Origin of the sequence: Pseudoalteromonas sp. SA25, from assembly GCF_011378705.1 — a bacterium.
GTDB lineage: Bacteria > Pseudomonadota > Gammaproteobacteria > Enterobacterales > Alteromonadaceae > Pseudoalteromonas > Pseudoalteromonas arctica.
Map to the genome: position 1 here is coordinate 1 of NZ_WTKV01000006.1, position 57,671 is coordinate 57,671.

Here is a 57,671-nt window from a genome sequence, read left to right on the forward strand (position 1 = left end):
GTTGCTCGTATTAGCAAAAATATTTTGTATTGATGTATGTGCTTATGCCGTCATGAGTAATCATACCCATTTAGTATTGTATGTTGATGATAAGAAAGTGAATAGGCTAAATGATAAAGCGATTATTATTCGCTGGCATAAACTGTGTAAAGGCACATTGCTAACGCAAAAATATGTACAAGGTGAAAAGCTAAGTAAAGTTGAACTCATCTTTTTCAATCAAACGGTTAAGCAATACCGAGAGCGCTTATCAAGTATCAGTTGGTTTATGCGGTTGTTAAATGAAAACATTGCTCGCAGAGCAAATAAAGAAGATAACTGCACTGGCCGTTTTTGGGAGGGACGATTCACGTCTCAAGCATTATTAGATGAAGCAGCCCTTGCGGCCTGCATGGCGTATGTCGATTTAAACCCCATTAGAGCCAAAATGGCTAACACCCCAGAAGAGTCAGACCATACCAGCATCAAACAGCGTTTAACGTATGTAAAGGATGGCAAGCAACCAAAACAACTACTGCGCTTAGCAGGCATGCCACGTCAAATTATGCCAAAAGGGCTGCCTTTTGAGCTTAAATCGTACCTTGAACTTGTTGAGCTAACAGGGCGCTGTATACGAGAAGACAAACGTGGTTATATTGAAAGTACACACTTACCCTTACTCGAAAGAGTTAACATCTCCCCAGAAAACTGGTTAAAGCTCACCACACAATTTACACGTGTATTTCATGGTGCAGTCGGCAGGCCAGCCTCACAAGAAGGTTATTGTGAAAACTTAAACCGAAAGCGCCGAGCGAATATCAGTAACTGCGAAAAGCTACTAGCATAAAACTTAAACTACTCAGTAAAACTATTCAGTAATAAATCACAACTGCATCATGCAGCCATTTTCACGCGTGCAATTTAGATTTAATAGGCTAATGACTTATTTAATGGATGAAATGGAAATAACCTGGTGTAGTGGCATAGTGATTTTGACCACTATTTACATACAAACTTGTATAAAACCAAGTGGAGCTTTTTTATGCCTTAGTTTTATTAAAAACGTCCACTAATGTTAAACTACAAAAAACTTAATTACTTAATATAGCTATGGCATTTTATATTCCTTTATTACAACCTCATTTTAAGCACATTGAAATTGGCGATACGCTTACATCACTTTGGAGTGGATGTGGCAGTATTGTGCAGTGCCAGCTTGATGATGATCCATGTGTTATTAAAGCTATTAAAATACCCAGTTATATACACCATCCTAAAATTAAACAAAGCGAATTTGCGCTTAAAAGAAAGCAGCACTCATATAGTGTTGAATACACATTTTATAAGCTTTATAGCCAGCATTTACCAGTACATGCGCAAAGTATTGAATGTATAGGTGCAATTAATAAAGATGATGAATATGCGCTGGTGTTTAAAAACTTTACCAAACATGGGTTTGCTCAAGCAGGGGCACAACATGTTAAAGATATATTAAGGTGGCTTGCACACTTTCATGCGTTTAACTTAAGTAAACCCGCTGAAGGGTTATGGCAGCAAGGCAACTACTGGCACTTAAGCACGCGCCCAGATGAGTTTAATAAACTAAAAGATAACCTTGATAAAAAGTCCGATATTAAAAATGCTGCACATAAAATAGATGAGCAACTACAAAGTTGTGCGTATAAAACGCTGATTCATGGCGATGCAAAACTTGCTAACTTTGCAGCAAATGAGCGCGATGAAATACTCGGTTATGATTTTCAGTATATAGGTGCAGGTTCTGGGATAATTGATGTAATGTATTTTATGACTAGTTGCTTAAGTGATGCACAATTACACGAGTGCGCTGATGAGTATCTTGCGTATTATTTTGATAATTTAAAGGCTGCTATTACTACTTATCATCCTACAGCACCAGCAAGTAAAATAGCTGACGATTGGCTCGCTTTATGGCCTGCTGCATGGGCTGACTTTTATCGATTTTTAGCTGGCTGGAGCCCCGAGCACCAAAAAATAAATAGTTATATGCAACAGCAAGTAAACAGCTGGTTAGCGAGTAACATTTAATAAACACAACGGGTTGATGGCTTGCATAAATATCAAGCAAAACAATACATTTTGGCACGATGTATGAAAATCTCTTTAAAACTACAGGTCAAATGACCTTTTTTAATATAAAATACTGCAAATTCTTGTATCAGTAGGTTTATATCATGGCAATTCACGTTATTTCTCACCCTCTTGTTCAACATAAACTAGGCCTAATGCGAGCGCATGGTATTAGTACTAAAAGCTTTCGTGAATTATGTTCTGAAGTTGGAACCTTATTAACTTACGAAGCAACTAAAAACCTACAGTTAGAAGATAACGAAATTACAGGCTGGGATGGTAATAAATTAAAAGTAGAGCATATTAAAGGTAAAAAAATTACCGTAGTGCCTATTTTGCGTGCTGGTCTTGGCATGATGGATGGTGTTATGCAGTTATTACCAGCCGCTAAAGTGAGTGTTGTTGGTCTTGAACGTAACGAAGAAACACTAGAGCCAGTACCATATTTTGAAAAGCTAGTAGGTAATATTGATGAGCGCCTAAGCTTAGTTATTGACCCTATGCTTGCAACTGGTGGCTCAATGATTGCCACAATCGATATGCTTAAAAAAGCAGGCTGCAAAGAAATCAAAGTAATTGTACTAGTTGCAGCACCAGAAGGTGTTGAAAGAACACTTTCAGCACATCCAGATGTAGAAATATTTACAGCCTCAGTAGATAGCCACTTAAACGAAAAGGGCTATATTATCCCTGGTTTAGGCGATGCGGGCGACAAAATATTCGGTACTGTTTAGGAGTCTTAAGTGCAAAATAATGACACCTTTTCAATAAAAACTATTTTAACGGGCGCGCAAATGCTGTTTGTAGCATTTGGTGCGCTGGTATTAGTGCCGCTTTTAACGGGCTTGGATCCTAATGTTGCGCTTTTTACCGCAGGCATTGGTACCTTGCTGTTTCAGGTAGTGACTAAAGGCCAAGTGCCTATATTTTTAGCTTCATCGTTTGCCTTTATTGCACCTATTATTGCCGCTGTGCAAATGTGGGGCGTGCCGGCCACTATGGGCGGCTTAATGGTGGCGGGTTTTGCTTATATGCTTTTAAGTTTATTAGTGAAATTTAAAGGCGTTGCAACGCTTCATAAAATTTTACCACCTGTGGTTGTAGGCCCAGTAATTATGGTTATTGGCCTTGCGCTAGCACCTGTTGCTGTAAATATGGCGATGGGTAAAAGTGGCGACGGCAGTATTCAAATTATTGATTACACCAGCGCTATTTATATTTCGTTGTTCTCGTTAGTGGTTACGCTTATTTTTGCAGTATGGGGAAAAGGCGTATTTAAGCTTATCCCTATTCTGGCAGGGGTTGTAGCGGGTTATTGTTTATCGCTTGGTATGGGCGTTGTGCAATTTGACGCAGTGACTAACGCACAGTGGTTTGCTGTACCAAACTTTACTTGGCCTGAGTTTAAATGGCAGGCTATTTTGTTTATGGTACCTGTAGCAATAGCACCTGCAATTGAGCATATTGGCGATATGATGGCTATTAGCCAAGTAACCAATAAAGACTTTTTGAAAAAGCCTGGGCTTCATCGTACTTTGTTTGGTGATGGCCTTGCGACTTCTGCGGCATCATTATTTGGTGGCCCGCCTAACACTACTTACTCAGAAGTAACGGGGGCAGTTATGCTTACCAAAAACTTCAATCCTAAAGTAATGATGTGGACAGCTGTTATTGCCATTATTTTAGCGTTTGTAGCTAAAATGGGATCTGGTTTGCAAACTATTCCTGTGCCAGTAATGGGCGGCATTATGATTCTACTTTTTGGCTCTATTGCTGTAGTGGGTTTAAATACACTGGTTAAATCGGGCGATGATTTAACCGCGCCGCGTAACTTAAGTATTGTTGCACTTATTTTGGTGTGCGGTATTGGTGGTATGCATATTGGTGGTAGCCAATTTAGTTTAGAGGGCGTAAGCCTCTGCGCTATTTTAGGAATAGTTCTTAACTTAGTATTACCAAAAGCAGAACCTGAAAAAGTTTAATTTTGCACATTAGCTAAATAGATTGCACCATAATAGCGCATTTTTAATGCGCTATTTTTTTAACTTATTAATAAATATACAAAAATAATAATGGTCTAGTATCTGCATTTAACTTCCAGAACGCATTGTATGCAAAGGAGTTACTATGTCAGAGGCCAATATTGTGGATATAACCCCGTTTTTAGCAAAACACCAACTGCCTTTAAAGTATCAATATTTGAGTGAGCAATATTTTGTTCCACTCGCGCATGACATACTCGAATCTAAAAAAACAAATACTCCTATTTTTGTCGCCATAAATGGATGCCAAGGCTCAGGAAAAACAACACTCGCTGATTTTTTAGTTACCTGGTTTTCTAAAAACACACCACTTAACAGTGTTGCATTGTCGATTGATGACTTTTATTTAGCGAAACAAGCACGTAGTGAACTTGCCAAAGGCGTACATCCTCTTTTTACTACTCGCGGAGTACCGGGTACTCACGATGTAGCGTTAATGAATAGCACAATAACTAATTTACTGGCAGGAGAGGTAAACGTACCGCTTCCACGTTTTAATAAACACGAAGACGACTGCGTGCCAGCAAGTGATTGGCTAACAAACGAAAAGCCAGTTGATATTGTTATTTTAGAAGGGTGGTGTGTAGGCAGTGAGCCACAACCGTTGTTTTCATTGAGTGAGCCGCTTAACGAGTTAGAGCAACAATTTGATAAAGAAGGCGTTTGGCGCCGCTGTGTAAACAGCTGTTTGGCAAACGAATATAAAGCCGTTTTTAACCTAATTGATTATACCGTTATGCTAAAAGCACCGAGTTTTAGTGATGTTTTTACATGGCGACAAGAGCAAGAACAAAAGCTAATAGCCAAAAAAGGTGAAGGCTCGGGCACCATGACTAACGAGCAATTGGTGTATTTTATTTCTCATTTTGAGCGCATTACGCGTGAGAACTTAAACACACTGAGCGCTAAAGCAAACGCTTTAATTGAACTTGATAGCAACCGCGATATTAGCGGTATGCACCTAACGAGTGATGACACACTTCAACCCATTATTTTTACAGATTTGGACGGTACATTACTCGATCACGCTGATTACAATACCAATAATATCAGTGAGTTATTGCAGCAGCTGCAAAATGCACATATCCCTGTGGTGTTTAATACCAGTAAAACTTTTTGCGAAGTTATAGAGCTTAAAAACGATTTAAACATTCAGCAGCCTTTTATTGTTGAAAACGGTGCAGCGGTATTTATTCCAGAAGATTATTTTGAACTTAAGCCTATTGGTTGCAAAAAAATAGGCGCTTACTGGTGCTACGCAATGGCAAAGCCGCTATCGAGTTTATTAGATGATCTAAATACTTTAAAGGCAGATTATAAAGCACATTACAAATTGTTTAGTGACTTATCGAGTGAGCAAATATCAGAACTTACAGGCCTCGATGATGCCCAAGCAAGACGCGCACAAACCCGCGATTATTCAGACCCTCTTTATTGGTATGGCAACGACGAATTACTCACAGCCTTTGTAAACGATGTTGAAGCACTCGGCTACGATATAAAAATTGGTGGGCGCTTCATTCATATTGCCAAAAATACCGATAAAAGCGCTGCACAGCAGTGGTTAGTTAAACAGTTTACCCATCATTTCAGAAAGCCTCTCACGGTCATTGCACTTGGTGATAGCGATAACGATAAGCAAATGTTAGAGCATGCAAATATCGCCATTATTATCGCCAATCCGGCGAGTAAAAAGCCGGTTAAATTGTCGCACAACAAAGCACGATATTCTCAATCACCAGCACCGCTGGGCTGGATTGAAGAAATAACATCGTTGCCGTGCATTAGCAGTATTTTAAGTATTTCTGAGGAGCAAACATCTCATGGCTGATTTTTATCAAAATGGCATTATTACAACATTACATAATATTGCCGACAGACCAATAGAAGATCTAGAAAAAGAGCTACTTACTTTTAGCAAGCAGCGCCCAATGGGATTAATACTTCCTTCGTTATTTAGTGAACTTGAAGGCCCTGCGCTGCAAAATATAGTTAGCGAATTACGCGAAGTACCGTATTTATCGCAAATTACCATAGGTTTAGATAGAGCCGACGAAGCACAGTACCGCCATGCACTTGGTTTTTTTAAAGAGCTAAACCAAAACCATAAAGTATTATGGAACGACGGCCCACGCTTACAAGCACTTGATAAAGAATTACAAGAGCTAGGCGTTGCACCGCGTGAGCTGGGTAAAGGCCGTAACGTGTGGTACTGCATGGGCTATAAATTAGCAACAGCGGAAGTGGAATCTATCGCGCTGCATGATTGCGATATTTTAACCTACGACAGAAGCTTACTTGCTCGCTTAATTTACCCCGTTGCGCATCCGCGTTTTAACTATGAATTTTGTAAAGGATTTTACCCGCGTACTGCTAATGGCAAAATTAATGGCCGTGTATCGCGCTTATTAGTAACGCCACTGCTTCGCTCGTTTAAAACAATTTTAGGCAATACCGACTACCTTGAATACATGGATTCGTTTAGATACCCACTTGCAGGTGAGTTTTCGTTTAGACGCGATGTTTTAAACGATATTCGCATTCCAAGTGACTGGGGCCTTGAAATAGGCGTACTGAGTGAAATGTATCGTAATTACTCCCATAACCGCTTATGCCAAGTAGATATTGCAGATAATTACGATCATAAGCACCAAGAACTTTCACTTGATGACCAAAGCGCAGGTTTGTCTAAAATGTCGATTGATATTACTAAGGCATTGTTTAGAAAGCTGGCAACACAAGGTGTTACTTTTACCAGCGAAACAATTCGTTCATTAAAAGCGACTTACTACCGTATCGGGCTAGATTTTATTGAAACCTATCACAACGATGCGCTTATGAACGGGTTAACGCTTGATGTACACCAAGAAGAAAAAGCAGTAGAAATGTTTGCACAAAATATTATGGAAGCAGGGCAACACTTTTTAGAAAACCCAATGGAAGCGCCATTTGTGCCAAGTTGGAACCGTGTTGTATCAGCAATGCCAGACGTACTTGAGCGCTTAAAAGAAGCCGTAGAGCTAGATAACGAAGAATATAGTTAACCTGCGTGCAGGTTAACTAGCCTATAAGTCTAAACAATAAATATTAGGGGCGCATGTGAGCACAGTTAGCGAATTATTTTTACAACGAGTAGAGCAACATCTTCATATTATTTATGAGGAGGTTGAGCTGCCTTTATCGGTTACTGAGCTAGCTCAGCAACTCATTAAAATTATATTAGGTAGCAATACACTGCGCGACCCGACCCCCCATACAAACAGATGGGATGAACAAGATATAGTATTGATTGCTTATGGCGATTCTATTATTAAACACGATGATAGTGAATTTGCCGTATCGAGCCCAATGGAGGCACCGCTTAAAACACTACACAGGTTTATAAAAGAGCAATGTGATATGCAGTTAAATGCGCTGCATATATTGCCATTTTACCCGTACAGCTCAGATGAAGGCTTTGCCGTAATGAACTACGTGCAAGTGAATGAGTCGTTAGGTGATTGGGGAGATATTCAAAATATCGCTAAAGACGTAAAGCTAATGGCAGATTTAGTTATTAACCATTGCTCAAGCAGAAGTGTATGGTTTGAGAACTTTTTAAATGATTTACACCCGGGTAAAGACTACTTCAAAACGGCGAGCTTAACGGATGATTTAAGCCAAGTTGTACGCCCGCGAACCTCATCGTTATTAAATACTGTAACTACGCCAAGCGGCGAAAAACATGTGTGGTGTACGTTTAGTCACGATCAGGTTGATTTTGACTTTGGCAATCCTGATGTACTTAAAGAGTTTGTGGGAATAATTAGGCATTATTTAGACAATGGCGTGCGTTTGTTTAGGCTTGATGCGGTTGCATTTTTGTGGAAACAGCTTAATACAAGTTGCATTAACTTGCCGCAAACACATGAAGCCGTAAGGCTAATGCGAACACTTATTGAGCACGCAGAGCCCAGCGTAGTTATAATTACCGAAACCAATATTCCAAACCAAGAAAACCTATCGTACTTTGGTAACGCTAACGAAGCGCACAGTATTTATAACTTTGCATTGCCGCCATTGTTGCTACACACATTACTTAGCGGCGATAGCACCGCAATTAAACACTGGATGATGAGTATGCCGCCTGCGCAAAATGGTACGGCATACTTTAACTTTATAGCCTCGCACGATGGAGTAGGGCTCAGACCAATTGAAGGTTTACTACAACCCAGCGAAGTGGCGTCACTAGTAAGTACAACTATGCAGTTTGGTGGTCGTGTATCTATGCGTACAAGTAACGATGGCACACATACACCGTACGAGCTAAATATTGCTTTATTTGATGCACTGCAAGGGACGCACAATGGCCCTGATAAGTTTGGCCTTGAGCGATTTATGTGTGCTCACGCAATTATGTTTGCGCTTGAAGGTATCCCAGGGCTTTATATTCATAGTTTGTTGGGTACAACTAACGACTACGACCGATTTGAAAATTCACAGCATAACCGCGCTATTAACCGCCATCGTTGGCAAGAATCAAAGCTACTCGCGGCAATTGGTGAAAAGTACAGTCATCATCATAAAGTGTTTAACGGCATAAAAAGCTTATTGGCAGTACGCAAAAAGCAGAGTGCCTTTCACCCCAATGCTACACAGTTTACGCTGCATTTAGCAGGTGGGTTGTTTGGTTTTTGGAGACAAAGCATTGACAGGCGCCAAAGTATATTTTGTGTTTATAACATTAGCGATAAACCACAAACGCTCACATTGGCCGACTTAAACTTAATTAACACCCAAAAGTGGTTTGATTTGGTGGCAAATAAAACGATTGAAGAAAGCCAATTAACGATAGAGCTAGAACCATACCAAAGCGTGTGGCTGAGTAATATTAAATAAGACCTATTAAAAAGGCTCGCACTGCGAGCCTTTGTTTTAACTAATAAGTTATTTTATTAATTATAAGCTGTAGCTTAAGTTAATGTAGCCAAAGCGGCCAATGTTATCGTAACTTGCGCTACCCGCGCTTGTACCACGTGAACCGTACGGAAGTTTACGGTTAAATACGTTATCAACACCTACTTTAACGCCTAAACCGCTATCGAAGTTATAACCAACAGTCATATCGGTAATAAAGTATTTACCGTAAGACATTTGATTACTTGGGTTCGGGTTGTTTTCAAGTTCAACATTTGTGTATAAATCGACTTCACTTAAAAAGCGTGTTTCAACTGTTGAGAAAAAGTTATCCATAACATAACTTACAGATAAGTTAGTTTGCCACTTAGCTTCACCTGTAGTACCTGCGTATTCAATGTAGTTACTAGGGTCATCTTGGAACGGGTAATCCTTACGTTCAATTAAGTAAGTACCAATTAAGCGTGTTTTAAAGCTACCTTCAAACGCGTCAAAATCGTAACCTAGTTCAAAATCTATCCCTGATGCTTTTTGGCCAGCAACATTTAATACAGAGTTTTGAATCAAAGTAATTTCACCATTAGCATTACGTGTAATTAAGTCACAGTACTGATTGTTTATACCTGTTGCGCTATCTACACAGCGATCAAGAATGTCTTGAGCGTTAATTGTGTCAATTGCATCTTCAAGTTCAATTTCCCAGTAATCAATAGTAAGTAGCGCGTTTTCTAAAAACTCTGGTTGGTAAACAATGCCTACAGTTGTACTTGTTGACTCTTCGCCTTTTACATCGCGGTTACCACTGCTTAAACCATCTAAAGAGGCTGAATCGTAATCTGAGTTAAAGTCACTCGCTACGCCTAATGCGGCACAGTTTGCAGTACGTGTTGCACCGTTTGATAAGTCACCTAAGTTTTCAGCGCGACACGGGTCGTCTACATTGTAGAAAGTTTGGCTTGCTGCACCAAATACTTCACTAATGTTTGGGGCACGAAGTGCTGCAGATTGAGTTACACGTACACGTAGCTCATCATTTACAGTCCAATCAAGGCCAAGTTTCCAGCTAGTTGCTTCGCCAATCGTACTGTAGTCAGCATGACGTACTGCAGTATCAAACACTAAGTCTTGAATCAGGGGTAAGTCAGTTAAAATTGGCATCGTCGCTTCAAAGAATACTTCGCGAACATTAAACGAGCCCTTATCTTCGCCCAGTGCGTTAAAGAAAGTACCTTCAGCGTTATCTGGCTCTTTTGTTTCGCTTTCTTCTTTACGGTACTCAGCACCAAATGCAACACCTACATAGCCCGCTGGTAATTCAAAAATAGCGCCATTAGCAAGTGAGCCAGAAATAACTGTTTGCTTAATAGTTGATGTGCCAACAGATACCGTATTAATGTAATCAATGGCTTGTTGAGATGGCGAACCAAACCCCATAATATTTACAGGAACACAGCCATCAGCTTGGGCTGCAGCACTACGACATACTACGTTACCATTTGTATCTTCAACTGCATCAAGTGCATTAAAGTAGTTGGCTACAATCATGTTAGCGCCGTTTTCACGCTCTAGATCAGTTTGGCCATAAACAACTGATGTATCTAATTCCCAATCTTCAAATACAGTACCTTTTAAGCCGGTAACAAAGCGCGTTGTTTCACGCGTATTGTTTTCAATGCGGCGGCCAAGGTCGGTCATCATGCGGTTAACCATGATCGAATCAACACCTTCCTCTTCCATACGTGCTTTAATGGCTGGGTCTAGGTAAGGGTTGTCGATTTTAATGCTGTTTTCATCGTCAAAGAAGAAAAATGCAGGTTGCCCTATGCTTTCGCCTTGGCTGTTTACGTATTTTGCATCAAAGTAAACGTTTAAGTCGTCGGTAACATCGTAGTTAACTTTAAAGTTTACGTTGTAGCGCTCAAACTCAGGTTGAATCTCTTCAAATTGACCAAGATTAAACGAATCACAGTTTGCACACGACAAGCCATCTACATTATCACCTATGTATAAGTCGCGAGCGCTGCTGTCGGCGTTAAAGCTATTAGTATATCCATCTTCAAGTGCATAAACACCGGCGTTATTAATAGCGTAATAACCAGCATTAGGTGTTAAGATTTTATCAGGGAAAGCTGCGCTATCTTTGTTTGCTTCTGTTTGGGCTTGATTACGTAAACTACTAAACGAAGTGCTAGTCCAAGGGTGCTCAAGCGCGTTTAATGAATCCTGGCCTGAGTACTCAATAGCAAAAGCTGCATTACCACGATCGTTATCAAAGTTAGAGCCGTATGAGAACGTCGCTTTTTCGTTGTTGTAGCTGCTTAAATCGGCAAAACCACGTGTAACGCTAAAGTCCATGCCTTCAATGTTGTCTTTTAATATAAAGTTAACAACACCTGTCACCGCATCAGCACCGTATACAGCAGATGCACCACCAGTAATTATCTCTACACGTTCAACCCATACACTTGGAATAGTGTTGGTATCTACAGATTGAGAACCTGCAGAGCTTGATACATGACGCTTACCATTTACAAGTACCAAAGTACGATCTGTACCCATGTTACGTAAATCAAGAATATTTAAACCCGCAGTACCAATAAAACGGCCTGAGTTAGCCATAGAATATGTATTGCCAAGTGCAGGTAAGTTATTTAGCGCTTCACCAATGTTTACAGCGCCAGTGTTCATTAGCTGCTCGCCACTGATAACTGTAACCGGTGCAGGCGCAATAGCACCTTCACGTAAAATACGTGAACCCGTTACTTCAACACGTTCAATTTTTGTTGCTTGCTCATCTTGTGCAAGCACAGAATTACTTGCTGTTGCAGCAGCAGTAATTAATGCACATTTAATGCTAGTAGAAAGTAAATTATGACGTTTCATTTGATTCCCAGAGAACATTTTATAGTAATTAAATACAATGTAGTTTTATCCAAATGCAGTTTGTATTTGGATAAAGCCCTATAACTTTTTTTATGAGGGCGGCGATTATTGCATGCTGATTATTTTATTAAAAGCAGCTAACTCACTGTAAAATAAGCAACTTGAAATAACCTGAAGAACTTTTATTGTGTTTTTTGGTATTAATTACAAAGGCCCTTTAAATGATTTACTGAGGTGTTTTTACATTTAGTTTCTCTTATGTATTTTAGTTATTAACATTGGTTTTTGTTTGTTAAATTTTCAGTTGTTTTTTAAGTCAATTTTTTGCGGTTTATAATTGTTTATATATAAATTTTTATTTATATGAAGTTGTCAGCGAGTGTTATATGTACTTATTTGTAAAGGTTATGTGTGTTATTACTCTTTTAAAGTGATTTTTATTAGGTGTTTTTTATTCAAAAAAATCGTTATTTGAATATTTTTCACTATTGCGGCTTTAAAATGATTAATTTGTAAACCCCCTTTACAGCTCAAAGTGCTCATAACAGCTCGTAAAGTTACTTTGCTACGTAAACTTGATACAATTTAGGTGTTTTTAATTAATAGGTTTGACCATGAAGTATTTAGTTATTATTTTTACCTTTGCGTTTAGTTCAATGTCTTTTGCGCAGCAAGAAGTCGATCTTGAAGTAAATATGAAAAACACGGGCCTTGCATATAAACAAGCGGTGCAGGCAACTCAACTTAGTGAATTTAATACTGCGATAGATGAATTTATAAAGCTGGTTAAAGTGAGTAAAACAGGTAAGTTTTACAAAAAACCTGAGCAGTCATTGCAGGGCCTTGATAAAGTGATTGCTCAAGCTGAACTTGCAAAAAAAGCAGCAAACGAGCAGGGGCTAAGTGCGGCAAAAGAACCACTGAAAAATATAGATAATTTACGTAAAAAATATCATGAGTTACACGAGCCTCCAGGGTTCTTTGAATTACTGTTCGGTTCATAAACCTAGACTATATGTATCTTTAGTAGCTACTTTTAAGCTAATTGCGTTATAAGGTATCTGCAGCAATAAATATAAGGAAACACAATGGAAATTTCAGTTTCAATGTTAGAAGGCCAAAAGCAAAGCGCTAAATTTGGCGACCTAGAAGTAATAAGCGATCAAAGCGTAAACGCTGGTGGCAATGCAGAGTATCCAGAACCGTTTGATTATTTTTTAGTAAGTATGGTTTTATGTGCAGGTTTTTATGCGCGTAAGTTTTGCGAGCAGCGTGATATTTCAACGCAAGGTATGACGCTTACTCAAAATAACGAAAATGTAGATGACAACGGTAAAAAGCTATTTTCAATTGAGATTAACTTACCAGAAGGCTTCCCTGATAAATATAAAAAGGCGCTTATTGCAGCCGTTAATACCTGTACGGTAAAAAAAGTAATTCAGGCAGTGCCAGAGTTTTCAGTAGTGGTAAAATAGTCTTCCTAAATTAGGTAGCTTAAGTAAGCTACCTAATTATATGTTGAGCATCCCCGTTTAATTTATTTCTTTTTCATTCCTTGTACTGCTTTAAAGCGTGGGTTGTTATTACAAATTACAAATACGCGGCCTTTGCGTTTTACAATTTGACACCCCGGACGTTGCTTAGCACTTTTAAGAGAGCTTAATACTTTCATACCTTTTCCTTTTTAACAGTCGTTAAATTTTTAAAACGACGATTAAACTGCGCAACGCGGCCATCTGTAGCGGTTGTTTTTTGCTTGCCTGTATAAAATGGGTGCGAGTCACTTGATACATCAATAGGTACGTATGGATATGTATTACCGTCTATTTCTACTGTGCGGCTCGTTTTTATGGTTGAGCCAATAATAAAGTAAGAATCGGCAGCGGTATCGTGAAAAGCAACCACGTGGTAATCAGGATGAATATTTGGTTTCATAATACGCCTCAATAAATGATATGTGATAGTATATCATTTTAATTTAACGTATTTATTCCCCCATTGCAAATTATTTAAATGTTCATCAAAAAGGCCGTAATTGCTGGCTATTTGCGCAAACAAATCAAAAAATAAGCACTTGAATCAAAAATGCTGGCTATTGGCGTTTAGGCTGTTATAACTATATTTAAGAGTTAAAACGTTAACAAATACGGTTATAAAGTTATTACAGAGGTTATGTATGAGTGACGCAACACAACAACAAGAACAAATTGATCAAGGGGTGATGGAAACCCTAAGAGAGCGCGACCACAGTACCTTGGCGCAACAAGTAAATCCTTTAACCTGCAACCACAATGATATTGTAGAGTTACTAGCAAGATATATGGCACTAAGCGAGCAAGAAGATGATGAGCTGTTTGATGATTGGTTTGATAACCTAACTAAAGAGCAACATACTGTTTTAAAAGTATTTGAAGTTTACCGTGGACAATATGAGCACCAAAATTAAAGTGTTTATTTTTGTAAGTATGCCAAATCCAGTGGTTATTTAAATAAAACTAAATAGCCACTACTACTTTTTCATTAAAGAGTAGCTATGTTGTATCAACCACTACTCCCACCTGTTTAAATCATAATTTTTTGCGGATTGAATCTTATATTTATTTAGGCACGACTTACTGATATTTATAAATATTTATTTATTGCTATTTTTAGGTAATGTTCTAGTTTGAATAGGCAGACTGTTTATAGTTTAAATAAGTTTATCGGATTATATACTCGAAAATATTCGCTCCAGTTTCGTAATTTATAAAACATTTAAAATTAATAGAGCTTTAATGATTAAACCTGAGATTCCAAATAACGAAGCTGAGCGATTACACGCGCTTAGAGCATTAAAAATTCTAGATACGTCTCATGAAGAGCGCTTTGATCGTGTTACTCGTATTGCCAAGCGTATGTTTAATGTTTCTATTTCATTGGTTACTTTGATTGACGAAGACCGCCAGTGGTTTAAATCAAGGCAGGGGCTTGATGCGGCTGAGCTTCCTCGCGAAACCTCATTTTGTGGCCACACCATAAATCAAGACGAGTTATTAATAATCCCAGATACAGCTCAAGACGAAAGGTTTTTTGATAACCCCTTTGTTACAGGCGATCCTAAAGTACGCTTTTATGCAGGCTTTCCTTTAAAATTAAGGGAAGGAGTCATTATAGGCACTTTGTGCCTTGCCGATAATAAACCTAGACAACTCAATGATGAAGAAAAACAATTACTAAGAGATTTAGGCACGTTAGTCGAGCGAGAAATTCAATCAATTCAACTAGCCACAATTGATGAGTTAACAAGAATCTCTAATCGACGTGGCTTTTTAAACCTTGCCGAACATACGCTAAATGTATGTAGGCGAAACAAAGTATCAATGTCGTTTATTTTGTTTGATCTCAATAAGTTTAAACAAATTAATGATATTTATGGACACCACGAAGGCGATTTTGTATTAAATAAATTTGCACAAATTATGCTTAGTTCATTTCGTGATTGTGAAGTAATAGGTCGACTTGGCGGAGATGAATTTGTTGCGATGTTAAGCGACTCAGACGAGACAAAAGCAGAGTTTGTTTTACAAAGGTTTGCGGATGCAATAGAGCATGCTAATAATACCTTAAACAAGCCATACAAAATTGATTACAGTGTAGGAGTAACACACTTTAAACACGATACAGGTAAATCGGTTGAGGATATGATTCAAGATGCTGATGTTGCAATGTATCAGCAAAAAAAGCAGCAATCACTTTAGTGAACTATTTAGTTTAATTGCTGCTTGAACTTCACTTAACTTCCTCATGCTAGTACGAATCTTATAATATGCCGTTATTCGCTATTGCAGTCATTTTTTGCCGCGGGTGATGCTAAAGACACATTTGGTTGCCAGACCCTGTTCCATATTTTATGAAGATTGTTTAAGTTTGGTCTTTGACTTATTTTTTCAAAGTTACCAATGCTCACTTCTGAATCATTTTTTTGACCCACTACAAAATTAAACACATAGTAGCACTCCATGCCCATACGTAAATCAGAAAGTACAATATTGCTTTGCTGTTGGCGCACCGAATAAAACCCTTTAGTAAACCACTGCAAGCGTTTTATAGCCCATTCATCGCTAATATTATTTAACAGTGAAGGCGTTGTTTGATAAGCCGTTAATGTAACATCGCTGGGTGCGTCAAATACTGATGCATAACCTTCGTAGTATTGTCCGTCAGACATCACAACAATACGCCACAGCAAAGTGGTTAGCGGAGCAGGCGTACTAACATACGCATTTACTGGTATTTGCCTGTTGTTGAGAGCCGTTTTTACTTTGTCATCAATATTTACTTTTAAAATTAAAGCGCAAAATAAATATAGACTACTTAAAACTAAGGCTGCTGCATTTATACGATAAGCCGTTGCTGCTTTTATTTTGGGTATTAGCGTACATATTACGCCAATTAATAAAGGAAGCGTGTAAGCGGGGTCAATAATAAACACACTAGAAACCGCAAAGGGGTACTCAGTAAAAGGCCAGAGTAGTTGTGTACCGTATACCGTTAGGCTGTCTAATAGGGCATGTGTAGATAAACTTAAAAATACTAGCCAAAACCAGCGCACTTTATAAATTTGCATTCCCGCGTGTACTTTTAATATTAGCCATACAATGAGCGGGCTAATTAATAAATGTATTAATAACGAATGGCTAAAGCCACGGTGATAAGTAAATGCTTCTACAGATCCGCCATATGGCAAAAATACATCTAAATCAGGGAGCGTGCCTAAAATTGCTCCCCATAAAACGGCTTTTCGACCTATTTTATTGCCTAACACCGCATAACCTACAGCACTGCCTAATGCTACCTGCGTTAAAGAATCCATTTTAATTAATACCTTTAATTACTACTTTTGTTATTTATACTTTTTGATTATTAAAAAGCGTCAAAAAATCGGTTAAAACATTTAATAAGCATATTAATATTAATATACAGAGCTTATAAACTAAGCCTAAGCTTTATGAAATCTAAAAAAGCCACAATTCGCGATGATACCGCACTGTTTCGCCGCTGCTTGCGCTAAGCGAAAACGTAAATAAAATGAGTTTTACTAACGGCCAAGTTTACGAGCATGTAAGTTCGAATCTTATAAATCACCAATACGTATGGCTAAGTCTGTTTTATGCTCGAGTAAATTAATAGTACTGCCGTGTGAGGTTATATCAAGCGTTATGTGAGGGTATTACTTAGCGAATTCACCAATTAAAGGCGTAAGTTGATGCAATACAAAAGGGTTTGCCGCATCTATTAGCTGCTTGCCATTTGGCGCTTGTTTTAAAGCTTTATGGCGTTTTCATCTGTGCATAAAATATTTAGCCTTTCGCAGGCGTATTTTAAAAGTATAGTTTTCCTCGCATTTTAAATTAAGCAAAATAATACCCCGTGGCGACTTATAAGTCCTGTTCCCGTTTAAAATACGGATGGTCAATTTGTTACCATATTTGGAATGATAATTGCCTCTAATTATAAAAATGAAGTCGTCAATTTTTAGACACATGAGGCAAAAATGAATTTTGGAACTCTTTCTTCGCAGTTATACAATGACAATGGCTATTCAAGCCTAAGTAATTTAAATAAAAACACTGTAAAAACGGATGATCCTAGTAAAAGTCCAGAGGCTAAAGCAGACTCTTCTTTAAATAAAGACGCCGAAAAAACTACGAGCTCTACTGCAGCTACTGAAGACGCAAAGTCTATCATTAGCAGCGAAACAGAAGATTCGAGTGACAATTCAGCAGTTCAAATGAATAAAGCGATCGAGTCAATTAAAGATTTACAGAGTAAAATAAGAGAAATGACCAATAGTTCTGATACGCCCACAGGGGAAGCGATAGAAGAGCTAAGCGAACTTAAAAAGCAACTCGATAGTGAGCTATCGTCGATACAATTAACAGTGCGAAAAAATGTATCTACTTTAATGGATTCAATGTTTTCATCATCTTCAGATAATAAAAGTTCAGGTTTGCTTTTTAATAACCAAGCATAATTTAACTTGCTTTTTAATATAGTTATAAGCTTAGTCGTGGCTTTATAAAATCTAAAAAAGCCACAATTCGAGACGATACCGCACTGTTTTTATAATACACGGCTTGTACAACCTCTCGGTTATTAGGAGAGCTAACTGCACAGGGTAACACTTCAACTAATTTACCTGTTTTTAGGTCATTGCCAATCATAAAGTGAGAAAGTAGCGCAACGCCTTGGTTTGCAATACATAGTTGGCGCACTGTTTCGCCGCTGCTTGCGCTAAGCGAAAACGTAAATAAAGCGGGCTTTACTAACGGCCAAGTGTTTAATTTAGGGGAGTCACTAAAACCAATTAACTTATGGTTTTGTAAGTCATCTATTTGTGTAATTGCTGCGTTGTTTTTTATATATTCTGAGCTGGCTACAATACGTAACTGACTGCTGCCGAGTTTACGAGCATGTAAGTTTGAGTCTTTTAAATCACCAATGCGTATGGCTAAATCGGTTTTATGTTCAAGTAAATCAATAATGCTGTCGTGTGAGGTTATATCAAGCGTTATGTGGGGGTATTGCTTGGCAAATTCGCCAATTAAAGGCGTAAGTTGGTGCAATACAAAAGGGCTTGCCGCATCTATTCGCAGCTTGCCACTTGGCGCTTGTTTTAAAAGCTTTATGGCTTCTTCACCGGTATAAAGCGTATTTAATCCTTCGCGCGCATATTTTATAAAAGTATGGCCTTCTTCGGTAAGCTCTAATCGGCGTGTTGTTCTGTTTAGCAAAGTACATTGCAATGTATTTTCAAGGCGTGATACAGCTCGCGACACTTTAGCCACCTGTTGATCGAGCAAATTAGCCGCCCCCGAAAAGCTTCCGCAATCTACTACCGTTATAAACGTTTCTAAATCTTCAGTTTTTGAATGAACAGCCATAAGTATACCAACACCATCTTTGCATTATTAACAAAAGTATTTTGTCACTAATGCTGTTTTTTGCAAACGATATTTTAGCCAAACTACATTCTTCAAATATTAATGAGGACATAACTATGCCATTGGCTTTGTGGGCGCTTACCTTAAGCGCATTTGCAATAGGAACAACTGAGTTTGTAATAGTGGGATTAGTACCCACCATTGCAAACGACTTAGGCGTAAGCCTACCTTCAGCAGGTTTGCTTGTAAGTTTATATGCGGTTGGCGTTGCCATTGGTGCGCCGGTGCTAACAGCTTTAACGGGTCGTTGGAATCGTAAAGTGGTCTTAATAAGCTTAATGGGCTTGTTTGTATTGGGTAACTTACTCGCTTGGCAAGCGCCAAGTTACGAAACATTAATACTTGCGCGCATTTTAACGGGGCTTGCCCATGGTGTGTTTTTTTCAATCGGATCGATGATTGCCACAAGTCTAGTAAGCAAAGACAAAGAAGCCAGTGCAATTGCCATTATGTTTACCGGGCTTACTGTAGCACTAGTAACCGGTGTGCCATTAGGTACATGGATTGGACAACACTTTGGTTGGCGTGCAACGTTTTTAGTTGTGTCGGTATTAGGTTTAATTGCATTAATCGGCAGCTCTATTTTAGTGCCAAAAAACTTAAAACAATCAATACCAGCCACGTTTAAAGAACAACTACAAGTAATTGTAAAACCGCGTTTATTACTCGTATATTTAATGACGATATTGGGCTACGGCGGCACGTTTACAGCGTTTACTTATTTAGCACCTATTTTAGAGCAACAAACAGGTTTTGCGCCTTCGGCTATTGCTTTAATAATGCTTGTTTACGGCGTATCGGTAGCGATAGGCAATATTTGGGGTGGAAAGTTGGCCGACAAACGCGGCCCAATTAGTGCTCTGAGTATTATATTCAGCGCTTTGAGTATCATTTTACTGATATTTACCTTTACGATGGAATCAAAAATTGCCGCTGTACTTACTATTTTAGTATGGGGCGCATTTGCTTTTGGCAATGTGCCAGGCTTGCAACTTTATGTTGTAAAGCAAGCGCAAAAGCACACGCCAAATGCGGTAGATGTTGCATCAGGTTTGAACATAGCCGCATTTAATATTGGTATTGCGCTTGGCTCAATTATTGGTGGTAGCGTAGTAGAGAATATGACCCTGCAAGATACAGCATGGATAGGCGCCGTTATCTCTGTTTTAGCACTTGGTGTTACACGCTACAGCGGTATGCTTGATAAACGTGAAATTCAGCAAGCATAAAGCCTTAGCTGTTAACCTTGAAACTAAAATTAATGACCTCATACCTGTTATGAGGTCATAGATTTTTAAGTGACAGTCGTAATAAGAAGTAAAAGGTGTATTTCGTAAAGCTTTAAAAGAGCTTGTTTTTAACCGATTATTTTATAAGGATAAACCATGACAAAACGTGTAATAGAAATGCCAGAACTCGGTATGGGAACATTCCGCTTAGAGGGCGACACGGCCTATAACTCAGTAAAAATGGCGCTCGAAGTTGGGTTTCGCCATATTGACACCGCACAAATTTATGGCAACGAAGAACAAGTAGGTCAAGCCATAAAAGATAGTAATATTCCGCGCAGTGAAATATTCTTAACTACCAAAGTGTGGAATAACAAATTAAATAAAAGCGACTTTATCCCAAGCGTTAAAAAGTCACTTGAAAAGCTACAAGTTGATTCGGTCGACTTACTGCTAATTCATTGGCCATCGCCTGCTAACGACGAGCCAATGAGTGAATACCTCACTGAATTACTAAAAGCGAAGCAGCTTGGTTTAACTAAGCACATTGGTGTATCAAACTTCACCATTGCAAACTTAAATGAAGCAATGCAAACACTTGACTCGCGTGAAATATTTACCAATCAGGTTGAGGTTCACCCATATTTAACTAATACTAAATTGCGTGCGTTTTGTGCTCAGCACGATATACACGTAACGGCGTACATGCCATTTGTAGTAGGCAAAGTACTTAAAGATCAAACCATTATCGACATTGCTAACAAGCACGATGCAAGTCCAGCACAAGTTGTTTTAGCATGGGTTAACGCCAGCGGTATGACGACAATTCCATCATCAACTAAGCGTAAAAACTTAGAAGATAACTTTAACGACCACGTTAAATTAGATGATGAAGACATAGCCCGCATTGATGGCCTAGATTGTGGCGACCGCCAAGCTACACCAGAATTTGCGCCGCAGTGGGATCAGTAAACTTACCTCAAACGCAAAGTTTAACTAAATATTTTAAGGTGTAGATTATCTACACCTTAACTTTTAAAAGGAATACACATGTTAACGGTTATAGCGGCACTGTCGTGCAAAAATATTGATGCAGATGTAATGCTTACAGCACTTGAAAACTTACAAAAGTCATCGCGCCAAGAAGTAGGGTGCTTACGTTATGAACTATCGGTAAAAAGTGATGATGAACATACCGACTACGTTGTTAGCGAACAGTGGGCGTCTGACGAACACTTTGAAGCGCATAAAAACGAGCCACACTTTAAAGCGTTTGGTACGCAAGTTACTGGGCTTTTAACCAATAGTAGTATTGACGTATATAAATCAATTGGTTAAGCGGTTTTATACCACTTAGCTAAACTACATAACTAAGTAAATACTCAAATAGGTGCTGTTAACTTACATCACCTTTTATTCTTACACTCCAACCTGCCTAAATACTCTACTTCCCCAATATACCAATGAAACCTATTAGGACTCTTTTTTGTTAATGCACAGTGCGTCGAAATCAAAAGAGGTTCATAACTTTATTAAAGTCGTTTTGGTATCACAACCCACTCTAATAAATAGCCTATTTAATTTGTTGTTTACATTAAAGTTCTCTGGTGTAAATTATAGAAATATAATATGGCATTTTAGTCAGCCGTAAATAGCCCGAGTGGTACTCAATATGAGGCTTAAAATAGCAAACTATTTATATATTTTTTGTGTATTATATTTTTACAGCTGAGTTAATTAAACCAATAATGGAGACATGGGTATGGAAATTAATAAATCAAATCAATCTATTCTTATTTTTGTAATCCCTTTATTAACTGCGTATTTCGGATCAAAAGTTATATTTCACTTATTTGCTTTTGAGTATCTTGTGTTTACAGATACTTTTGACATTCTAAAGCTACTCATTGATATTAGTGTATTTGGAGTGTTGTTCTATATTAGTTCACTGGGTGTTGGTTACTTCATCAGAGCTAAAACATAAGTTTTTTAATCATTAGTTGGTAAATTGCTAGCTGAAGAATCACAGCCAATAAAGCTTTAATAGCTTTAAGCTGTATCAATTTATATGGAAATAATAATGAAAAAATTAATCGCAATAATAGCATTGTTAGGCTTTGTCTCATTTGCACAAGCTAATGATAGTTTTGTAGTGAAGGCCAAATTTTATGATAATAAAAACCTAATTGGCTCGCCTACTTTAGTTGTAAATTCAAACGAAGAGGCGTCAGTTTCAGTTGAAAATTCGTATAGTTTTGCTCTTACAGTAACGCCAATTGACGATTCTACTGTTAGTTTAGCAACTGACTTAAAACTAGGTGGAAAAAACATGGCTCCCTCTTTAATTGTTGAACTAGGCAAAGAAGCAAGTATCAATATTGATGGTAAAGAGCTTTCAGTTTTAGTGAGCAAATCAAGCAGCTAATAAGTTAAAAATTAGGAATATAATTAATGAGAAACTCAAGAAATGAAATAGTAAAATATGGAGTCTCTTTTGGTACAGCCCTAGCAATTGCTATTTCATGGAGTGCTAATGAGTCTGTGTTATGGGCAATTTTGCACGGTTTTTTATCTTGGTTTTATGTTATTTGGCATGTAATTACGCGATAAGTGTTTTCGCATGTGCACTGATTGATTATATAGACCGCGGTCAATGTTAATACTCAAGCAATTACCATTTAAAACGATTAAGTTAAAAATATAAAAGGAATAATTAATAATGAAAGGTGCGGGTGGAAGCTCTGGTGGTATTGGGCATTTTTTTATTGGTTTGATTATGATGTGCGGTGGCTTTTATATGCTGCTAAACGCAATTTCGGTGACCTCTAATTTTGGACTAAGTTCTCGCATTTATAGTATTAATGCTTTAGGTGGCTTTGGTGTTACAGGCGGCATGGTTATGATCCCATTTATTTTTGGTGTGGGTCTGATTTTTTACAATTCTAAAAATATTTTAGGCTGGGTGCTATCTCTAGGTTCGTTAACCGCACTCATATTTGGCGTTATATCGAGTGTTCGATTTAGTATGCGAACTATGACGTCGTTTGATTTGATTGTTATTATAATTTTAGCGTTTGGCGGCTTAGGGCTATTTTTACGATCGCTTAAATCTATTGATACTTAAATAATTACCACGCTTTGTTTTAAATACAATTTTAATTATAGGCATTTAACATGATGTTCTAATGCTTAAGCTAATGCATTAATAATGTAATCCTTCCTATTTACTGCTTAACCAGTAACGTATTTTAAAGAGATTTATGTGAACAACTCAATACAGCTAAAACTAATTGCTACTCATCTATTAGCACAAAGAGAAGAAAACCCAGCACGTTCAAACTTTCCTAAAGAGTTAGTACTAGACTCGACTGACGATGCAATAGAAGTACAAAAGTTGATGATTTACTTAAATGATCAAACTGTATATGGCTGGAAGTGTATGCTGCCTTTAGATAATGGCTCAATTATATTAGCGCCTCTTTTACATGCACCTATAAAACAAGCTGAAAATTGCCCACTGTATACAACAAACAACAAAGCGCTGATAGAACCAGAAATTGCATTTATTTTGCAAAGCGATTTACCAAGTAATAATACCTATACAAATGAAGACGTGGATACTGCATTTGCCAGCGCCCACTTGGCACTTGAGCTTATCCAAAAAAGGTTTGATGAAGACACTCCAAGCACGCACATTGAAAAGCTGGCCGATGGCCTATCTAATCAAGGCGTGTATTTAGGCCCACAAATAGATAAAGCTAAAGCGTATAACGCAAGTACTGTAAATATTAACGTTAAGCAAACTGAGCTGGAGTTAAACCTAGCTGGTGTGCATCCTGCAGAGCTTGCGCAGCTTCCACTTTATTGGGCTGTTAATTACTTATCAGCAAAGGGAATTAATTTAAAAGCAGGGCAAGTGTTTATAACTGGTTCTTACTGCGGTGTTGTTGAGCTTAATACCAATGAGCAAACATGTATTACATATGAAGATTTAAATACATTTAATGTGACATTTTTATCCCATTAAGCGTAATACTCATTTTAACGGTCATAATAAAACAACCCACTAATTAGCGGGTTGTTTTTTATTTGGCTAAATTTTAATTATTGATTTTAGAGAGTAATGCAGGATTTATTACGAGATTTCGTACGCCGTGAGCATGATCTTCATTAAAGGTGTTACTTTCACACCATTTGCCAACACTGTTTATATCAACCTTTGCTACTTTTGGTTTAACTGACCATGTTACTTGAAAAGGAGAGCCTGCCTCGTTGTAACTAGGACCAGTAGTTGAACCGCTATAAACAACAGGTTTACCCGTATTTGTAGGTGTAGCAATCGCTTGATAGTAACCATTTACAGATGACACGGCGCTTATTTCAGCAAAATCAAGTGCGTTAGCATCGTTTACTAATACATATACTTGAGCTTCAACACGTAGTTGAGGATTTTTAATTGAATCACTTAAACAGCTACCCAAGGTTGGGCCTGGTTTTACAATTGCTGACGTATGAACATTATGAACCTCAATGGTATCGCCAACTAAAAGCGCGCCGTGATCGCTTGGACAAATTTCAATTTTTGCTGGTTTACTTTCACTTTTAGTTAAAGAGCCTGAATATAAGTAGCCACTTTTAAAACCTTTTCCATTACCATTTCCGGCATATTTACTAAACTCGCCACCGGCATGTTCAGCATTTTTATGAAAGTGTATATTACATAAGTTCATGCTTGATGAAGTTGGGGCATGAGAAAAAACTGCCGTGTTTTCGCCTTTATAATTATCAATATTGCGCGGAGATTGTGGGCCAAAGCCTTTATTAGCGGTGTTTTTAGCAAGTGCAGCACGCTGCATTTTTATTATGTCGTCATTTGCTATTTCGTGTTTAGCTTTAGCTAGCGTATTAAAAGATAGGATAGTGATTACAGCAGAAATTACACTTATTTTTGTTTTGATTGTCATTGAGTCAGTGCCTTTAAATTACATTTTTCGTAACAATTAAGTTAACAGATCTTGTTTTTCGTCAAATAATCCTAAAATAATTAAACTAATGCAAAACTATTTAATAGATAAATCGTATTTTAAAATAAGTGCATCTATATAGCGGGTGCGTAATGTGTGTTGTTTTTCATGATCGGCGCCATGCCCTAATGCTTTGTTTAAAAGCTTCATGGCTGGGTGCAGTAGCGTTCTTTCGTCTTGGTTTAAGCTCGCTTTACTGCGTAGTTCTGTAATGTCGTCAACTAATAGCCTGCCAATATCTACCGAGACTATTTCGTCTATTAATCCATTTTGAGTAAGTACGCCGTACTTACTACATAAAAACTGTTGCCAAACTTGCTGCAAGTGCTCGTCTATTTCGCAGCCAAATAGCTCTTCGCTAAACGTAAATCCTTGCTGAGCGAGTTTAGTTAGGCTTGCAGTATATTGCTGCGCAAAATAATTAAAAGCATGGCTTGATGATTCTATTTTTTGTTTTAAAAGACCTTGCCCCCAATTAACACAGCCGCGCGGGTAATAGTCGTCATACTCTTCGCATTCATACAAACCTGAATATGAGCTGCAGCTAAGTTGACTTTTAATACAGTAACTTGGTTTTGGGAAAACACTTCGCTCTTGCCAAGCTAAAAGTGTATCTGCATCTATATTTAATGCTTGGCACAGTTCATCGGTGTTATAAAAATGAGTTGCTAAGTAATCAGATAAACGCATAAAGCCTCTGGTATAGTTAAAATAAAATACTGTTTATATATACAGTTATTCATTTTGTATTACCAAACTTAATAACACAAGAGATTTTATAATTAAATGTGGGTTTACACCTCCAAAAGTACCGGCAATTATGTTACAAATAGCGCAAGTTTTATAAATAATGATTTTTTATGCGCACCCTAGACCAAATTAAACAAGCAAGTCTTATTACAGCTATTAAAACGCCATACTTAGCAAACGGTGAAATAGACCTCGCAAAGTACGATGAACTCGTAGAAATACAAATTGCAGCAGGCGTTGACGGCATTGTAGTTGGTGGCACAACAGGCGAAGGCCAGTTAATGAACTGGGAAGAGCATTTAATGCTTATAGCGCACAGTGCAAACAAGTATGGTGACAAACTGGTTATTGTCGGTAATACCGGTAGTAACAACACCCGTGAAGCGATTAAAGCAACTAAATATGGCTTTGCCAGCGGTATGGATGCAGCACTGCAAATTAATCCATACTACGGACGTACGTCTATTGCGGGTGTTAAAGAGCACTTTAAACGCGTGTTAGATATTGGACCTGCCTTTATTTACAACGTAGCAGGGCGAACAGGTCAAGACCTAACACCTGATATTATTGAGCCACTCGCTAAGCATGAATATTTTATTGGTGTAAAAGAGTGTGGCGGTAATGAACGTATTGCCCATTATGAGCAACAAGGTATTGCATGTTGGTCGGGTAACGATGACGAAAGTCATGATGCGCGCCACACACATAAAGCGCACGGTGTTATTTCGGTTACTTCTAACCTTATACCTGGTTTGTTCCGTCAGTTAATGGATACTAAAAATGATGAGTTAAATACATCATTACAACCATTAATGAACTGGTTGTTCTGTGAACCAAACCCTATTGCTATTAATACCGCGTTGATGATGACTGGCGCAGTAAACCCTGTATTTAGATTACCGTATTTACCACTTAGTGATGAGCAGCAAGATCAAGGCGAAGCATTGATTAATGCGCTAGATAATGACGATGTTGTAGGCGGTACCGCAAAGTGTATATGTGCTGATGAAGTATTAATTCTTTCTTAATTAGTAGAATCAACACTAACTGTTAGCTCGTTTTTACTGTATAATTTGCGACCCTTGATAATGTGGCCGTAGGTTATACAGCATGAATTTTAAATCTTTTAGTTTCGCTCCTGAAATCATCCAGGCGTTGGACGAACTTAACTATCACACTCTTACGCCCATTCAGCGCGCAGCAATTCCAGCTGTTCGTAAAGGTAAAGACGTTTTAGCCAGTGCACAAACTGGTACCGGCAAAACTGCCGCGTTTGCTTTACCTATTATCCAAAAATTAGTTGAGTCTGAACTCAGCACAACTAATGCACCTCATGCATTAGTACTTGCGCCTACGCGTGAACTTGCAGAACAAATTGCAAATAACTTTAGAGATTTTGCAAAGCATACATCACTTAAAGTCGTTAGTTTATTTGGTGGTGTGAGCACTGCCGGCCAAGCAAATGCTTTAAAAGAAGGTGTAGATATTGTTGTTGCAACACCGGGTCGTTTATTTGACCATATTCGTTTAGGTAACTTAAGCCTTGCAAGTGTTAAGCACCTTGTTCTTGACGAAGCTGACCGTATGCTTGATATGGGCTTTATTGAAGACATGCAAAACGTGATTAAAAGCTGTGCAGAAGAGCGCCAGATTTTACTTTTCTCTGCTACATTCCCTGCAGCAATTAAACAATTTGCATCTAAAGTATTGAAACAAGCTGAAATAGTGCGTGTTGATCAAACTAACAGTACAGCAAGCACGGTTGAGCATGTTGTTTACCCAGTGGAAGAACGTCGTAAGCAAGAGCTACTTTCTGAATTGATTGGTAAGAAAAACTGGCAACAAGTGCTTGTCTTCGTAAACATGAAAGAAACAGCTGATGAGCTTGTTAAAGAGCTTAACCTTGATGGTATTCCGGCAGGCGTTTGCCACGGTGATAAATCTCAAGGTAACCGTCGTCGTGCTTTACGTGAATTTAAAGAAGGCAAGGTACGTGTATTAGTGGCTACAGAAGTGGCTGCTCGTGGTATTGATATTGATGGCTTACCTCGTGTAATTAATATTGATTTACCATGGCTTGCAGAAGATTACGTTCACCGTATTGGCCGTACAGGTCGTGCTGGTCGCCAAGGCCAAGCAATCTCATTTGTTAGCCGCGAAGAAGAAAACACTTTGTTTGAAATTGAAACGCTAATCGGTCAAAAAATCAAACGTGTATATTTAGAAGGTTACGAAGTAAGTAATCGCGAAGTGCTAATTGATAAAATTGGTAAAAAGCCAGCGCATTTACGCCGTACACGTTCTAACAAGTTATCAGGACAAGCAACCGGTGAAGCGAGAGCAGTAAATCGCTCACGAATTTCAAGCGTTCGTAAAAGCTTAAAAGGCGAAAAACTGTCACTTAAAAAGTCATAGTTAACGCCGTTTAGTTTAAAAAAAACCTGAGTTTACTCAGGTTTTTTTGTGCCTGGTGATAACACCTCATCAATAATATTTGCGTATAAATAAGCCGCTTGCTCGTCCTCTTTATTTGCTATTATGGACAAACCAACCGGTAAACCACTTACTTTTCCGACCGGTAGGGTTATGTGCGTTGTGCCAGCAATAGCAGATAACGAACTACTACTGCCATTAAAATTATCACCATTAACTAAGTCAGTTTTCCAGGCGGGGGATACTGTAGGCGCTATAACAATATCAAGCTTGTTGTTTTTGTATACATTAACAATGGCTGTCGTTGCTAAAGTGCGATAGCGTTCTTTAGTCTCCTGGTATTTTTGTTTGTTAGTTAAATCAATAGCCTGCGATTGAACTAGGATGTCTTGCTCAAAGTGGGGCATTTCTGTTTTTTTATTTTGAATATTAAAATTAATAAGTGCTTTTAGGCTTTTAACAGCCACTTGTGTTGGAGTGTTTGCGAGGTAATGATTAATTTCGGCTTTGAAGTCATAAAGTAAAATATAGTATTCATCAACAAATAGCGTATCTAAGTTATCAGTAATATCTACATTAATAACAGTGTGTCCAGCCTGTTTTAATGCTTGTAACTGCTTGGCATAAAGGCGCTGCGTTTCAACTGTAAATTTGTCGCTAGGTAGTGCACCAATAATAAGTGTCGATTTTAGTTTTATATTACCTGTTTTTAATTCAAACCCTGTAGTTGTTGCATCAAGGGAGTCTTCACCTTGCAAAACAGATAAAACCAGCAGCGAATCTTTAAGAGAATGCGCCATCGGCCCTACTGAATCTTGGCTACTTGAAAGAGGCACAACACCTGAGCGTGATACTTGGCCCATACTTGGTTTTATTGCATAAACTCCATTTACTGAGGCAGGGCACGTAATTGAACCGTCTGTTTCAGTCCCTAATGCTATAGGCGCAAAGTTAAGTGCTACCGCAACAGCAGAACCTGCGCTAGAACCACATGGGTTACGTGTTACATCGTGCGCATTATGTGTTTGTCCGCCTACGGCACTCCAGCCTGAAGATGAATAGGATGAACGAAAATTTGCCCACTCACTTAAATTAGCTTTACCTAAAATTATAGCGCCCGCATTACGAAGTTGTTTAACAACAAAAGCATCATTATCAGTAACGTTATTTTTAAGTGCTAAAGAGCCAGCCGTTGTGGGAAGTGTGCCTTTAGTTTCTATATTATCTTTAAGAAGTACAGGTATGCCGTGTAACGGACCTGCCCACGTGCCTTTGGCGGCAAGTTCATCTAACGTTTTAGCTTGAGCAATAGCTGTAGGCTCTAAACTAATAACCGCATTATAGTGTGGATTAAGTTTATTAATTCGGTCTATATAATTTTGGGTGAGTTGCTGTGCATTAATAGAATTATTTTTATATGCACTGTGAATTTCATCGATGGTTTTTAGCTCTTGTGCTTTAGCGTTAAAAATTGCTAATACACTAAGCAACGAAAAGGTAAATGTTTTGATCATTGTTGAGGTGCTTGAGGTGTTATTATTTTCTATACATTTAGCACAAAAAAGCCTCACAAAGTGAGGCTTTTCGATAAACGGCTTAAAAAAGAGGTTTAAGCGTTTTCTAACATAGACAGTGCGACCGCTTCAGCCGCTTTAATACCATCAATACCCGCTGATAAAATACCGCCAGCGTAGCCTGCGCCTTCACCTGCAGGGTAAAGCCCTTTGGTGTTAATACTTTGGAATGTTTTATCACGCTTAATACTAATAGGCGACGAAGTACGTGTTTCAACGCCGGTTAATAAACCGTCGTTAGTTGAAAAGCCACGAATTTGTTTATTAAACGCTGGTATCGCTTCGCGAAGAGCATCAATTGCAAATTGTGGTAGCACTTTACTCAAGTCGGTTAACTTAATACCGGGTGTGTAAGAGGGTTGTACTTCACCTAAGTTTTCTGATGATTTACCTTTCAAAAAGTCGCCAATTAACTGGGCTGGTGCATCGTAGTTGCTACCACCAAGCTCATACGCTTGCTCTTCAAGTTTACGTTGTAAGTCTATTCCGGCAAGTGGATTACCTGGGAAATCTTGCTCCGGTGATATGCCTACCACAATAGCGCTGTTAGCGTTGCGCTCACTGCGTGAATATTGGCTCATACCGTTGGTAACAACGCGGCCCTCTTCAGAGGTTGCAGCGACTACTGTGCCACCTGGGCACATACAAAAGCTGTAAACTGTGCGGCCATTGTCGCAATGATGAACAAGTTTATAATCGGCAGAGCCTAAAATTGGGTTTCCTGCATTTGTACCAAAACGACATTCATCGATCATTGATTGTTTATGTTCGATTCTAAAACCGACTGAGAATGGCTTTGCTTCAACATAAATCCCCTTTTTGTGGATCATATCAAACGTGTCGCGTGCGCTGTGACCAACGGCTAATACAACATGGCGAGTGTTTAGTTGCTCGCCATTTGAAAGCGTTAAACCTGTTACTTGCCCGTCGTCTAAATGAATATCGTCAACACGTGTGCTAAAGCGAATTTCGCCGCCTAGTTCTATTATACGAGCGCGCATTTTTTCAATCATGGTGACAAGTTTAAACGTACCAATGTGTGGCTTACTTACGTATAAAATTTCATCGGGTGCGCCAGCTTCTACAAATTCAGTAATGACTTTACGACCGTAATGTTTTGGATCCTTTACTTGGCTGTATAACTTACCGTCTGAGAATGTACCTGCGCCACCTTCACCAAATTGTACATTTGATTCGGTATTAAGTGTGCGTTTACGCCAAAAGCCGAACGTGTCTTTTGTACGTTCACGTACCTCTTTACCGCGCTCTAATATAATGGGATTAAAGCCCATTTGAGCAAGTAATAAGCCTGCAAATAAACCACAAGGGCCAAAACCAATCACAACAGGGCGCTCTATTATATTTTCGCTGGCTTGGGCTACAAACTTATAGTTTGTGTCTGGCGCTACTTTTACATGTTGGTCTTTTTCAAATGCCGCGAGTAGCTCAGCTTCGTTATCTACTTCTATATCGAGTGTATAAATCAGTAAAATAGCTGATTTTTTACGTGCATCATAACCACGCTTAAACACATTAAAACTGTGCAATTGTTCTGGTTGGATTTTTAGTTTATTTACAATTGCTTGACCAATTGCATCTTCGTCATGATCAAGTGGCAGTTTTATTTCGGTTAAACGTATCATTTATATCTCTTTTAGGTGTCATAGCGGGGTATTATTACCGCTCACAATAAGGGGATGCAGGGCACAACGGGTGTGCAAACATAAGGCGCGTATTTTACGTTAAAATAGGGTGATATGGCACTTATTTATTGTATTTTTGGAGTGGATGGGTATGATCCACTACTGTTGTTTAAAATCTTAGGTATTAAAATAGTATGGCGTTTGTTGTCACCGAAAATTGTATAAAATGTAAGTACACCGATTGCGTATCAGTGTGCCCAGCAGATGCATTTTTTGAAGGCCCTAATTTTTTAGCAATTAGCCCTATTGATTGTATCGATTGTGGTTTATGTGTCCCTGAATGTTCAGCTGATGCTATATACCAAGAAGATGAATTACCAGAATCTCAAAAAGAGTTTACTGAATTGAATGCTGAACTTGCACTGGTCTGGCCGCGCATTACAGAGGTTAAACCTGCACCAGAGGATGCTGATGTATGGAATGGTATAGACGATAAACTTAAACTACTCGAAACATAATACGTAACGATTAGTTACTCCTTTATCATTAAATAGTTAATTTTTTATTTCAAAGTATTAACAAATGTACCTGGATAAATTACAATCCCCAGCTTAAGTTACTCCCTATGAGTAATTACAGTCTAAATGGATGTTTATGCAGTACTTTATAATTATAATAAAAAAGTTTACCTTCCTATTTTTAAGTTTCGTTTTATTACTCTCAAGCCTTGATGTAGCGGCTGGTAAACAGCAAGTATCCTTATCTCGTATTGATTCAAATATCACTATTGATGGTGTTATGGATGAAGCGCACTGGCAAAATGCGACACGTATACCTCTACTCTACCAAGATGAGCCTAACGAAAAAGGCACACCTCCTGTAAAAACTGATGCCTTTATTTACGAAGATGGCACAAACTTATATGTTGCCTTCATTGCAGAGGATCCAAACCCTGAACAAATTCGTGCATCACTTCGTGATCGCGATACGCTATGGGAAGACGACGTAGTCATTCTTGTTATTGATACATTTAATGATGAACGCAGTGGTTATGAATTTCATGTAAATCCCCTTGGTGCACAAGGCGATATACGAATGACCGACACCGATGGGTGGAGTTCTGATACCTCATGGAATGCTATTTGGGATAGCGCAGGACAAATTAACGACAAAGGTTATGTTGTTGAAATGCGTATTCCTTTTAAAGCACTGCGTTTTCCTGAAAATAAAAATGAGCTAACGTGGGGTTTTTCTGTAATGAGAAACTACCAACGAGATGTGCTATATCAGCTATCAAATATGGGGTTTGATAGAAATGTGAAATGCAGCCTTTGCCAGTTTGATAAGTTAGTTGGATTTAGTGACATTGAATCAAGTAAAAATATCCAATTAACACCTACATTAACCACACTTCGTAACGATAATAAATCTGCGTTGCCAGGCGATTGGGATAAGGGTGATATAGATACTGAAGTGGGCTTAGATTTACGCTGGGGTTTAACAAAAGATGCTGTTTTAAACGCGACAATTAATCCTGATTTTTCGCAAGTAGAAACTGACTCTTTAGAGCTTGATGTAAATACAACCTTTTCAATTTATTACGCTGAAAAACGTCCTTTCTTTTTAGATGGTGCTTCTTACTTTAAAAGTAGCTTATTTGAGCTTTTATACACACGTACAATTGCAGAGCCTACTTTAGGTGCAAAGCTGACGGGTAAAACGGGTGATCATAGTTATGCGCTAATGCTGGCTGATGACGACAATAGTAATATTTTACTGCCAACGAATCAGGGCTCTGGCTTTGCAAGCTTAAACGAAAAAACGAATGCAGCCGCAGGGCGTTATCAATATGACTTAGGTCAGCAAGGTACTATTGGTATTTCAAGCACGCACAGAGAAAGTGATGACTATCACAACACTGTATTATCAGTGGATGGTAGCTACTGGTTTAATCAATCGGATACTCTTTTGTATCAAGTATCATCTGCTGATACACGTAACTCTGAATTTTTAATTCAAAATTATAACTTATCTGAAACTCAGTCAGATGAAGCATATGCCCTGGAACTTACCCGCGATAAACGTGATTACAAATTATTTGCATCTTATGAAAATATTGGGCAGGACTACCGCACCGATTTAGGTTATCAAGCTAAAGTTGATTATGAAAAAGTAGGCTTTGGTGGCGGACAAACATGGTACAGAGATGAATCTGATTTACTTACCTCATGGTCATACGAAGCTGACTGGGATAAAACGTGGGCGCAAAACGGCGACTTACTTGAAGAAGAATACGAAGGCTTTTTAAGCTTTAAAGGCCAAAAACAATCTATTTTTGAAATTGGTTTAGTGCACCGTTATGAAAACTATAACGACAATTTTTATAATCAAAATATTGGTTTTATTTATACGGGCTTTAAACCCACTAAAGATTTAAAGCTTTCGTTATATATTGAATACGCTAGCCGCATTGATTATGCAAATGAGCAATTAGGCGACGCGTTTGACACTCAAACCCAAGTGGTTTGGGACATTAACGACCATTGGCAACTCGATGTAAAGCATAACTACAGTCAATTAGACAATCCGCAAGGGAAGCGGGTGTTTACTGCTAACTTGGTCGACTTTAGACTTCATTATAAATTTAGCATGCGTTCAATTCTTAAACTAATTTTACAATTTGAAGACATTGATAGAGACGAAAACGCCTACTTTTACCAAGTTAGTCAAATCAATAAAGACTATGGCAGCCAGCTTGTTTACTCATATAAAATTAATGCGCAAACACTGTTTTATTTGGGTTACTCAGATAGAGGTTACCAAGACGATTCTCTTAAAAATATTGAGCGAGATCAGCGTACATTTTTTACAAAAGTTAGCTATGCATGGCAGCTTTAAATATTAAAAATAAAAAAGGAATAAATATGAATACGTTAAAATAACAGTTGCAGCAGCAATGATTGCCACCTTGGCCGGTTGTGCTGCAAAGCAAGACATTACTCGATTTGAAACAAACATACCTAAAACAGTATGTATTGCTGAACATAAGGCTGTTAAAGCTGGTGTTATAGATGCAATGAAAAAAGGTTTTGCAAAGCATGATGTTGAAACCCGGGTAATTCCAGCCAATTATGTATTGAAACACCAAGACTACCAGACCGAATTACCAGGTGCAGATACGACAGGATGTAATGTAGTGGCTTACTACGTAGCAAATTGGCGTTGGGATATAGCGCTCTATATGGCATACGTAAATATTTGGATTAAAGACGTTGAAACGAATGAAAAAATAGCATAAGCATCTTATCGCACCGGTGGTGGATTGGATAAGATAAGTTTATAGACGCTGAATAAAAAATTATAGAGCTTATTGACGGTATGTATTGAGCCTGTAACGGATTCTGTGTAACTGCCCGTTGTTAGATTTTAAATATGCTTACTGAGGCGTTCCTCAAATTCAATGATAAAACGACTCATTGCATTACGCCAGTCTCGAATTGGCATCGTCCATTTTTTCGATGCCTCTTTTATTGCCAAATAAATCATTTTTCTTGCAGAGTCGTCATTTGGAAATATCTTACGCTTTTTAATTGCTCGGCGAATAACGCTGTTGAGTGATTCAATGGCATTCGTTGTATAAATGGCTTTGCGTATTGCCTCAGGGTAATTAAATAGTGTATTTAGATTGTCCCAATTTGCACGCCATGACCTGGCTATTTGAGGGTATTGGCTGTCCCATTTCTCTGCAAATCGCTCCAACTCTAGCAACGCCCCGTTGACTTAATTCAGTGAGCACGCCTAGCCAGAACTTAGCGCCTTCATTTTCAGAAATCCACATGCCAAGCAGTTCTTTATGACCATCAATATTAATACCTAAGGCAAGGTAGATAGACTTTTTGATAACGCGCTTATCTTGGCGTATTTTTACAACCAAGCAGTCCAAATAAACAATAGGATAAATGGCATCCAGTGGCCGGGATTGCCATTCTGTAACCTGCTCCATCACAGCACTGGTTACACGTGACACCAATGTAGGAGAAATGTCAGCGCCATACCACTCATCAAATGCATTAACGATATCACGGGTGCTCATACCTTGTGCATATAGCCACAGAATCTTATCATCCATTGAAGTAAATCGAGCTTGATGCTTTTTAACTAGCTGTGGCTCAAAAGAGCCTTCACGGTCACGGGGCGTATTAAGCTCAAACTCACCATCTTCCGTTTTGATGCGCTTGCTTATTTTACCATTTCGGCTATTGGTGTTCGTGGATTTACTGTGTTTTTGATAGCCTAAATGCTCATCCATTTCTGCATTAAGCGCCGCTTCAACCGTTATTTTTTTTAACATTTGGCTAAATTGATTTAAATCGTCAGGTGTTTTAATACTTTTAGCAGCTTCTTTAGCAAACGCTTCGAGTTCTTCTTTATTCATGTTCATCGCCTAATCCTTAAACTCTTGATAGAGTAAATTATGATAGGCAGTTACACAAAATTAGTTACACCCTCTATGTATAAATTTTAACAATTAGAACCTTTTTGTTTATTTTCGTTAATCCCACCTATACTATATGCAAGATATAGTTAGTTAATCCATTATTGTTACGATTTTTGTTATGCTAGTGGCTAAGGGTTATATCAATTCTTGCGTAGTTCGAAATGCAGGCGATATAATCCGCTTTTAGTAACAGGTTTAAGGGAGAAGTAAGATAGATGGATTTTTTTCATGAGTAAACTTAAGCCGCTCGGTTTTATTTTTCTAATCATAATTCTATTTTGTTTTTGTATAAACATAGAGTTAACGAATCAGATTAATCGTATAAATTTATTTAGTACCAGTATTGATATACGAAATTTCGAAATAACGAATACCTCTCTTGATATGGCTCCTTGGTATAATCCGATCTTAAATGGCCATTATATAATTGAGCAGCCCACTGCTGATTTTTTGCTTATTAAAACCACTGACACTCAGTTTGTAGCTGCTGATTCAAGTAAGTTAATTATAATGACACTTGCATCACCTATTAATTTTTTACTTTTATGTATCTTAATATTTGGTTCTGGCCTGTACTTACGCAGAGAGCGTAGAAAGCGCCATTATAAAAATCAAATAGCGGAGCTTAATCTTCAAGCCAATAGCTTACTCACTGCATTTAACTTGCAAGTAAAGCCGGCTGAGAACCCTTTGGGTGTAAGCAGCTTAAGCCAATCAATAAATAGTTTAAATACGCATGTGGCTAATTATGTAAAACAAACTCAAACCAGTATATGCCAAGATAAACTGACGTTATTAATTGACCGCCATGCATATATTGAACATATCGACAGACAAATTAATCATGCTAATCAAGAAGATCTCAAGTGTGCACTCCTGTTTATAGACCTTGATGGTTTTAAACAAGTAAACGATTCGTTTGGTCACAGTTTTGGTGATGAAATATTAGTTCAAGTTGCTAGCCGACTTGCGAATGTTTTACGCCACCATAAATTAAGTAACATAAATAATGCTAACCAATTAGAGCAAAACTTATCAAGGTTAGGAGGGGATGAGTTCTCCATTTTTATAGAATTACTTGATGATAGCGACAGAGTCGTTGAAATTGCTAAGCATGTGCTAAGTGAGCTTGAAAAAGACTTTGTGCTTGGCAATAAAATAGTAAAAATTAGTGCCAGTATTGGTATTGCGGCTTACCCAGAAAGTGCATCAACGCCTCAAGCGCTTTTACAATTAGCCGATGTAGCTATGTATAGAGCTAAAAGTGATGGTAAGGGAATATTTAAAGTTTACTCGCCAGAAATGGGTAACAAAATGCGCCGTTACCATTATTTACTTGAAGAGCTGCGTTTAGCGGTTGCGTGTAAAGATTTTTACTTATCTTTTCAGCCAATTGTGCATGTTGAAGATTGTATGATTGATTATTTCGAAGCGCTTACACGCTGGGACCACCCAGTTGAGGGTATGATCCCTCCTTCAGAGTTTATTCCGATAGCAGAAGAGTCTAATTTAATATTAGAGCTTGGCGATTGGATTATGCTTGAATCGTGTCGGCAAATGGCTGCTTGGCACAATGCAGGTATGCGCAAAGTAAAAATATCAGTAAATGTTTCGGGCATTCAATTAAAGCACCGTGACATTTATGATTGGGTAATGAAGAAGCTCAAAAAAACCGGCTTACCGGCGACGTCTTTGATGCTAGAAATTACCGAATCAACTTTCATTAAAGCCAGTCCAAGAATTATTAAAGAGCTAAGTAGGCTAAGAGAAGAGGGGATTACTATTGCTATTGATGACTTTGGCACAGGTTTTAGCTCGTTGAGCACATTAGCAGATTTACCAATTGATGTTATTAAAATTGATCGCTCTTTTATAGCTCAAGCTAATAAAAGCCAAAAATATAATGATATATTAAATACAATTAGTGAGCTTGGACAAAAGCTTGGCCTTAAAATTGTAGCTGAAGGCGTTGAAGAAATAGGGCAGTTTGAACTTGTTAAAAAAATGGGTGTGAGTTCTGTTCAGGGTTATTTAGTAAGTCGACCTGAGTCATCAGCTAATGTAGGTAATAAAGTATTACGCAATAACACCAGTAACCTTTCAGCATCGGGTACAAGTGCGTGGGATATTGTTAGTTAGTTAGTTAGTTAGTTAGTTAGTTAGTTAGTTAGTTAGTTAGTTAGTTAGTTAGTTAGTCAGTTTACAAATAAAAATGCCACTCTAAGTAGAGTGGCATTTTTTGTTTAATCAGTAATTATTGTATTAAAGATCAAATGTGCGTGAAATAGCAAGTACAATACGCTCATCAGCATAATCGTAATCTAAGCTTGTATTTTCAGCAGCCACTTCAATACCAAAACCTTCGTAGCTTGTTTGATATGCTAGACGGTAGTGATAATACGATTTGTCTCCCTTAGCTTGATCCCACTCAAACTTATCACCATCAAGTGAGTTTGAAATATCAAAGCTTGCACGTAGTGCATGATTAGGAGCTAGCTCATAAGTGTGAGCGATCATCGAAATAACGTGGCCTGTATCGTAACCAAAGTAATCCCAGCTGTACCAAAAGTTAAGCTCAGTTTGGCCGTATTCACTTGCATAACCAAATTTAGTGTAAGCTTCAGCGTAGTTACCATCGCTGTTATTACCTTGATAAGTGTAATAAGCGATACCGTAATCAACGCTAAATTGCTCATCAAGTTGTACATATTTACCTACGTAAGCATCAAGTTCAAAATCAGTGTCGTCACCAAAATCTACGTTTGAAGCCCATGCACCGGCGTAAACACCGCTATCAAAGGCATAGTCTAAGCTGCCTTGAATTGCAGGATCGCTATCTGTTTGTGTTACACCATTAAAAGTGTAGTCAGACGCTGCAGTGATTGTTGTTGACCAATCAGCAGCTGCGGTTGTTGATAAAACTGCAAATGGTAGTGCTACTACAAGTTGTTTTAGTTTGTTATTCATTATTAATCCCTAGTGTACTGTGTCTATTTTTGTGTAATCAATTTCGTTTGCTTTTGGTGAGCTGTCTATGTTTGTAACTGTTTTAAACTTGCTGTATCCGATAAAACCAGCACAGATAAAGAACAATCCAATAACCAATGCGCCTACCCACTGAATTTGTAAAAATTCTAATTTAAACAATAGTGTAAGTAACGATAAAGCGACAACATTTCCGATCATGTATTTCATTTTGCCAAAACGCTTTACGGTAAAGTTTAGGTTATCTGTATATAAACGCACTAACGAATCGAGTGAGTTAATTACAAATACAATACCTACAAATACCATTGCAAAGTTTTTAATGCCTTGAGTTGGAATGCCCGCTTCATGGTAGTGATAAAGTACGCTAAACCAAATCGCAATAGGAATAGAAGGGAAAATCAACATAGCACCTAATACTTGGTATGTTTTAAGTCCACCAACAAAGCGTGATGTAAATTGACCAATCATTATGCTCCACGCAAACCACCAGAATAAGTAGAACTCATGGTAATCATTAAGCGGTAAAACAAATTCATTAATGTTCGCAAAGTAAGTACCAATAGAGCCTAAGTTATCTGTAAATGCTGACATTTGACTATCACCAATCACAAATGCGCCAGCCCACATAAAGGCGATTAAAGCTAAAAATAACCAGGTAGTAGAAATACTTAAAATACGTACATATTTAATATCAGTACTTGAGTACACAGCAAAACAGATAGCAGCAAACACAATTAAGTAAAACTCAGAAACTATACTTGTTCCATCACCTAATTCGGGTAAATACCACGGTAGGTTTGTAAGCAGCAAATAAGCGGTAAATGCACATGTACCAATAATTACAACGTTATTGATAAATTTAACCCAAGGAATTTCGAAAAATTTCACTTTAGGTTCTATTACACAGAAATAAAAGCACGTAAGAAAGTAAAATCCCCAGATCAAAAATCCCCAGTAGCCAAACTCAATAGCCAGTGGATTTGCAAACGCGTATTCTGGGCTTGCTTTTATGTCTGCATAACCTGCAAACTCAGTTAAAGGAAACATGATAAGGCCAACATCTAGGCCAGAAGTAAATAGTATTGCTATAAACGTAAAGGTTCGAACTGGTGTTACACCTACTACGCGAACATTACCCCATTTAATTAAAATAGTGATAATGGCAAGTAAGGTAAAAATGATCCCTGCATTAAGCCAAATAGTCATTGTTACCCTCCAGTAATGAATAAAAATAATTCATAAGCACTCCGTATTTTATTGTTTTATTCTCGCATTAACACAACGTAACCTATTTACATCGTGTGCCACTGCAAGGCACGCATTGGTTTAGCCCGACGAGACTAAACCTAAGCATGTGGCTAAAGTTAGATCTCCGTACTACGTTGTGTTTCTTGCCAGTTTTTTGTTATGGCAACATTCACATCCGATTTCTGTAATGGGTCTTTACCTAAAATTATGTCAGCTGCTTTTTCGGCAACCATAATAGTAGGCGCATTCAAGTTTCCGTTAGGAACAGTTGGGAATATAGATGAGTCAACAACACGTAGTCCTTCAATACCATGTACTTGCGTATTTGAGTTAACAACGGCCATATCATCTTCACCCATTTTGCATGAGCAAGAAGGGTGGTAGGCACTTTCTACGGCTTGGCGTACAAAGGCATCTATTTCTTCATCTGTTTGAATATGTTTACCAGGCTGAATTTCTTCATCGCGGTAGTCATCAAAGGCACTTTGTTCGATTATGTCGCGTGTTAAGCGAACGCACGCTCTAAAGCCTTCAATATCGTCTTGGTGTTCAAGGTAATTAAATAAAATGGTTGGTGGTTGCTCAGGATTCGCAGAAGCAATAGTCACACTACCGCGACTTTTTGGTTTGTTATGACCAACATGTACCTGAAAACCATGACCTGCAAATGCACTTCTACCATCGTAACGCATAGCCGCCGGTAAAAAGTGATACTGAATATCTGGCCATTCAACACCGGGCTTTGAGCGAATAAACGCACACGATTCAAAATGATTCGTTGCACCTAAACCCGAACGCGTTAATAACCAGCGCGCACCAATCAACCCTTTTGAAACAATGCCTAGCTTGCCGTTAAGCGTGATAGGTTGCTTACACTTGTATTGAAAGTAAAACTCAAGATGATCTTGTAAATTTTGACCAACACCAGGTAAATGATGTTGTACTTCAACGCCTGCTTTTTCAAGCGCTTGAGTATCACCAATACCAGAGAGTTGTAAAATATGTGGAGAGCCAATTGGCCCTGCACTTAGTACAACGTCTTTTGCAGCATGTGCAGTTTTAACGTCGCCATTTACTTTGTATTCAATGCCAGTGGCTTTTTTGCCATCTAAAATCACGCGTTGTGCTAATGCACCTGTAATAATTGTTAAATTACTACGCGATTTAACAGGGTCTAAATACTCACGAGAAGCAGAGCTGCGCACGCCGTCTTTTACGGTCATGTGCATTGGGCCAAAACCCTCTTGCTGCGACGCATTATAATCATCTGTAGAAGCATAACCGGCTTGTACACCTGCTTTGATAAAGGTGCGGTAAAGAGGGTTTTTCATTTCGTTGCCGTTATTAACGCCAAGCGGGCCTTTGCCACCACGGTAGGTATTTTCACCAAGGTAAAAGCTTTCTGCTTTTTGAAAATACGGTAAACACGATTGGTAATCCCAGCCGTTTGCACCGTGTTGCTGCCATTCGTCAAAATCTTTTGCGTGGCCACGTACATATACCATGCCATTAATAGATGACGAGCCGCCTAATACTTTGCCTCGAGGACAATGCATCTCACGGTTATCTAAATGAGGCTCAGGCTGCGTATGAAACTGCCATGCGTATTTGTCACTATTCATAGGAATAGATAACGCGGTTGGCATTTTTATAAAAATACTTTTATCGCTACCGCCAGTTTCAAGTAGTAATACGCGGTTGCTTGAATCTTCAGATAAACGGTTTGCTAAAACACAACCCGCCGAACCCGCGCCAACAATAATATAGTCGTAATGATTACTCATAGTAAGGCGCCTTAAAATGGGCTTTCTATGTCGGCCATACCAACATAAATAGACTTAGTTTGCGTGTATTGATCAAGAGTTTGTATACCATTTTCACGGCCAATACCCGATTGCTTATAACCGCCAACTGGCATTTCAGCAGGTGAGTTACCGTATGCATTAATCCAACAAATACCGGCTTGTAACTTATGAATCACGCGGTGCGCACGTTTAATATCGCTAGTAAATACGCCTGCAGCTAAGCCTAGGTGAGTCCCGTTAGCGCGTGCAATAACATCGTCTTCGTCGTCAAAAACAAGCACGCTCATTACAGGGCCAAATATTTCTTCTTTAACGATAGTCATATCGTCATTACAATCAATAAACACAGTCGGTGCTACAAAATAGCCATTAGGTGCAGATTTAGGTGAAAGCGTTGTACCACCGGTTAATAGCGTTGCACCTTCTTCAATACCTTTATTAACGTAGCTCATTACTAGTTCTTGGTGCTTTTTAGAAATAAGTGCGCCAAAGTTAGTATTTAAATCTTGTGGGTCGCCAGCAATAATGTTTTTCTCAGTGCGCGCTTTAAGCTCATCAATAAACTGCTGATATACATTTTTATGAACGTAAATACGTGTACAGTTAGTACAAATTTCGCCCTGCGTATAAAAGTTACCTAACATAGCAGCGCTAACTGCTTGCTCAATGTTGGCATCATCAAATACTAATAATGGAGATTTACCACCAAGTTCCATCGTGACATCTTTTAAAGTACCGGCAGCACTTGCCACTACTTTTTTACCTGTGCCTACTTCACCCGTAAACGATACTTTGTCAATATCGCTATGCTGCGTTAGCCACTGGCCTACATCGCCCGCGCCTTGAACAACATTAAACACACCTGCAGGTACGCCAGCTTCAACAAATACTTCTGCAAGTTTAATTGCGCCAAGTGGTGTTTCTTCAGATGGTTTGAATATAAATGCATTACCAGCTGCAAGGGCAGGGCCCGACTTCCAACACGCAATTTGTAGTGGGTAGTTCCATGCACCAATACCCGCACAAATACCTAATGGCTCTTTACGTGTGTAGTAAAAGTCATCACCAACCATTTGTTGTTGGCCTACTTGTGCTGGCGCAAGGCCTGCAAAGTATTCAATTACATCAGCGCCGGTTTCAATATCAACACAATTTGCTTCTTGCATTGGTTTACCGGTGTCGAGTACTTCTACAAGTGCAAGCTCATCGTTGCGCTCGCGTAAAATAGCCACTGCTTTTAATAAAATGCGACTACGTTCAATGGGTGTCATTGCTGACCACTGAGCAAAACCTTGCTTTGCACTGGCAATGGCTGCGTTTTGAATAAATTCGTCGGCAATTTCTACTGCGTAAATAACCTCGCCCGTTGCTGGGTTTGTTACATCAAATGTTTTGCCGTTCTGGTTTGCAAGAAAATGGCCGTTAATAAAATTTTGATAGACAGGTGTAGTCACGCTAGGCTCCATATTGCTTGATAAGTGAAAGTACATAGCTTTTTGCTAACTTTTCACTGTGTTTAAACTGATTATTGTCTGATTTACTCAGTACTGCTCTTAACCATAGGCCATCGATCATTGCGGCGCTAAGTTCTGCAGCTTGCTTTGCTTGCTCAATAGGCATTAATTGCTTAAAAGAAAATGCTAAATTACTTTGCAAGCGTTTACTGTTTACGTTTTGTAGTCTGTGTAATTCTTCATCATGCATCGATTGCGCCCAAAAACTTAACCACGTTCGGGTTGTATCATTACGCTGTTGTACAAGCGCAAAGTTGGCTTCGATAATAATCATTAAACGTTCAATGGCATTCGTTTGGTTATTTACTTTACTTATCAAGCCTTGTTTTAAGCTTGTTAGTAAGTATCTAACAGTGGCTTCAATTAACCCCTGCTTACCACCAAAATAATGACTAATAATGCCTGACGATAAACCGGCATTTTTACTAATGCTGTTTATAGTTGTGCCTTGTAGTCCATTAGTTGCAACTGACTCTATAGTCGCGTCAATTAGCTGCTGACGTCTGACAGGTTCCATTCCGACTTTAGGCATAATTTTTATTAATTGAACGTTCAATAAACATAAGCTTAAGGTAATAGCTCTAACAATTCAAGGCTGAAGTAAATATCTAGATGCCAAAATGTAGATTAATCATTAATAAAAGCGCAACTAATGCGATAAAGAAGATAAGGTTTTACTTTGTTTTATTTTATTTAAAACAAAGGCTTGTGAATTTTATTTTGAAATTAAATAATAGTAATGATTTGTTTACAGCAATAAATGAATAAAATGATCAATAATCATTAGTGCAGTAATAGTTAGAGTACTAATAGTATTAATTTAATACAAAAGCGCACTAAACCTGCAATTGCTTAGTGCTCTAATAAATTTATATAGAGAGTAAACTTTGTGGTTTTATCGTTTTAAAGCGGCTTGGTTTTGGAAGGTCAGGCATTATTAATAACGCCTTTAAAAAGTAGGGGGTAACGTCTTAGTCTATTGCCAATATAGTCATCAGCTAAAATTTGCTGGCAAATAAAGTCTATATCTTTGCTTGCTTCAAAAACCCAATCAAAGCGCTCTATAGCCAGCAAAAAACCACGCTTTAAATGAGTTTGAGCACGGTATTGTTCTAAATTTTCTTGAATAATTGAGACTTTGCTTGGATCAGCTCTAAGCTCTTCTACTACTTGGTTTATAAAAGTAGTATTGAGCTTACTGGTAGGGCGGTGTCTGCGTTTTCGTGGGTGCATTAGCTCTCGTTTGCAATGTTATATAATTTTTTCAAAAAGTCGTCTTTATGCTTTTCATGTTCGTAGTCAAGGTGGTAAGTATTATGAAAACCAAAGCGCAGTTCAACGCCGCTACCTTGTAGGTATACTGTATAGCCATCTACGTCTGAATAAGCAGTAATGCCTTGATAATGCTTGCCTTCATCAGTCATTTCACCTTTTTGAATTATACGTTCATATACGGCTAAAATCTGTTTATTGTCGATTTCGTTTTTCATGTTTTATGCCCTCGTTTAGTAACTCATACGATACAGATATGAGGGTCGATCATCTTAAAAACAATAGCTAAAAAAGTGTGATATTGCTTTGTAATTTCGCTTTTTTAAATTATGCTCAAAACTCATTTATTGTTGAGCTTAGAGCATGATAGACAAGGCGTTACTACTAAAAACTCGTGAGTTATCGGATCAATTAATTGCATTGCAAACTCCAATTAGGATACTCGATGCTATTAATTGGGATAAACAAACTAAAGAGGCGTTTTTTAGACAGAAATGTCAAAAAAACCCACTCATCGATCGTGCATATTATCAACAGCGCGACCTTGGTTTTGTACCTAGCGAGTTACGCCAAGCATTTTCTACTTTGCACCGTAACATTATTAACCAATTGGGACAGTTAAATCCGATTGCTCAATATATGGGAAAAATGTGCACCGAGTATAAAACGGTATTAAGTATGCTTGAGTATCGTGGAACGCCAGAGTTTCATGACTTATCAGTGGAGTTATTTGGACACCCTAAAGACTTATTCCATGCTGGTGAGCCCTCACTTTCTGAGCTAGCTAATATGCTAGATAAACCGCTGCAAAATTTACTTATAGCCGACATACTGCCTGACGACCCTAAAAATATAGATGCTGTTGATGCTGTGCGTATTTTGTCTGAGCAAGTAAATGCCAGTATGGCAGGCATAAACGTAGAGGTAATGCTTAGCGATGGTATTGTTAGTGATGCAGCCGCCGGTGCTAATAATATAAAGCTTAATCAAGATGTTAAGTTTTCTCAGCGTGAACTTGATATATTGGAAGTGCATGAAGGGTGGATACACGTAGGTACCACTCAAAATGGTTTAGCTCAGCCTTATTTAACGTGTTTGAGTAAAGGCACGCCTAGCTCTACTATTACCCAAGAAGGCCTAGCGGTATTAACCGAAATTATTACTTTAAAATCGACCCCAAGGCGCTTATCTAAATTAGTTAACCGTATTCAGGCCGTTACAAAGGTAATAGATGGCGCTGAGTTTGTAGACATTTACCGTGATTACGTAGCGCAAGGTTTATCAAAAGATGACAGCTACACACTCGCGCAGCGTGTATTTAGAGGCAGTACGCCAACAGGTTTGCCTTTTACAAAAGATATTGCCTACATTAAAGGCTTTGTATTGGTTTATAACTTAATACGCGTTGCAATACAGCTTGGTCGAATAGATAGACTCCCTTTATTACTGGTAGGTAAAATATCGATAGATGATTTTAGATTAATATCGCAGCTTCATGATTTAGGTGTAATTGAGAGCCCACAATTTGTGCCGCCACACTTTAAAGACTTACGCGGTTTGGCAACTTGGTTGAGCTTTGGCCGCTTTATTGGCGATTTATCGTTTGAAAAGTTAGAAAACGATTATAAACCGTTATTTTTATAATTAATCAACATAACCTACCGACATAAAAAAAGCCCATAACGGGCTTTTTAAATAAAGTACTTTAGGTTTTGCTATCGAGCGTTGGTGCTTTCAAATATTTTGTCAGCTGAGGCTGCAACAAAACCAGTATAAAGCTCGCCGTCTGCTTTAGGGTAACGAATAGCAAACTCATAAAAGCAGCTAGGGATGCTCATATCACCGTCACTAAAGGTAACAGAGTATTCATCAGCAAGTGTTGACGATTGCTCTAGTAACACCTCTGGTGAGCCTTTAACTTCGCCGCCTGACGTATTAAGCGAAAAGCCAGCGTCTTTTAGGGCTTGGTTAACATCATGAATGTTATCAAACTTAGCAAGCGTATTAATATTTACGGTAAAGTGATTGGCGCGGTAACCCCAGGCTGACATCCACGCTGCATACTCGCTTTCAGCTAGCAGCTGCTTATAAGTATCGGTGCTTACTTGCCAATGCGTGCCTGAATACAAAAAGTTATCTGCTGTTACTGCGCTTTCGTCAATTTGGCTTACCATATCGGTTACGATAGCTTGTAACTCTGGCGAGCATTTTTCAACTAATAGCTCAGAAATAAACACTTTTGGCTGATTAGGATCGCTATGCTCGTAGTGCTTTGCGTAAAGCTTTTTAGCTTCAAAGTGGTACTCACCACATTCTTTGTAACCAATAGCTAAAAAATGAGCTGCGAGCTTTTCAAGACCTACTTTTTCGATATTAAATGTACGCAGCGCAATATGATCGTTAATAATGTCATTTTTTTGCGTTGACCCTAAAAGGTCATGAATTTTGACTGCCGATGGTGTTACGTTTAAGTAGTTTTTCCAAAGGCTCTCAAATAATGTGTTTACATCAGTATGCATGTTAAATCCTTAAATCTAAAATTTTGGTTTATTACTTATTCAATTATCAAGCCTGGCGCTAGGGTTTGCGGTAAGCTCACTTTGTCTGACTCAACAGATGCCACAGGGTATGCACAATAATCAGCGGCGTAATAGGCACTTGCTCTGTGATTACCACTGGCGCCAATACCGCCAAATGGAGCTGCACTAGAGGCACCCGTAATAGGGCGGTTCCAGTTAACAATCCCTGCACGAATGCGCTTTAAGAAGTGAGTGTAATCATCTTCACTGTCGCTAAGTAAACCTGCAGATAAACCAAAGTTTGTGTTATTGGCTTCAATGATTGCGCTGTCAAAGTCGTTGTAACGATACACTTTGATAAGCGGTCCAAAATGCTCTTCATCTGGCATGTCGGTAATGTTTGTTACATCAATAATACCCGGGCTTACAAAACCGGTGCCTGATTTTAATTGCTTAAGTTCAACAAGGATTTGCGCGCCTTTTGACACTAATTCACTTTGCGCAGCGACCATACCCAGTGCTGCTTTTTCGCTTATCATTGCACCCATAAAAGGCTGCTCTGTAGCAAAACTGTCGTCTACAACTATGTTTTTAGTCGCGCTTATTAGCTTTTCTAAAATAGCATCGCCATTGAGCGATTTTTCAATAAATAAGCGGCGTGCACATGTACAGCGCTGACCTGAGGTAATAAAGCCTGATTGAATAATATCGTGCACAGCAGCGCTTACATCACTCACATCTTTTACAATAAGAGGATTATTACCACCCATTTCAAGTGCTAAAATTTTGCCAGGGTGTCCTGCAAATTGCTTATGTAGTAAGTGACCTGTGTTTGAGCTACCGGTAAAAAACAATCCATCTATGTCTTTGTGAGAGGCAAGTGCTTTACCTGTTTCAATTTCACCTTGCACAAGGTTAATAACACCTGCTGGTAAGCCCGCTTTTAGCCAAAGTGAGAGGGTGAATTCTGCAACGTGCGGTGTTAGTTCTGATGGCTTAAAGATCACGGTGTTGCCTGCTAAAATTGCAGGAACAATATGCCCGTTTGGTAAATGCCCCGGAAAGTTATACGGGCCAAAAATAGCCACAACGCCATGCGGTTTGTGTCTAATAAACGCTTTTGCACCTGGCATTGGGTTTTCGGTTGTACCGGTACGTTCATGGTACGCTTTAACTGAAATAGCTACTTTGCCTGTCATTGCGCCCACTTCTGTGCGGGTTTCCCATAATGCCTTACCTGTTTCGCGTGCAATTATGGTCGCAAATTCTTCGCTGTGTTCTTTTAATTGAGCTGCGAAGTTTTCAAGAATGGCTATACGCTCTTCAAGCGGCTTATCTGCCCATTGTACCTGTGCTGCTCTGGCTGCTTTTATAGCTGAGTTTACTTGATCAGCGTTTGCGCCATTACCTTGCCATACCACATCGCCATTACTTGGATTGATTGACTCAAATGCTGGACCTTGCCCTGCATGCCACTGGTTATTAATTAGGTGTGTATTCATAAATAATTTACAGGCGGAAAAATCGCGCTGCATCTCCTTGACTTAAATTAAGTGCTTTAGCCACATCTTGGCTAATGACGAGAGTATGTTTTGCATGATTGTAATGTGCGTCTTTGGTAAATGTTGCTCTAAAGCCACTTACGCCTTGATTACATACAGCCAGCGTATCAGAGCTATTTTGTGATATGTGATCAAGCTCACCAATAGTAATAGGGCAAACTTGAGAGTCGCGAATGCTGCGAATATTACCAAGCTTTGCTTCAACCGTTGGGCCTGCGTCAAATAAGTCAACGTAGCCTCTGTGCTCAAAACCTTCTTTTTCTAATAATTTTAGCGCAGGTTTTGTTTTTTCATGCACATGCCCAATAACTGCTTGGGCTTTCTTGCTAAGCAAGTTCACATAAATAGGGTATTTAGGCATTAACTCGCTAATAAATACCTTATCGCCTAAGCCAACTAAGTGATCCGCTTCTGGAAATTCAATACTAAAAAAGTGCTCTTGCAGCCATTGCCAAAAAGGAGAATGGCCGTCTTCGTCGCTAACACCGCGCATTTCTGCGATAACAGTATCGGCAAAACGCTCGCTATGCTGAGCCATAAATAAAAAGCGTGAACGCGATAAAAATCGACCCGTTAAACCTTTGCGGCTATTTTCGCGCAAAAATAATGTGCATATTTCAGAGCAGCCTGTGTAGTCGTTACACATGCTTAAAATATCAACGGTGTTATATACATTTAAAGTAGGCGAGTGGTGTACTGTTTTACCTAAATGATAATGATATAAAGGCACCGATAAACCTACCGCAGCTTCTATAGCGGTTGTACCAATAACGTCACCTGTTTCACTGTCTTCTAAAACAAATAAATAGCTTTCATCAAGTGGCTGGTTAATGTTTTTGGCAAAGCTTTTTTCAGCACGTTCAATTTTTTCTTTAAGCTGTGCATCGTCCACAGGTAAAGAGGTAAACCCATGACCGGATTCAATCGCTATTTGTTTAAGCGCGTCAAAATCATTGGCAGTAATAGGACGTAATACTTGCATTTATTGCTTGCTCCAATAGCACGCCATTTGGCGTGCTAATTTAAACTATATTAACCGTTTACTACATCGCTAACGGCTTTTTCAAAGCGCGCTAAGCCTTCTTTAATATCTTCAAACGGGATAACTAAAGACGGTGTAAAGCGAATTACATTCATGCCAGCTACAAGGTTCATTAAACCATTATTAGCACTGGCTACTAAAAAGTCGCGTGCACGTCCTTCAAATTTGTCATTTAGTACTGCGCCAATTAATAAGCCTTTACCACGTACTTCGCTAAATACGTTGTATTTTTCGTTAATTGCGTTTAATCCGTCACGGAATAATTGCTCGCGCTCTTTAACACCGTTTAGCACGTCAGGTGTATTTACTGTATCAAATGCCGCTTCGGCTACAGCACAAGCAAGTGCGTTTCCGCCATAAGTAGAACCGTGAGTACCAATTTTTAAATGCTCAGCAATTGGTGTACGAGTGATCATAGCGCCAATTGGAAAACCACCACCCAATGCTTTTGCCGTTGTTAAAATGTCAGGAACAACCCCTAAACCTTCATAAGCGTATAAATCGCCTGTGCGACCAACACCTGTTTGTACTTCATCAAAAATAAGTAACGCGTTATGTTTAGTACAAAGTTCACGTACTTTTTTAGCAAATTCATCTGTTGGTGAAATAATACCGCCTTCACCTTGTAATGGTTCCATCATAACAGCACATGTTTTATCGCAGATCAGCGCTTCAAATGCCGCTATATCGTTAAAATCACAATGTACTATGTCAGCAGGTTTTGGACCAAAGCCATCTGAATAAGCAGCTTGCCCGCCCACAGTGACTGTGAAAAATGTTCGACCATGGAAACCTTTATTAAATGCAATTATTTGCGTTTTTTCAGCGCCATATACGTCCAATGCATAACGACGCGCTAACTTAAGCGCTGCTTCATTGGCTTCTGCGCCTGAGTTTGCAAAGTAAACTTTATCAGCGAATGTTGCTTCAACCATTTTTTGAGCTAAACGAAGTGCTGGCTCATTGGTCATAACATTCGATAAATGCCAAATTTTTTCGCCTTGCTCTTTTAATGCTTTAACTAATGCAGGATGACAGTGACCCAAACAGTTAACGGCAATACCACCAGCAAAATCGATAAACTCGTTATCATTTTGATCCCAAACGCGTGAACCTTCACCACGAACTGGAATGATTGCCGATGGATTATAGTTTGGTACCATTACGTCGTTAAATAAGTCTCTTGTTACTTGCATTTTTACACCTAAATTTAATGGGCTTAGATAAAAGATTAGTTGCTAACTCAAAGAAGAATATAGCCTTTATTCTTCAGCAAACACGTTATTATTTCTTGTAGAGGTCATTATCGAAGGTTAGCTGTTAAAATTGCAGTGCTATTTTGTGAAAAATGATTAAAATAAAAGTCAAAATAACGAAGAAAATAACCATTATGATAACTCCACAAGATGAAAAGCTACTTTCTGTACTAAAAACAAACGCTAGAGCGAGTATATCTGATCTTGCCCGCATGCTTGATTTATCTCGTTCAACGGTACAAAGCCGTATGCTCAAACTAGAAGAAACGGGTGTAATTAAAGGCTATAGCGTTGATTATGGTGACGACTACCTCAGTAAAATGGTATCAGCTCATGTGTCTATAAAAGTAAGACAAAAATTAACAACTAAAACAAATATTGAGCTTAAGCAAATTGATGCAATTTCGCAGCTCTATGCCATAAGTGGTGAGTTTGATTTAATTGCTGTAGTACAGGCTCAAAATTTAGAGCAGCTTAGCCATTTACTAGACGATATAGGAAATCTGGATGGAGTAGAGCGCACAACATCTTCTGTTATTTTAGAAACTAAATTTAAGCGTTAATCGCCATTTAAGCCCTGAGTTCTTTAATACTGTTTATATATTAGAAATGACTATAAACATTACTAAATAACGTGTAGTAAATAGTTTATAAATTCTTGATTTATTTATCTTGCATGCTAAAATTAAAAAAAAGTTGGTAATTGCGTTTTTAGTAATTACATAACAAGGATTTATTTGCTACTTACATGGATGTAGAGAGTCTCCCTCCCTCGTACTTATGTAAAAAATCGAACTATTTTATAAACAATGCAATACTAATTATTGTGTTAAGGGTAATTATGAAAACGGTTTTTACAGTGATATTATCAATCATACTTATAGGCTATTATTTAACTGCCAAAGCTAGTCATTTTTCGTCAAAGAATACAGAAGTTAATACGTATAGTGATATCTATTTTAAACTCGAAACATCCTCAGTAAATATCAATGAAATAATTGCTGGCGCTACAGATTTTGCTTTAACTATGTGCGCAGATAAAGCCTATCAGGAAGCTTTAGGTAATACTGTTGTTAGCTGCAATTCTCAATTTGAAGAATCTAAAAATGTTTGCTCAAAGCATATTATGAAGAATGCTAAGCAGCGCTATACAGACAAAGCTACAGTAACACTGCTAACAGAACGGTTTATTAAGTGTGTAAGCGCTGCATAGCTAGGAAATTAGAGCTGTTACCTAATAATTACAGCAAATAATGCAATTTTAATCTGTTTGGCTACACTTATTTTAATTTGTACATTATTTAGCAATGAATTATCCCTGCATATTTTTTTACCCTCTTATTGGGTTTAACTGAGCCTCTTCAGTTTGGAACAAACTTACCCACCACTGCACCTGATAATGCAGTCAACCAAGTTGAGTGTATTTTATTTGAAATGGGAGCCCCTTTTCAGCTACAAACCTTGCCATGGTTACGTGCACGTCGAGAAGTAAAGTTAGACCGCTTAGATGGTTATTTCACTACTCATTTAATGCCTGAAATGAAGGCCTATGGGCGCATATCATCCCCCATCTTTTTAGAAAGCTGGTACTGGTTTACTCATCCAGAGAGCATTAATAAACCAAAAAATAAAATGCGTTATGGTGCAGTAAGGGGGAGTTATCAGGCTAATTGGTTTAAAACTCAGAATATTATTGCTGAGGTAGAAGTAAATTCATTATAAGAAATAGTAAATGTTATGCACCATAAGCGGATTGATAGAATTCTACTTGATTTAGACGATTTTGAATTAGCAGCCTCAAAGCTAGGCATTAATGAAGATGAGTATCAAAGAGAATTTTTTAGGTATGTACCTTTGGGATTATTTGCTTCGCATTCACTTATTAAACGCTTCCCTAAATTTATGCAGCAGTTTGATGAAAATATAAATACTTGCGCGCAGGCTCCATTTTCACTATCAAAAAGTGAAGAAAAGCAAATACTTGATAGATTGTCCAGTAGTGCTAAAACCTTACTGAACTTACCTAGTTTAGTAGAACAAGTTCAAATAAGTAATGAGTCTCCCTTAAGTGAATCTGAAATTAAAAGACTAGACCAGCTATGGATAAAAGAAAGTAAACAAGTAAAGCACCCAGATGGATTAGCTATGCTTAATTTACCTTTATCTAAAGTATTTAAAAAATGGCAATTACAATTTAAAGATGTTGTTACTGAGCTGATATTGACTGATAACCAAGGAAAAAACATCGCTATTAGTAAGCTAACCAGTGACTACTGGCAAGGAGATGAAAATAAGTTTACTAAAATATTTAAACAGTCAAAAGACTTTAACTTTGATAGCGTTACATATGATGCATCAACACATCATTTTCAAGTTCAGCTAAGTTTTCCTGTTTTAGATGATAATAATAGTCATATTGGAGTGTTGATTTTAGGTGTTGATGTAGAAAGAGCACTTCATTCGTCAAACGAAAAGAGTAATTAACTCATTACCTTTCACATAAGTTAGCTAAGCTTTAATGCTTTAGCTTAGCTAACTAGATGCTATGGAAGTGTTTTTTCTGAAATAGGTTTTTTTCTTATAACTTCTTTTTTGGCTTTATCAAGCTTTATAAAATAAGCATTACCGCCTATGCCTTTAAACTCTTCATCTGTAAATACAATCGTATTGTCATCAAAAAAGGTGACAGCTTCTTTTTGAGTAACAATCCCTAAGTCTATTTTTGATACATCACCAGAGAAAAACTTATCACCTTCAAAGTTTTCAAATAACCAAAGACTTGTTGAATCAAGTAAGACTAATTTTTTACGATCGGGGCTGAGCGCCGCAGAGGTTATCCAGCATAGTTTTTCAAGCGTGGTACACGTTTTAAAAGAGTCAATTAGCTCAGCATCAAAATTTGCTGCATGATCGCCCACTTTATACACTTTAGTAATACCATCGAAAGGTTCAGTGCGGTTTTTAGTAAATAAATATAAATGACGACCTAGTGCTACAAATGCTTCTAAATCAAAATTACGGTCGTTGGGTTTTATTGGACTGCCATCCATTTCAGGGTAGGTAAACTTAATTATTTCGGCTTGGGTTGTGTTTGTCTTTATATCTATTGGGTTTTCTATTTTATAAATAGTGAGCCATCTACGATCGTTCTTGTTATTACCAAAATCCCCTAAAAAAAAGTGCCCAAATTTGTTTTGGGTCATGTCTTCCCAATCAATGTTTTTAGCGTTTTCAACCAAAATTTCTTTGGCGATAGAACCATCTTTGTTAAGGCGGTAAAGCTTGGGTTCGTTGCCTCCGTCGTTAATAGCCCATAGACGTTTTTGTTTATCAAATTCAATACCTGAGATTTCTTTTAATTTAGGATCAACTGAGATTTCTTTTTTACTATAAAGGGTATAGATTGAAGAACCAACAAGTGTGGCTATTATTAAAAAGATGATGGCTATAGTTATTAAAATGCTTTTTTTCAACATGAAAATTATGATATTTCAGAGTATTAAGATGCTGTGTATTATCGCTGATGAAAGTACAGAACAAAAGAATTTTATAAATTTAGGCAATACTTTTGGATTATTTAACTTTAAATTCGATTAAATAAATAATATGTGATGTACGCTTAGTTGGTTCAAATATTGCTCTGTACTACTGAGCTTTTTAAAAAAGATTGTTTATATACTAACCGCACTTTTTAAGTGCAGAAAAAATGAATTGTTGCACTGTAATAATGCGTAAATAAAGTTTTGGTTAACTTACAACGTGTTTAATGATTTTGAATGGAATCCACATCGCCTTTTTGTTTAGTTGTATGGCCTGTGGCAAAGATTAAGTACCCTTTTTGGTTTAGTTGGAGCCTGCTATGTTGAATAAACGTTTTTTTAAAACAAAAGATGAAGCTGAAGTAACCTTTGAATTTTCTCATCCAGAGGCAGAAGAAGTTTGCTTATTAGGCGAATTTAATGATTGGCAACCTGTGCCAATGAAGCTTAATAAAAAACAAGGTGTGTTTAAATTTAAACAACGCTTACCTATCGATCAACAATTTCACTTTCGTTATTTAATAAATGGAGACATTTGGGATAACGACCACCAAGCTGATGGTTATATTGGCAATACATTTGGCACAGAAAACAGCATAGTAAATACTCAACGCATTAATTAAGGCGATTCAATGGATGCTCTTTCGCAGTTGTTTTACCTGCATGGTATTGGCTTTGAATTCACTAAGTATACAGGTGAACAGGTGTTTTTTAGCGAAGACACGCGTAAACGTGCTTTGCAATGTTGCGGTGTTGATACAAATAACGAAGCCGAAATAACTCAACTAACTTATGATTTAGATGCATCGCTTTGGCTGGATTTAGTACCCAGTGTGAGTTTGGTTGACCAAAAAAAATGCGCTTTAAAGCTTCGTATAGACGAACGTCAGCAGTATTTAGCCGCCAACATTAATGTCCCTTCTCTTGGGATTAATATAGCGGTTGAGAACCTTTATAATTTGGCTGTCACTGGTGAATATTACTTGCATGGCGTTCGCTATATTGAGCTGGCACTACCCATTGGTAATATGCCAATTGGCTATCATGACGCTAATGTTCAGGTAGGTGAGCAACACGCTATTACACAAATTTGGTGCGTGCCTGAGCAAGTCTATCAAGTTGAAGACACAAAGCGCACTGGATTATCTATTCAGCTTTACACATTAAAAAATAAAGCGCATTTAGGTATTGGCGATTTTGACGATTTACTAACGCTTACAAAATTATGTAGCTCGCAAAATATGGATTACATATTACTTAATCCACTGCATTTGTTATTTGCTGATATGCCAGAGCGTGCAAGCCCTTATAGCCCTAGTAGTCGGGCTTTATTAAACCCTCTTTATATTTCTATAGTATTAAGCGAAGACGCACAAAATAACGCAGTTCTACATGACCTCATGCAACGAGACGATGTAATTACACTTATAAAAAGTAATGATCAATTTATAGATTATGAAAATGTAAGCCATATAAAGTATGCGTTATTTGAAGCGCTTTATAATCAGTTTGAATTAACGGCAAGTGATGAGCGTCGCCAAGCGTTTACTGATTTTTGTAATACTCATTCAACTACGTTAAATACCCTCGAATCAGATAACTTAACATTTGCTTATTACCTGCAGTGGCAAGCGCATACGCAATTGGCACTGTGTCAACAAAGTTGTGCAGAGCGAGGTATGGCTATTGGCTTAATCAATGATTTAGCTGTTGGTTGTGCGGGTGATGGGGCCGAGTTTAAAAATCAAAAGCCACTGTTTAGCCAAGATGCAAGTGTAGGTGCTCCACCCGATCCATGGGCCGAAGCTGGCCAAAACTGGGGGCTTCCAGCACTAAATCCTCAAAGTCTTAGTAATAATCACTACCAATTCTATCGCTCGCTCATTCGCGCAAACATGCAAAATGTAGGTGGACTTAGAATTGACCACGTAATGGCTATTAGGCGCCTATGGTGGTGCTTTGAAAGCAATAGTGAACAAGATGGCTGTTATGTTTACTACCCGTTTGATCACTTACTCGCCATCTTAAAAGTTGAATCACATATTAATCAGAGTATTGTTATTGGAGAAGATTTAGGCGTTGTGCCGCCAGAGGTAAGACAGGCTTTGGCATCTAGCGGTATTTTTTCTAACAGCTTATTTTATTTTGAAAAACAACACAGTGGTGAGTTTTTATCGACTGATGAGCTAGCAACACAGTGTTTGTTAATGATAGCCAATCATGATGTACCGCCTTTTACAGGTTGGTGGCAGCATGCTGATTTAAATATTAAGCAACAATACAAGCTTATTACTTGCAATGAATACGAGCAATTAAAGCAACAACGAATAGAAGAGCAACATAGGATACTACGATTTATTAATCGCCATACCAATACAACCGAGCTTCTATTACATAGTAATTCAGTCGAAGTATATAACGCACTAGCATTATGTTTGGCGGGTTCTCAATCGCGTTTATTTGCAATACAAATAGATGATTTAGATGAGCAGAAGTATCCGGTTAATATCCCCGGGACAGACAAAGAATATCCTAATTGGCGACGTGTATTAACGCATACCAGTGAAGAAATTTTTACCAAAAATGCCTCACTTTTAGCTGCTATCGATTCAATAAGGAAAGGTTAAATGAGCAGTACAACTAATGAAAATAGTTACGATGCACAGGTGCATGCATTAAATACAGGACGATTTAAAGACCCATTTAGCTTTTTAGGGGCACATAAAACGGATGCTGAGGTTGAAATTCGTTTTTACTTACCTTGTGCAATAAGTGTGAGTGTTACATTAAACAATAAAAGTATTAAGGCGCAGCGCTACCAACAAAGTGACTTATTTATAGTCAAAGTTGATGCGCTGCCCACTGCGCCTTATCAATGCATTG

The 57,671-nt window shown here is 38.2% G+C and carries 54 protein-coding genes and 2 pseudogenes (1 of these 56 running past the window's edge); 33 read left to right on the top strand and 23 right to left on the bottom strand.

The window, feature by feature from the left end:
* The 7 genes from GQR45_RS06335 to GQR45_RS06365 form a co-directional block, all read left to right on the top strand.
* Positions 1-826: transposase (locus GQR45_RS06335; RefSeq protein WP_165725441.1), on the top strand; the 826-nt coding region annotated here is incomplete at its 5' end.
* A 263-nt stretch (positions 827-1,089) separates the two neighbouring features.
* Positions 1,090-2,046, top strand: a complete 957-nt coding sequence (locus GQR45_RS06340; protein WP_165725442.1) for a phosphotransferase — start codon at positions 1,090-1,092, stop codon at positions 2,044-2,046.
* Positions 2,047-2,192: 146 nt separating this feature from the next.
* Positions 2,193-2,822 carry a uracil phosphoribosyltransferase gene (gene upp, locus GQR45_RS06345; protein WP_101217012.1) on the top strand — a complete coding sequence of 210 codons (630 nt, stop codon included), beginning with the start codon at positions 2,193-2,195 and terminating at the stop codon, positions 2,820-2,822.
* Positions 2,823-2,831: 9 nt separating this feature from the next.
* Positions 2,832-4,070, top strand: coding sequence for a uracil-xanthine permease family protein (locus GQR45_RS06350; protein WP_007580880.1), 1,239 nt, complete (start codon positions 2,832-2,834; stop codon positions 4,068-4,070).
* 145 nt (positions 4,071-4,215) lie between these two features.
* Positions 4,216-5,961, top strand: coding sequence for an HAD-IIB family hydrolase (locus GQR45_RS06355; RefSeq protein WP_165725443.1), 1,746 nt, complete (start codon positions 4,216-4,218; stop codon positions 5,959-5,961).
* Positions 5,954-7,174 (top strand): glycosyl transferase, encoded by a 1,221-nt coding sequence (locus tag GQR45_RS06360; protein ID WP_002958673.1) that lies wholly within the window; start codon positions 5,954-5,956, stop codon positions 7,172-7,174. The genes GQR45_RS06355 and GQR45_RS06360 overlap by 8 nt, the downstream gene beginning before the upstream one ends.
* 55 nt (positions 7,175-7,229) lie before the next feature.
* Positions 7,230-9,008, top strand: coding sequence for an alpha-amylase family glycosyl hydrolase (locus tag GQR45_RS06365; protein ID WP_165725444.1), 1,779 nt, complete (start codon positions 7,230-7,232; stop codon positions 9,006-9,008).
* A gap of 60 nt (positions 9,009-9,068) precedes the next feature.
* Here GQR45_RS06365 and GQR45_RS06370 read toward each other — a convergent pair whose 3' ends face one another.
* A complete protein-coding gene (locus GQR45_RS06370) occupies positions 9,069-11,909 on the bottom strand; it encodes a TonB-dependent receptor (protein ID WP_165725445.1) in 2,841 nt (946 codons plus the stop codon).
* Positions 11,910-12,523: 614 nt separating this feature from the next.
* Here GQR45_RS06370 and GQR45_RS06375 point away from each other — a divergent pair.
* Positions 12,524-12,913, top strand: coding sequence for a cytochrome b562 (locus GQR45_RS06375; RefSeq protein WP_007580869.1), 390 nt, complete (start codon positions 12,524-12,526; stop codon positions 12,911-12,913).
* An 84-nt stretch (positions 12,914-12,997) separates the two neighbouring features.
* Positions 12,998-13,384 carry an OsmC family protein gene (locus tag GQR45_RS06380; protein WP_024591728.1) on the top strand — a complete coding sequence of 129 codons (387 nt, stop codon included), beginning with the start codon at positions 12,998-13,000 and terminating at the stop codon, positions 13,382-13,384.
* A gap of 62 nt (positions 13,385-13,446) precedes the next feature.
* Here GQR45_RS06380 and ykgO read toward each other — a convergent pair whose 3' ends face one another.
* Positions 13,447-13,581 carry a type B 50S ribosomal protein L36 gene (ykgO, locus tag GQR45_RS06385; protein WP_165725446.1) on the bottom strand — a complete coding sequence of 45 codons (135 nt, stop codon included), beginning with the start codon at positions 13,579-13,581 and terminating at the stop codon, positions 13,447-13,449.
* The gene (locus tag GQR45_RS06390; protein ID WP_165725447.1) at positions 13,578-13,844 is read right to left on the bottom strand and encodes a type B 50S ribosomal protein L31; all 267 of its coding nucleotides are present in this window, start codon (positions 13,842-13,844) and stop codon (positions 13,578-13,580) included. The genes ykgO and GQR45_RS06390 overlap by 4 nt, the downstream gene beginning before the upstream one ends.
* A 241-nt stretch (positions 13,845-14,085) precedes the next feature.
* Between GQR45_RS06390 and GQR45_RS06395 the strand changes: the two genes are divergently transcribed.
* Positions 14,086-14,355, top strand: coding sequence for a hypothetical protein (locus tag GQR45_RS06395; RefSeq protein ID WP_007580861.1), 270 nt, complete (start codon positions 14,086-14,088; stop codon positions 14,353-14,355).
* Positions 14,356-14,683: 328 nt separating this feature from the next.
* Positions 14,684-15,646 carry a sensor domain-containing diguanylate cyclase gene (locus GQR45_RS06400; protein WP_165725448.1) on the top strand — a complete coding sequence of 321 codons (963 nt, stop codon included), beginning with the start codon at positions 14,684-14,686 and terminating at the stop codon, positions 15,644-15,646.
* 74 nt (positions 15,647-15,720) lie between these two features.
* Here GQR45_RS06400 and GQR45_RS06405 read toward each other — a convergent pair whose 3' ends face one another.
* Together GQR45_RS06405 and GQR45_RS21330 are read right to left on the bottom strand one after the other, a co-directional pair.
* A complete protein-coding gene (locus tag GQR45_RS06405) occupies positions 15,721-16,761 on the bottom strand; it encodes a metal-dependent hydrolase (RefSeq protein WP_165725449.1) in 1,041 nt (346 codons plus the stop codon).
* A 264-nt stretch (positions 16,762-17,025) separates the two neighbouring features.
* A pseudogene (locus GQR45_RS21330) lies at positions 17,026-17,273 on the bottom strand (LysR family transcriptional regulator); the annotation flags it as partial.
* Between the two features lie 169 nt (positions 17,274-17,442).
* Between GQR45_RS21330 and GQR45_RS06410 the strand changes: the two are divergent.
* Positions 17,443-17,922, top strand: coding sequence for a hypothetical protein (locus GQR45_RS06410; RefSeq protein ID WP_165725450.1), 480 nt, complete (start codon positions 17,443-17,445; stop codon positions 17,920-17,922).
* A gap of 22 nt (positions 17,923-17,944) precedes the next feature.
* Here GQR45_RS06410 and GQR45_RS06415 read toward each other — a convergent pair whose 3' ends face one another.
* Positions 17,945-18,832, bottom strand: coding sequence for a LysR family transcriptional regulator (locus GQR45_RS06415; protein WP_165725451.1), 888 nt, complete (start codon positions 18,830-18,832; stop codon positions 17,945-17,947).
* A 116-nt stretch (positions 18,833-18,948) separates the two neighbouring features.
* Between GQR45_RS06415 and GQR45_RS06420 the strand changes: the two genes are divergently transcribed.
* The 7 genes from GQR45_RS06420 to GQR45_RS06450 all read left to right on the top strand — a co-directional run bounded on the left by GQR45_RS06420 (position 18,949) and on the right by GQR45_RS06450 (position 24,148).
* Positions 18,949-20,121: an MFS transporter gene (locus GQR45_RS06420; RefSeq protein ID WP_024593033.1), complete on the top strand. Its 1,173-nt coding sequence runs from the start codon at positions 18,949-18,951 to the stop codon at positions 20,119-20,121.
* A gap of 156 nt (positions 20,122-20,277) precedes the next feature.
* Positions 20,278-21,093: a 2,5-didehydrogluconate reductase DkgB gene (gene dkgB, locus GQR45_RS06425; protein ID WP_010553062.1), complete on the top strand. Its 816-nt coding sequence runs from the start codon at positions 20,278-20,280 to the stop codon at positions 21,091-21,093.
* A 78-nt stretch (positions 21,094-21,171) separates the two neighbouring features.
* Positions 21,172-21,459: a putative quinol monooxygenase gene (locus tag GQR45_RS06430; RefSeq protein ID WP_002958660.1), complete on the top strand. Its 288-nt coding sequence runs from the start codon at positions 21,172-21,174 to the stop codon at positions 21,457-21,459.
* Positions 21,460-22,201: 742 nt separating this feature from the next.
* On the top strand, positions 22,202-22,546 hold the full coding sequence (locus tag GQR45_RS06435; protein WP_165725452.1) for a hypothetical protein: 345 nt from the start codon (positions 22,202-22,204) through the stop codon (positions 22,544-22,546).
* 26 nt (positions 22,547-22,572) lie between these two features.
* Entirely contained in the window at positions 22,573-22,731 is a 159-nt protein-coding gene (locus tag GQR45_RS06440; RefSeq protein WP_007378675.1) for a hypothetical protein, read from the top strand.
* A 109-nt stretch (positions 22,732-22,840) separates the two neighbouring features.
* Complete coding sequence (locus GQR45_RS06445) at positions 22,841-23,245, top strand: hypothetical protein (protein WP_165725453.1); 405 nt, start codon at positions 22,841-22,843, stop codon at positions 23,243-23,245.
* A 138-nt stretch (positions 23,246-23,383) separates the two neighbouring features.
* Positions 23,384-24,148: a 2-keto-4-pentenoate hydratase gene (locus tag GQR45_RS06450; protein WP_165725454.1), complete on the top strand. Its 765-nt coding sequence runs from the start codon at positions 23,384-23,386 to the stop codon at positions 24,146-24,148.
* A 73-nt stretch (positions 24,149-24,221) separates the two neighbouring features.
* Here the strand turns inward: GQR45_RS06450 and GQR45_RS06455 are convergent, their stop codons facing one another.
* Together GQR45_RS06455 and GQR45_RS06460 are read right to left on the bottom strand one after the other, a co-directional pair.
* The gene (locus GQR45_RS06455; protein WP_165725455.1) at positions 24,222-25,085 is read right to left on the bottom strand and encodes a delta-class carbonic anhydrase; all 864 of its coding nucleotides are present in this window, start codon (positions 25,083-25,085) and stop codon (positions 24,222-24,224) included.
* 96 nt (positions 25,086-25,181) lie between these two features.
* Entirely contained in the window at positions 25,182-25,835 is a 654-nt protein-coding gene (locus GQR45_RS06460; protein ID WP_165725456.1) for a DUF6058 family natural product biosynthesis protein, read from the bottom strand.
* Positions 25,836-26,005: 170 nt separating this feature from the next.
* Between GQR45_RS06460 and dapA the strand changes: the two genes are divergently transcribed.
* A complete protein-coding gene (gene dapA / locus GQR45_RS06465) occupies positions 26,006-26,923 on the top strand; it encodes a 4-hydroxy-tetrahydrodipicolinate synthase (protein WP_165725457.1) in 918 nt (305 codons plus the stop codon).
* Positions 26,924-27,005: 82 nt separating this feature from the next.
* Positions 27,006-28,310: a DEAD/DEAH box helicase gene (locus GQR45_RS06470; protein ID WP_002958629.1), complete on the top strand. Its 1,305-nt coding sequence runs from the start codon at positions 27,006-27,008 to the stop codon at positions 28,308-28,310.
* A 32-nt stretch (positions 28,311-28,342) separates the two neighbouring features.
* Here GQR45_RS06470 and GQR45_RS06475 read toward each other — a convergent pair whose 3' ends face one another.
* Entirely contained in the window at positions 28,343-29,842 is a 1,500-nt protein-coding gene (locus GQR45_RS06475) for an amidase family protein (RefSeq protein ID WP_165725458.1), read from the bottom strand.
* A 95-nt stretch (positions 29,843-29,937) separates the two neighbouring features.
* Positions 29,938-31,545 carry an NAD(P)/FAD-dependent oxidoreductase gene (locus GQR45_RS06480; protein WP_165725459.1) on the bottom strand — a complete coding sequence of 536 codons (1,608 nt, stop codon included), beginning with the start codon at positions 31,543-31,545 and terminating at the stop codon, positions 29,938-29,940.
* A 194-nt stretch (positions 31,546-31,739) separates the two neighbouring features.
* Between GQR45_RS06480 and fdxA the strand changes: the two genes are divergently transcribed.
* The 3 genes from fdxA to GQR45_RS06495 all read left to right on the top strand — a co-directional run bounded on the left by fdxA (position 31,740) and on the right by GQR45_RS06495 (position 34,843).
* Positions 31,740-32,063 (top strand): ferredoxin FdxA, encoded by a 324-nt coding sequence (gene fdxA, locus GQR45_RS06485; RefSeq protein WP_002958626.1) that lies wholly within the window; start codon positions 31,740-31,742, stop codon positions 32,061-32,063.
* A gap of 136 nt (positions 32,064-32,199) precedes the next feature.
* A complete protein-coding gene (locus GQR45_RS06490; protein WP_165725460.1) occupies positions 32,200-34,443 on the top strand; it encodes a carbohydrate binding family 9 domain-containing protein in 2,244 nt (747 codons plus the stop codon).
* Between the two features lie 58 nt (positions 34,444-34,501).
* Positions 34,502-34,843: a hypothetical protein gene (locus GQR45_RS06495; RefSeq protein ID WP_240920165.1), complete on the top strand. Its 342-nt coding sequence runs from the start codon at positions 34,502-34,504 to the stop codon at positions 34,841-34,843.
* 128 nt (positions 34,844-34,971) lie between these two features.
* On the opposite strand, the pseudogene GQR45_RS06500 reads toward GQR45_RS06495, so the two are convergent.
* Positions 34,972-35,980 (bottom strand): annotated as a pseudogene (locus GQR45_RS06500) (IS256 family transposase).
* A 291-nt stretch (positions 35,981-36,271) separates the two neighbouring features.
* Between GQR45_RS06500 and GQR45_RS06505 the strand changes: the two are divergent.
* Positions 36,272-38,182, top strand: coding sequence for a bifunctional diguanylate cyclase/phosphodiesterase (locus tag GQR45_RS06505; protein ID WP_165725461.1), 1,911 nt, complete (start codon positions 36,272-36,274; stop codon positions 38,180-38,182).
* A gap of 123 nt (positions 38,183-38,305) precedes the next feature.
* Here the strand turns inward: GQR45_RS06505 and GQR45_RS06510 are convergent, their stop codons facing one another.
* The 7 genes from GQR45_RS06510 to GQR45_RS06540 all read right to left on the bottom strand — a co-directional run bounded on the left by GQR45_RS06510 (position 38,306) and on the right by GQR45_RS06540 (position 45,088).
* Positions 38,306-39,010 (bottom strand): TorF family putative porin, encoded by a 705-nt coding sequence (locus GQR45_RS06510; protein ID WP_165725462.1) that lies wholly within the window; start codon positions 39,008-39,010, stop codon positions 38,306-38,308.
* A gap of 9 nt (positions 39,011-39,019) precedes the next feature.
* Positions 39,020-40,237: a BCCT family transporter gene (locus GQR45_RS06515; protein ID WP_024592192.1), complete on the bottom strand. Its 1,218-nt coding sequence runs from the start codon at positions 40,235-40,237 to the stop codon at positions 39,020-39,022.
* A 158-nt stretch (positions 40,238-40,395) separates the two neighbouring features.
* Positions 40,396-42,063: a choline dehydrogenase gene (betA, locus tag GQR45_RS06520; RefSeq protein WP_165725463.1), complete on the bottom strand. Its 1,668-nt coding sequence runs from the start codon at positions 42,061-42,063 to the stop codon at positions 40,396-40,398.
* An 11-nt stretch (positions 42,064-42,074) separates the two neighbouring features.
* A complete protein-coding gene (betB, locus tag GQR45_RS06525; RefSeq protein ID WP_101217061.1) occupies positions 42,075-43,538 on the bottom strand; it encodes a betaine-aldehyde dehydrogenase in 1,464 nt (487 codons plus the stop codon).
* 1 nt (position 43,539) lies between these two features.
* On the bottom strand, positions 43,540-44,115 hold the full coding sequence (betI, locus tag GQR45_RS06530; RefSeq protein ID WP_010553010.1) for a transcriptional regulator BetI: 576 nt from the start codon (positions 44,113-44,115) through the stop codon (positions 43,540-43,542).
* Positions 44,116-44,525: 410 nt separating this feature from the next.
* A complete protein-coding gene (locus GQR45_RS06535; protein ID WP_165725464.1) occupies positions 44,526-44,831 on the bottom strand; it encodes a hypothetical protein in 306 nt (101 codons plus the stop codon).
* The gene (locus tag GQR45_RS06540) at positions 44,831-45,088 is read right to left on the bottom strand and encodes a DUF3081 domain-containing protein (protein WP_024592187.1); all 258 of its coding nucleotides are present in this window, start codon (positions 45,086-45,088) and stop codon (positions 44,831-44,833) included. Before GQR45_RS06540 ends, GQR45_RS06535 begins: the two co-directional genes overlap by 1 nt.
* A gap of 145 nt (positions 45,089-45,233) precedes the next feature.
* On the opposite strand from GQR45_RS06540, the gene GQR45_RS06545 reads away from it, so the two are divergent.
* Complete coding sequence (locus GQR45_RS06545; RefSeq protein WP_165725465.1) at positions 45,234-46,514, top strand: flavohemoglobin expression-modulating QEGLA motif protein; 1,281 nt, start codon at positions 45,234-45,236, stop codon at positions 46,512-46,514.
* Positions 46,515-46,585: 71 nt separating this feature from the next.
* Here GQR45_RS06545 and GQR45_RS06550 read toward each other — a convergent pair whose 3' ends face one another.
* The 4 genes from GQR45_RS06550 to GQR45_RS06565 are packed head-to-tail and all read right to left on the bottom strand — an operon-like array spanning position 46,586 to position 51,189.
* Positions 46,586-47,389 carry a DUF1338 domain-containing protein gene (locus GQR45_RS06550; RefSeq protein WP_024609188.1) on the bottom strand — a complete coding sequence of 268 codons (804 nt, stop codon included), beginning with the start codon at positions 47,387-47,389 and terminating at the stop codon, positions 46,586-46,588.
* 35 nt (positions 47,390-47,424) lie between these two features.
* Positions 47,425-48,891 (bottom strand): succinylglutamate-semialdehyde dehydrogenase, encoded by a 1,467-nt coding sequence (astD, locus tag GQR45_RS06555; protein WP_165725466.1) that lies wholly within the window; start codon positions 48,889-48,891, stop codon positions 47,425-47,427.
* A 7-nt stretch (positions 48,892-48,898) separates the two neighbouring features.
* Positions 48,899-49,933, bottom strand: a complete 1,035-nt coding sequence (gene astA, locus GQR45_RS06560) for an arginine N-succinyltransferase (protein WP_007580762.1) — start codon at positions 49,931-49,933, stop codon at positions 48,899-48,901.
* Positions 49,934-49,983: 50 nt separating this feature from the next.
* Positions 49,984-51,189, bottom strand: a complete 1,206-nt coding sequence (locus GQR45_RS06565) for an aspartate aminotransferase family protein (protein WP_165725467.1) — start codon at positions 51,187-51,189, stop codon at positions 49,984-49,986.
* Positions 51,190-51,383: 194 nt separating this feature from the next.
* Here GQR45_RS06565 and GQR45_RS06570 point away from each other — a divergent pair, with 194 nt between their 5' ends.
* The 4 genes from GQR45_RS06570 to GQR45_RS06580 all read left to right on the top strand — a co-directional run bounded on the left by GQR45_RS06570 (position 51,384) and on the right by GQR45_RS06580 (position 53,733).
* On the top strand, positions 51,384-51,812 hold the full coding sequence (locus GQR45_RS06570) for an Lrp/AsnC family transcriptional regulator (protein WP_002958609.1): 429 nt from the start codon (positions 51,384-51,386) through the stop codon (positions 51,810-51,812).
* A gap of 278 nt (positions 51,813-52,090) precedes the next feature.
* A complete protein-coding gene (locus GQR45_RS06575) occupies positions 52,091-52,462 on the top strand; it encodes a hypothetical protein (protein ID WP_165725468.1) in 372 nt (123 codons plus the stop codon).
* Positions 52,463-52,590: 128 nt separating this feature from the next.
* Positions 52,591-52,971, top strand: coding sequence for a hypothetical protein (locus tag GQR45_RS21335; RefSeq protein WP_240920168.1), 381 nt, complete (start codon positions 52,591-52,593; stop codon positions 52,969-52,971).
* Between the two features lie 15 nt (positions 52,972-52,986).
* Positions 52,987-53,733, top strand: coding sequence for a cache domain-containing protein (locus GQR45_RS06580; RefSeq protein WP_240920169.1), 747 nt, complete (start codon positions 52,987-52,989; stop codon positions 53,731-53,733).
* 59 nt (positions 53,734-53,792) lie between these two features.
* Here GQR45_RS06580 and GQR45_RS06585 read toward each other — a convergent pair whose 3' ends face one another.
* On the bottom strand, positions 53,793-54,725 hold the full coding sequence (locus tag GQR45_RS06585) for a hypothetical protein (protein WP_007580756.1): 933 nt from the start codon (positions 54,723-54,725) through the stop codon (positions 53,793-53,795).
* A 383-nt stretch (positions 54,726-55,108) separates the two neighbouring features.
* Here GQR45_RS06585 and GQR45_RS06590 point away from each other — a divergent pair, with 383 nt between their 5' ends.
* The 3 genes in view from GQR45_RS06590 to glgB are tightly spaced (at most 9 nt apart) and all read left to right on the top strand, a layout consistent with a single transcriptional unit that may run on beyond the window.
* Positions 55,109-55,411 carry an isoamylase early set domain-containing protein gene (locus tag GQR45_RS06590; protein ID WP_007580752.1) on the top strand — a complete coding sequence of 101 codons (303 nt, stop codon included), beginning with the start codon at positions 55,109-55,111 and terminating at the stop codon, positions 55,409-55,411.
* Between the two features lie 9 nt (positions 55,412-55,420).
* Positions 55,421-57,415 carry a 4-alpha-glucanotransferase gene (malQ, locus tag GQR45_RS06595; RefSeq protein ID WP_165725469.1) on the top strand — a complete coding sequence of 665 codons (1,995 nt, stop codon included), beginning with the start codon at positions 55,421-55,423 and terminating at the stop codon, positions 57,413-57,415.
* Positions 57,416-57,671, top strand: the beginning of a protein-coding gene (gene glgB / locus GQR45_RS06600) for a 1,4-alpha-glucan branching protein GlgB (protein WP_165725470.1). 1,952 nt of this gene lie beyond the right edge of the window; the window shows 256 of its 2,208 coding nt (coding positions 1-256); the start codon lies at positions 57,416-57,418; its stop codon lies off the right edge, out of view.

Excerpts from the sequence above, each read along its gene's own strand:
- GQR45_RS06410 (WP_165725450.1), top strand. The coding sequence starts at position 17,443 with ATGAATTTTGGAACTCTTTCTTCGCAGTTATACAATGACAATGGCTAT.
- GQR45_RS06515 (WP_024592192.1), bottom strand. The coding sequence starts at position 40,237 with ATGACTATTTGGCTTAATGCAGGGATCATTTTTACCTTACTTGCCATT.
- GQR45_RS06440 (WP_007378675.1), top strand. The coding sequence starts at position 22,573 with ATGAGAAACTCAAGAAATGAAATAGTAAAATATGGAGTCTCTTTTGGT.
- GQR45_RS06420 (WP_024593033.1), top strand. The coding sequence starts at position 18,949 with ATGCCATTGGCTTTGTGGGCGCTTACCTTAAGCGCATTTGCAATAGGA.
- ykgO (WP_165725446.1), bottom strand. The coding sequence starts at position 13,581 with ATGAAAGTATTAAGCTCTCTTAAAAGTGCTAAGCAACGTCCGGGGTGT.
- GQR45_RS06460 (WP_165725456.1), bottom strand. The coding sequence starts at position 25,835 with ATGCGTTTATCTGATTACTTAGCAACTCATTTTTATAACACCGATGAA.
- GQR45_RS06435 (WP_165725452.1), top strand. The coding sequence starts at position 22,202 with ATGAAAAAATTAATCGCAATAATAGCATTGTTAGGCTTTGTCTCATTT.
- dkgB (WP_010553062.1), top strand. The coding sequence starts at position 20,278 with ATGACAAAACGTGTAATAGAAATGCCAGAACTCGGTATGGGAACATTC.
- malQ (WP_165725469.1), top strand. The coding sequence starts at position 55,421 with ATGGATGCTCTTTCGCAGTTGTTTTACCTGCATGGTATTGGCTTTGAA.
- astD (WP_165725466.1), bottom strand. The coding sequence starts at position 48,891 with ATGAATACACACCTAATTAATAACCAGTGGCATGCAGGGCAAGGTCCA.
- upp (WP_101217012.1), top strand. The coding sequence starts at position 2,193 with ATGGCAATTCACGTTATTTCTCACCCTCTTGTTCAACATAAACTAGGC.
- GQR45_RS06490 (WP_165725460.1), top strand. The coding sequence starts at position 32,200 with ATGCAGTACTTTATAATTATAATAAAAAAGTTTACCTTCCTATTTTTA.
- GQR45_RS06355 (WP_165725443.1), top strand. The coding sequence starts at position 4,216 with ATGTCAGAGGCCAATATTGTGGATATAACCCCGTTTTTAGCAAAACAC.
- GQR45_RS06570 (WP_002958609.1), top strand. The coding sequence starts at position 51,384 with ATGATAACTCCACAAGATGAAAAGCTACTTTCTGTACTAAAAACAAAC.
- GQR45_RS06535 (WP_165725464.1), bottom strand. The coding sequence starts at position 44,831 with ATGCACCCACGAAAACGCAGACACCGCCCTACCAGTAAGCTCAATACT.
- GQR45_RS06505 (WP_165725461.1), top strand. The coding sequence starts at position 36,272 with ATGAGTAAACTTAAGCCGCTCGGTTTTATTTTTCTAATCATAATTCTA.
- GQR45_RS06540 (WP_024592187.1), bottom strand. The coding sequence starts at position 45,088 with ATGAAAAACGAAATCGACAATAAACAGATTTTAGCCGTATATGAACGT.
- GQR45_RS06495 (WP_240920165.1), top strand. The coding sequence starts at position 34,502 with ATGATTGCCACCTTGGCCGGTTGTGCTGCAAAGCAAGACATTACTCGA.
- GQR45_RS06575 (WP_165725468.1), top strand. The coding sequence starts at position 52,091 with ATGAAAACGGTTTTTACAGTGATATTATCAATCATACTTATAGGCTAT.
- GQR45_RS06360 (WP_002958673.1), top strand. The coding sequence starts at position 5,954 with ATGGCTGATTTTTATCAAAATGGCATTATTACAACATTACATAATATT.
- GQR45_RS06475 (WP_165725458.1), bottom strand. The coding sequence starts at position 29,842 with ATGATCAAAACATTTACCTTTTCGTTGCTTAGTGTATTAGCAATTTTT.
- GQR45_RS06510 (WP_165725462.1), bottom strand. The coding sequence starts at position 39,010 with ATGAATAACAAACTAAAACAACTTGTAGTAGCACTACCATTTGCAGTT.
- GQR45_RS06480 (WP_165725459.1), bottom strand. The coding sequence starts at position 31,545 with ATGATACGTTTAACCGAAATAAAACTGCCACTTGATCATGACGAAGAT.
- GQR45_RS06430 (WP_002958660.1), top strand. The coding sequence starts at position 21,172 with ATGTTAACGGTTATAGCGGCACTGTCGTGCAAAAATATTGATGCAGAT.
- GQR45_RS06445 (WP_165725453.1), top strand. The coding sequence starts at position 22,841 with ATGAAAGGTGCGGGTGGAAGCTCTGGTGGTATTGGGCATTTTTTTATT.
- GQR45_RS06400 (WP_165725448.1), top strand. The coding sequence starts at position 14,684 with ATGATTAAACCTGAGATTCCAAATAACGAAGCTGAGCGATTACACGCG.
- GQR45_RS06415 (WP_165725451.1), bottom strand. The coding sequence starts at position 18,832 with ATGGCTGTTCATTCAAAAACTGAAGATTTAGAAACGTTTATAACGGTA.
- astA (WP_007580762.1), bottom strand. The coding sequence starts at position 49,933 with ATGCAAGTATTACGTCCTATTACTGCCAATGATTTTGACGCGCTTAAA.
- GQR45_RS06390 (WP_165725447.1), bottom strand. The coding sequence starts at position 13,844 with ATGAAACCAAATATTCATCCTGATTACCACGTGGTTGCTTTTCACGAT.
- GQR45_RS06565 (WP_165725467.1), bottom strand. The coding sequence starts at position 51,189 with ATGCAAGTAACAAGAGACTTATTTAACGACGTAATGGTACCAAACTAT.
- GQR45_RS06585 (WP_007580756.1), bottom strand. The coding sequence starts at position 54,725 with ATGTTGAAAAAAAGCATTTTAATAACTATAGCCATCATCTTTTTAATA.
- GQR45_RS06340 (WP_165725442.1), top strand. The coding sequence starts at position 1,090 with ATGGCATTTTATATTCCTTTATTACAACCTCATTTTAAGCACATTGAA.
- dapA (WP_165725457.1), top strand. The coding sequence starts at position 26,006 with ATGCGCACCCTAGACCAAATTAAACAAGCAAGTCTTATTACAGCTATT.
- GQR45_RS06395 (WP_007580861.1), top strand. The coding sequence starts at position 14,086 with ATGAGTGACGCAACACAACAACAAGAACAAATTGATCAAGGGGTGATG.
- GQR45_RS06375 (WP_007580869.1), top strand. The coding sequence starts at position 12,524 with ATGAAGTATTTAGTTATTATTTTTACCTTTGCGTTTAGTTCAATGTCT.
- GQR45_RS06380 (WP_024591728.1), top strand. The coding sequence starts at position 12,998 with ATGGAAATTTCAGTTTCAATGTTAGAAGGCCAAAAGCAAAGCGCTAAA.
- GQR45_RS06370 (WP_165725445.1), bottom strand. The coding sequence starts at position 11,909 with ATGAAACGTCATAATTTACTTTCTACTAGCATTAAATGTGCATTAATT.
- GQR45_RS06545 (WP_165725465.1), top strand. The coding sequence starts at position 45,234 with ATGATAGACAAGGCGTTACTACTAAAAACTCGTGAGTTATCGGATCAA.
- betI (WP_010553010.1), bottom strand. The coding sequence starts at position 44,115 with ATGGAACCTGTCAGACGTCAGCAGCTAATTGACGCGACTATAGAGTCA.
- GQR45_RS06590 (WP_007580752.1), top strand. The coding sequence starts at position 55,109 with ATGTTGAATAAACGTTTTTTTAAAACAAAAGATGAAGCTGAAGTAACC.
- GQR45_RS06580 (WP_240920169.1), top strand. The coding sequence starts at position 52,987 with ATGCACCATAAGCGGATTGATAGAATTCTACTTGATTTAGACGATTTT.
- betA (WP_165725463.1), bottom strand. The coding sequence starts at position 42,063 with ATGAGTAATCATTACGACTATATTATTGTTGGCGCGGGTTCGGCGGGT.
- GQR45_RS06470 (WP_002958629.1), top strand. The coding sequence starts at position 27,006 with ATGAATTTTAAATCTTTTAGTTTCGCTCCTGAAATCATCCAGGCGTTG.
- fdxA (WP_002958626.1), top strand. The coding sequence starts at position 31,740 with ATGGCGTTTGTTGTCACCGAAAATTGTATAAAATGTAAGTACACCGAT.
- GQR45_RS06455 (WP_165725455.1), bottom strand. The coding sequence starts at position 25,085 with ATGACAATCAAAACAAAAATAAGTGTAATTTCTGCTGTAATCACTATC.
- GQR45_RS06405 (WP_165725449.1), bottom strand. The coding sequence starts at position 16,761 with ATGGATTCTTTAACGCAGGTAGCATTAGGCAGTGCTGTAGGTTATGCG.
- GQR45_RS06550 (WP_024609188.1), bottom strand. The coding sequence starts at position 47,389 with ATGCATACTGATGTAAACACATTATTTGAGAGCCTTTGGAAAAACTAC.